The 56,689-nt window shown below is 65.6% G+C and carries 52 protein-coding genes (2 of these 52 only partly in view); 11 read left to right on the forward strand and 41 right to left on the reverse strand.

Annotated elements, in window-relative coordinates; translation table 11 throughout:
- Positions 1-677 carry the 3' portion of an AraC family transcriptional regulator gene (locus FHT32_RS19135; protein ID WP_176666544.1) on the forward strand. It extends 244 nt beyond the left edge of the window, so the window shows 677 of its 921 coding nt (coding positions 245-921); the start codon falls outside the window, past its left edge; its stop codon occupies positions 675-677.
- A 51-nt stretch (positions 678-728) separates the two neighbouring features.
- On the opposite strand, the gene FHT32_RS19140 is transcribed toward FHT32_RS19135, so the two are convergent.
- The 18 genes from FHT32_RS19140 to FHT32_RS19225 form a co-directional block, all read right to left on the reverse strand.
- The gene (locus FHT32_RS19140; protein ID WP_176666191.1) at positions 729-1,544 is read right to left on the reverse strand and encodes a GntR family transcriptional regulator; all 816 of its coding nucleotides are present in this window, start codon (positions 1,542-1,544) and stop codon (positions 729-731) included.
- 227 nt (positions 1,545-1,771) lie between these two features.
- Positions 1,772-2,764, reverse strand: coding sequence for a Bug family tripartite tricarboxylate transporter substrate binding protein (locus tag FHT32_RS19145; RefSeq protein WP_371132204.1), 993 nt, complete (start codon positions 2,762-2,764; stop codon positions 1,772-1,774).
- Positions 2,765-2,861: 97 nt separating this feature from the next.
- Positions 2,862-3,860 carry a tripartite tricarboxylate transporter substrate binding protein gene (locus FHT32_RS19150; RefSeq protein WP_176666192.1) on the reverse strand — a complete coding sequence of 333 codons (999 nt, stop codon included), beginning with the start codon at positions 3,858-3,860 and terminating at the stop codon, positions 2,862-2,864.
- A gap of 189 nt (positions 3,861-4,049) precedes the next feature.
- Positions 4,050-4,784: a Sua5/YciO/YrdC/YwlC family protein gene (locus FHT32_RS19155; protein WP_176666193.1), complete on the reverse strand. Its 735-nt coding sequence runs from the start codon at positions 4,782-4,784 to the stop codon at positions 4,050-4,052.
- 44 nt (positions 4,785-4,828) lie between these two features.
- A complete protein-coding gene (gene leuD, locus FHT32_RS19160) occupies positions 4,829-5,446 on the reverse strand; it encodes a 3-isopropylmalate dehydratase small subunit (RefSeq protein ID WP_176666194.1) in 618 nt (205 codons plus the stop codon).
- A gap of 15 nt (positions 5,447-5,461) precedes the next feature.
- Positions 5,462-6,862 (reverse strand): 3-isopropylmalate dehydratase large subunit, encoded by a 1,401-nt coding sequence (gene leuC, locus FHT32_RS19165; RefSeq protein WP_176666195.1) that lies wholly within the window; start codon positions 6,860-6,862, stop codon positions 5,462-5,464.
- Positions 6,862-7,794, reverse strand: coding sequence for an oxaloacetate decarboxylase (locus FHT32_RS19170; protein WP_176666196.1), 933 nt, complete (start codon positions 7,792-7,794; stop codon positions 6,862-6,864). The genes leuC and FHT32_RS19170 overlap by 1 nt, the downstream gene beginning before the upstream one ends.
- 590 nt (positions 7,795-8,384) lie before the next feature.
- The gene (locus FHT32_RS19175; protein ID WP_256099061.1) at positions 8,385-8,777 is read right to left on the reverse strand and encodes a thioesterase family protein; all 393 of its coding nucleotides are present in this window, start codon (positions 8,775-8,777) and stop codon (positions 8,385-8,387) included.
- Positions 8,778-8,805: 28 nt separating this feature from the next.
- Positions 8,806-10,356 (reverse strand): indolepyruvate oxidoreductase subunit beta family protein, encoded by a 1,551-nt coding sequence (locus FHT32_RS19180; RefSeq protein ID WP_176666197.1) that lies wholly within the window; start codon positions 10,354-10,356, stop codon positions 8,806-8,808.
- A complete protein-coding gene (locus FHT32_RS19185; protein ID WP_176666198.1) occupies positions 10,346-12,532 on the reverse strand; it encodes an indolepyruvate ferredoxin oxidoreductase subunit alpha in 2,187 nt (728 codons plus the stop codon). The genes FHT32_RS19180 and FHT32_RS19185 overlap by 11 nt, the downstream gene beginning before the upstream one ends.
- 80 nt (positions 12,533-12,612) lie before the next feature.
- A complete protein-coding gene (locus FHT32_RS19190) occupies positions 12,613-13,428 on the reverse strand; it encodes a cyclase family protein (protein WP_176666199.1) in 816 nt (271 codons plus the stop codon).
- 37 nt (positions 13,429-13,465) lie between these two features.
- Positions 13,466-14,257, reverse strand: coding sequence for a cyclase family protein (locus tag FHT32_RS19195; RefSeq protein WP_176666200.1), 792 nt, complete (start codon positions 14,255-14,257; stop codon positions 13,466-13,468).
- Complete coding sequence (locus FHT32_RS19200) at positions 14,257-15,528, reverse strand: SDR family NAD(P)-dependent oxidoreductase (protein ID WP_176666201.1); 1,272 nt, start codon at positions 15,526-15,528, stop codon at positions 14,257-14,259. Before FHT32_RS19200 ends, FHT32_RS19195 begins: the two co-directional genes overlap by 1 nt.
- Positions 15,525-16,697 carry a thiolase family protein gene (locus FHT32_RS19205; protein WP_176666202.1) on the reverse strand — a complete coding sequence of 391 codons (1,173 nt, stop codon included), beginning with the start codon at positions 16,695-16,697 and terminating at the stop codon, positions 15,525-15,527. Before FHT32_RS19205 ends, FHT32_RS19200 begins: the two co-directional genes overlap by 4 nt.
- Positions 16,694-18,313, reverse strand: a complete 1,620-nt coding sequence (locus FHT32_RS19210) for an AMP-binding protein (protein WP_176666203.1) — start codon at positions 18,311-18,313, stop codon at positions 16,694-16,696. The genes FHT32_RS19205 and FHT32_RS19210 overlap by 4 nt, the downstream gene beginning before the upstream one ends.
- 7 nt (positions 18,314-18,320) lie before the next feature.
- The gene (locus FHT32_RS19215; protein ID WP_176666204.1) at positions 18,321-18,848 is read right to left on the reverse strand and encodes a hypothetical protein; all 528 of its coding nucleotides are present in this window, start codon (positions 18,846-18,848) and stop codon (positions 18,321-18,323) included.
- Positions 18,849-18,856: 8 nt separating this feature from the next.
- Complete coding sequence (locus FHT32_RS19220; protein WP_176666205.1) at positions 18,857-19,330, reverse strand: aromatic-ring-hydroxylating dioxygenase subunit beta; 474 nt, start codon at positions 19,328-19,330, stop codon at positions 18,857-18,859.
- 1 nt (position 19,331) lies between these two features.
- Positions 19,332-20,654: a Rieske 2Fe-2S domain-containing protein gene (locus FHT32_RS19225; protein ID WP_176666206.1), complete on the reverse strand. Its 1,323-nt coding sequence runs from the start codon at positions 20,652-20,654 to the stop codon at positions 19,332-19,334.
- 221 nt (positions 20,655-20,875) lie between these two features.
- On the opposite strand from FHT32_RS19225, the gene FHT32_RS19230 reads away from it, so the two are divergent.
- The 3 genes from FHT32_RS19230 (at position 20,876) to FHT32_RS19240 (ending at position 23,752) form a co-directional block, all read left to right on the forward strand.
- Positions 20,876-21,559, forward strand: a complete 684-nt coding sequence (locus FHT32_RS19230) for a GntR family transcriptional regulator (protein ID WP_176666207.1) — start codon at positions 20,876-20,878, stop codon at positions 21,557-21,559.
- Entirely contained in the window at positions 21,513-22,877 is a 1,365-nt protein-coding gene (locus tag FHT32_RS19235) for a dihydrodipicolinate synthase family protein (protein ID WP_256099062.1), read from the forward strand. The genes FHT32_RS19230 and FHT32_RS19235 overlap by 47 nt, the downstream gene beginning before the upstream one ends.
- 62 nt (positions 22,878-22,939) lie before the next feature.
- Complete coding sequence (locus FHT32_RS19240; RefSeq protein WP_176666208.1) at positions 22,940-23,752, forward strand: aspartate dehydrogenase; 813 nt, start codon at positions 22,940-22,942, stop codon at positions 23,750-23,752.
- A gap of 14 nt (positions 23,753-23,766) precedes the next feature.
- Here the strand turns inward: FHT32_RS19240 and FHT32_RS19245 are convergent, their stop codons facing one another.
- Entirely contained in the window at positions 23,767-24,672 is a 906-nt protein-coding gene (locus tag FHT32_RS19245) for a LysR family transcriptional regulator (RefSeq protein WP_176666209.1), read from the reverse strand.
- Between the two features lie 6 nt (positions 24,673-24,678).
- On the opposite strand from FHT32_RS19245, the gene FHT32_RS19250 reads away from it, so the two are divergent.
- The 3 genes from FHT32_RS19250 to FHT32_RS19260 all read left to right on the forward strand — a co-directional run bounded on the left by FHT32_RS19250 (position 24,679) and on the right by FHT32_RS19260 (position 27,260).
- Entirely contained in the window at positions 24,679-25,281 is a 603-nt protein-coding gene (locus FHT32_RS19250) for a 3-hydroxyanthranilate 3,4-dioxygenase (protein WP_176666210.1), read from the forward strand.
- Positions 25,282-25,478: 197 nt separating this feature from the next.
- Entirely contained in the window at positions 25,479-26,483 is a 1,005-nt protein-coding gene (locus FHT32_RS19255) for a tripartite tricarboxylate transporter substrate binding protein (protein WP_176666211.1), read from the forward strand.
- Positions 26,484-26,648: 165 nt separating this feature from the next.
- On the forward strand, positions 26,649-27,260 hold the full coding sequence (locus FHT32_RS19260) for a flavin reductase family protein (protein WP_256099063.1): 612 nt from the start codon (positions 26,649-26,651) through the stop codon (positions 27,258-27,260).
- Between the two features lie 123 nt (positions 27,261-27,383).
- Here the strand turns inward: FHT32_RS19260 and FHT32_RS19265 are convergent, their stop codons facing one another.
- Positions 27,384-28,838 (reverse strand): NAD-dependent succinate-semialdehyde dehydrogenase, encoded by a 1,455-nt coding sequence (locus FHT32_RS19265; protein ID WP_176666212.1) that lies wholly within the window; start codon positions 28,836-28,838, stop codon positions 27,384-27,386.
- Positions 28,839-28,911: 73 nt separating this feature from the next.
- Between FHT32_RS19265 and FHT32_RS19270 the strand changes: the two genes are divergently transcribed.
- Complete coding sequence (locus FHT32_RS19270; protein WP_176666213.1) at positions 28,912-29,931, forward strand: LysR family transcriptional regulator; 1,020 nt, start codon at positions 28,912-28,914, stop codon at positions 29,929-29,931.
- A gap of 188 nt (positions 29,932-30,119) precedes the next feature.
- On the opposite strand, the gene FHT32_RS19275 is transcribed toward FHT32_RS19270, so the two are convergent.
- Genes FHT32_RS19275 through FHT32_RS19300 form a run of 6 tightly spaced genes read right to left on the reverse strand, consistent with a single transcriptional unit; the run spans position 30,120 to position 35,789 of the window.
- On the reverse strand, positions 30,120-31,133 hold the full coding sequence (locus tag FHT32_RS19275; RefSeq protein WP_176666214.1) for a nitrilase: 1,014 nt from the start codon (positions 31,131-31,133) through the stop codon (positions 30,120-30,122).
- Between the two features lie 44 nt (positions 31,134-31,177).
- Entirely contained in the window at positions 31,178-32,179 is a 1,002-nt protein-coding gene (locus FHT32_RS19280) for a branched-chain amino acid ABC transporter permease (protein WP_176666215.1), read from the reverse strand.
- On the reverse strand, positions 32,176-33,042 hold the full coding sequence (locus FHT32_RS19285) for a branched-chain amino acid ABC transporter permease (RefSeq protein WP_176666216.1): 867 nt from the start codon (positions 33,040-33,042) through the stop codon (positions 32,176-32,178). Before FHT32_RS19285 ends, FHT32_RS19280 begins: the two co-directional genes overlap by 4 nt.
- 1 nt (position 33,043) lies before the next feature.
- Positions 33,044-33,736, reverse strand: coding sequence for an ABC transporter ATP-binding protein (locus FHT32_RS19290; RefSeq protein ID WP_176666217.1), 693 nt, complete (start codon positions 33,734-33,736; stop codon positions 33,044-33,046).
- Positions 33,723-34,466, reverse strand: a complete 744-nt coding sequence (locus FHT32_RS19295; RefSeq protein WP_176666218.1) for an ABC transporter ATP-binding protein — start codon at positions 34,464-34,466, stop codon at positions 33,723-33,725. The genes FHT32_RS19290 and FHT32_RS19295 overlap by 14 nt, the downstream gene beginning before the upstream one ends.
- A 9-nt stretch (positions 34,467-34,475) precedes the next feature.
- Positions 34,476-35,789 (reverse strand): ABC transporter substrate-binding protein, encoded by a 1,314-nt coding sequence (locus tag FHT32_RS19300; RefSeq protein ID WP_256099064.1) that lies wholly within the window; start codon positions 35,787-35,789, stop codon positions 34,476-34,478.
- A 273-nt stretch (positions 35,790-36,062) separates the two neighbouring features.
- Between FHT32_RS19300 and FHT32_RS19305 the strand changes: the two genes are divergently transcribed.
- The gene (locus FHT32_RS19305) at positions 36,063-37,067 is read left to right on the forward strand and encodes a helix-turn-helix domain-containing protein (RefSeq protein ID WP_176666219.1); all 1,005 of its coding nucleotides are present in this window, start codon (positions 36,063-36,065) and stop codon (positions 37,065-37,067) included.
- On the opposite strand, the gene FHT32_RS19310 is transcribed toward FHT32_RS19305, so the two are convergent.
- The 7 genes from FHT32_RS19310 to mdlC form a co-directional block, all read right to left on the reverse strand.
- Positions 37,056-38,201: an alpha-hydroxy acid oxidase gene (locus FHT32_RS19310; protein WP_176666550.1), complete on the reverse strand. Its 1,146-nt coding sequence runs from the start codon at positions 38,199-38,201 to the stop codon at positions 37,056-37,058. The two genes, FHT32_RS19305 and FHT32_RS19310, sit on opposite strands and share 12 nt — an antisense overlap.
- A 20-nt stretch (positions 38,202-38,221) precedes the next feature.
- The gene (locus FHT32_RS19315) at positions 38,222-39,145 is read right to left on the reverse strand and encodes a ketopantoate reductase family protein (protein ID WP_176666220.1); all 924 of its coding nucleotides are present in this window, start codon (positions 39,143-39,145) and stop codon (positions 38,222-38,224) included.
- Entirely contained in the window at positions 39,142-40,563 is a 1,422-nt protein-coding gene (locus FHT32_RS19320; RefSeq protein ID WP_176666551.1) for an MFS transporter, read from the reverse strand. Before FHT32_RS19320 ends, FHT32_RS19315 begins: the two co-directional genes overlap by 4 nt.
- A gap of 145 nt (positions 40,564-40,708) precedes the next feature.
- A complete protein-coding gene (gene pobA, locus FHT32_RS19325; RefSeq protein WP_176666221.1) occupies positions 40,709-41,899 on the reverse strand; it encodes a 4-hydroxybenzoate 3-monooxygenase in 1,191 nt (396 codons plus the stop codon).
- A gap of 11 nt (positions 41,900-41,910) precedes the next feature.
- Positions 41,911-42,888 carry a tripartite tricarboxylate transporter substrate binding protein gene (locus tag FHT32_RS19330; protein ID WP_176666222.1) on the reverse strand — a complete coding sequence of 326 codons (978 nt, stop codon included), beginning with the start codon at positions 42,886-42,888 and terminating at the stop codon, positions 41,911-41,913.
- A gap of 130 nt (positions 42,889-43,018) precedes the next feature.
- Positions 43,019-44,467, reverse strand: a complete 1,449-nt coding sequence (locus FHT32_RS19335; RefSeq protein ID WP_176666223.1) for an aldehyde dehydrogenase — start codon at positions 44,465-44,467, stop codon at positions 43,019-43,021.
- 68 nt (positions 44,468-44,535) lie between these two features.
- Entirely contained in the window at positions 44,536-46,164 is a 1,629-nt protein-coding gene (gene mdlC, locus FHT32_RS19340) for a benzoylformate decarboxylase (RefSeq protein ID WP_176666224.1), read from the reverse strand.
- 118 nt (positions 46,165-46,282) lie between these two features.
- Between mdlC and FHT32_RS19345 the strand changes: the two genes are divergently transcribed.
- Complete coding sequence (locus FHT32_RS19345; RefSeq protein ID WP_176666225.1) at positions 46,283-47,185, forward strand: LysR family transcriptional regulator; 903 nt, start codon at positions 46,283-46,285, stop codon at positions 47,183-47,185.
- A 42-nt stretch (positions 47,186-47,227) separates the two neighbouring features.
- On the opposite strand, the gene FHT32_RS19350 is transcribed toward FHT32_RS19345, so the two are convergent.
- From FHT32_RS19350 to iaaH, 5 genes are read right to left on the reverse strand one after another with little or no spacing between them, the layout of a single operon-like run.
- Positions 47,228-47,914, reverse strand: coding sequence for an ABC transporter ATP-binding protein (locus tag FHT32_RS19350; RefSeq protein ID WP_256099065.1), 687 nt, complete (start codon positions 47,912-47,914; stop codon positions 47,228-47,230).
- On the reverse strand, positions 47,911-49,647 hold the full coding sequence (locus FHT32_RS19355) for an ATP-binding cassette domain-containing protein (protein WP_176666226.1): 1,737 nt from the start codon (positions 49,645-49,647) through the stop codon (positions 47,911-47,913). Before FHT32_RS19355 ends, FHT32_RS19350 begins: the two co-directional genes overlap by 4 nt.
- Complete coding sequence (locus FHT32_RS19360) at positions 49,625-50,482, reverse strand: branched-chain amino acid ABC transporter permease (RefSeq protein WP_176666227.1); 858 nt, start codon at positions 50,480-50,482, stop codon at positions 49,625-49,627. The genes FHT32_RS19355 and FHT32_RS19360 overlap by 23 nt, the downstream gene beginning before the upstream one ends.
- A gap of 2 nt (positions 50,483-50,484) precedes the next feature.
- Positions 50,485-51,636, reverse strand: a complete 1,152-nt coding sequence (locus FHT32_RS19365) for a substrate-binding domain-containing protein (RefSeq protein WP_176666228.1) — start codon at positions 51,634-51,636, stop codon at positions 50,485-50,487.
- A gap of 19 nt (positions 51,637-51,655) precedes the next feature.
- Positions 51,656-53,062 (reverse strand): indoleacetamide hydrolase, encoded by a 1,407-nt coding sequence (gene iaaH, locus FHT32_RS19370; RefSeq protein ID WP_176666229.1) that lies wholly within the window; start codon positions 53,060-53,062, stop codon positions 51,656-51,658.
- 175 nt (positions 53,063-53,237) lie between these two features.
- On the opposite strand from iaaH, the gene FHT32_RS19375 reads away from it, so the two are divergent.
- The gene (locus FHT32_RS19375) at positions 53,238-54,134 is read left to right on the forward strand and encodes a helix-turn-helix transcriptional regulator (protein ID WP_176666230.1); all 897 of its coding nucleotides are present in this window, start codon (positions 53,238-53,240) and stop codon (positions 54,132-54,134) included.
- Positions 54,135-54,247: 113 nt separating this feature from the next.
- On the opposite strand, the gene FHT32_RS19380 is transcribed toward FHT32_RS19375, so the two are convergent.
- The 3 genes in view from FHT32_RS19380 to FHT32_RS19390 are tightly spaced (at most 53 nt apart) and all read right to left on the reverse strand, a layout consistent with a single transcriptional unit that may run on beyond the window.
- Positions 54,248-55,063 (reverse strand): SDR family NAD(P)-dependent oxidoreductase, encoded by an 816-nt coding sequence (locus tag FHT32_RS19380; RefSeq protein WP_176666231.1) that lies wholly within the window; start codon positions 55,061-55,063, stop codon positions 54,248-54,250.
- A 53-nt stretch (positions 55,064-55,116) separates the two neighbouring features.
- Positions 55,117-55,938: an enoyl-CoA hydratase/isomerase family protein gene (locus FHT32_RS19385; protein WP_176666232.1), complete on the reverse strand. Its 822-nt coding sequence runs from the start codon at positions 55,936-55,938 to the stop codon at positions 55,117-55,119.
- A gap of 27 nt (positions 55,939-55,965) precedes the next feature.
- Positions 55,966-56,689 carry the 3' portion of a thiolase family protein gene (locus FHT32_RS19390; protein ID WP_176666233.1) on the reverse strand. It continues 431 nt past the right edge of the window, so only the last 724 of its 1,155 coding nucleotides appear in the window; the start codon falls outside the window, past its right edge; it ends in the stop codon at positions 55,966-55,968.

Raw genomic sequence — 56,689 nt, forward strand, 5'->3', positions numbered from 1 at the left:
ACACCGATGCGTCGGTGGAAGAGCCGCTGCTGGCGATCTACTTTCGCCTCGACTTCAAGGTCGCGGCGGAACTGATGATGCAGCTCGACGAGCACGGCTCCGCCAAGGAAGCGGCCCCCAGGAGCCTGACGTCGACGCCGATGGACGAACGCCTGGCTCGCTCCGTCCTCAGGTTCCTCGAGGTGATGAACTCGCCCCTCGAAGCCCCGATCCTGGGTCCGGGCCTGGTTCGCGAGATCTACTTCCGCGTTCTCACCGGCGAGCAGGGAAGCGTCATCCGGGCCTCGCTCACCCGCCAGGGGCATTTCGGCAAGATCGCCAAGGCGATCCGGACCATCCATGCGGACTTCGACAAGAAGCTCGACATCGACCAGCTCGCCGATGAGGCGGGCATGAGTCCCACCTCGTTCCACGCCCACTTCAAGGCGATCACCTCGACGTCGCCAATCCAGTACTTGAAGACGACCCGCCTGCATCAGGCCAGGCTGATCATGGCCAGGAACCAGGGCACCGCCGCGCAGGCGAGTGCCCAGGTGGGCTACGAAAGCCCTTCGCAATTCAGCCGGGAGTTCAAGCGCATGTTCGGCCGCGGCCCTGCCGAGGAGGCCTCCCGCATGCGCCAGGCCTTTGCGGCGCCCGATCCCTCGCCGCACGAGGTGTATGTTGCTGCGCACTGAGGGCCAGGATCACCTGCAGCGACTGCGAAGAAGCGCCGCTCGGCAGGCCGCCTATCCGGTGACTTCGTGGACGAACTGGCCCGCGCTCAGCGTGTTGACGGTCTCCCCCGGGATATCCATCAGGATGCGGCTGCGTTCGGGCGTCATGGTGACGGTGATGTACTGGACCGGCCTTGCGGCGGGATCGTGCAGCACGCGCACGATCTTCAGCAGGGGCGCTCCGACTTCCGTCTGCATGAGCTTCGCACGGACCGGATCGCTCAGCTCGGCCGTGATTTCCTGGATCACGCGGCCGAACTTCACGCCCTGGGCCATCAGGATCTCGTAGAGCGCCTGCTTGCGAAGCGTGGTGGCCGTGACCTGCTTGCCCAGGCGCTCGGGCACCCAGGCATCGGACAGCATGACCGGCGTGCCGTTCATGCTGCGCAGGCGCAGCGCATGCACGGCCTTTTCTCCTGGCGCGAGCTGCAGCAGTGCGGCCACGTCCGAAGGTGCCTCGACCCGCTCGACGCGCAGCACCTGCACCTGCGTCTCGCTCGCCGTCTGGCGCAGGCTGTCGATCAAGGAAAGGGTGGGTCGCGCCCGCACCAGCGGCAAGCGGTCCTGGAGCACGAAGGTGCCGCGCCCATGCCGCCGCTCCACCAAGCCCTGCGCGGCGAGGTCCGCCAGGGCTCGCCGCACCGTGATGCGCGAGACGCCGAAACGCTCGCACAGCGACTCCTCCTTCGGCAACAGCCCCGAAGCCGAATACACGCCGCGCACGATCTCGTCGCGAAGGACCACGAAGAGCTGGCGGTGCAGCGATGTGCCCGGCGTCCGGGGCAAGGGGGATTCGGCGAGTTCGACCTGGGCTTTCGCGGGTTTCATCAACGTCGGTGGCAGGGAGCTTGTGAAAGACGCGAGCATAGCCTGTTGATGGTCGGGTGTTGATAGCAACAGGACAGCCGGCGACCGCGCTCATGCACACGCTGGTGCCCGCGGCTTCGAGACTTCAGGCGCTGCGGCACCATTCCGACCAGATCGCTCAACCCACCCAGACAGGCCTGGATGACCTGGACCAGGCCCGCCACAGGCATGCCGACAGCTCGGCTTGCTCACTCCAGCGGATAACGCTTGACGAGCGAGCCGAGGCGCTCGCTCTCTTCGCGCACTTGCGCTGCGAACTCGGCCGGTGAGTTGACGACGGGCTCCGCCCCCGCGGCCGCGATCGTTCTTTGCACGTCGCCGTCCTTCACCGCATCGCGCAGCGCAGCCACGATGGCCTGCGTCACGGGAGCCGGCATGCCCACGGGGGCGAAGACGCCGAACCAATTGATCGAACGGTATTGCCCGAAGCCGGTCTCCTTGGCCGTCGGCACTTCGGGCAGAACTGCGGAGCGCCTGTCGCCGGTCGTTGCGAGGAACCGCAGCGTGCCCGCCTTGGCATGGGGCAGTGCCGCTGCGATGCCCGTGAAGGACAGGTTGACGTTGTTGGCGACAAGGTCCGACACGACGGCACTGGTGCCGCGGTAGTTGACGACGACCGCATCGGACAGCTTCGACTCCGCGACGAACTGGTGCGAAAGAAGGCGCGACTGGTTGTCGGTGGTGCCGAGCGAACACCGCTGCCCTGCGCGCTGGCAGTGGGCCACGAACTCGGCCAGGGTCTTCACCGGCATCTTGCCGCTCATCACGATCGCGTTGGAGGCCTGGGCCACCGCCGTGACGGGCTGCAGCCGCTGGAGCGGATCGATGCCCCTCAGCCCCGGGGTATAGCGCGTCAAGGCGATGGATGGCACCTGCAGCAGCAGTGTCGAGCCGTCGGGATGGGCATCCATGACGCGGCGCGTGCCGATGAGTCCATCGGCGCCCGGCACGTTCTCGACGATCACCGCCTGGTTCCAGAGGACACCGAGCTGACGGGCCACCACACGCGCCACCGTGTCCGTCCCGCCACCCGGGGCGTAGGGCACCACGATGGTCACGGGCTTGGCGGGGCGCCACGGCGCGTCTTGCGCGCAGGCGGCGGATGGTGCCACCCATGCCATCGCGGCGAAGGCCGCGATCAGCGCGGCGCGTCGTCCTGCATTCTGTCCTGTGTGTCGCACGGTCTTGTCTCTCGAAATGATGGGGATGATCTGCGGCTCGGCGAGCGGAGGCTGTTTGTGCCGCCCTGGTCCACCCGCGTCGACCACAGGTGGCGATTCAGTCCAGCTTGAGGTTCGCGGCCTTGATCAGGTTGCGCCATCTGTCCAGGTCCCTCTCGAACGCGTCCCGCGCGGGCGCCGGCGCTCGATGCGCCACCACGAGGCCGCTGGCCTCCAGGTTTCGCACGACCTCGGGGTCGGCCAGTACCGTGGAGAGCGCGGCAGCAAGGCGGTCGAACACCGCGGGCGGCAGGTTCCTGGGCGCGAGCACGCCGCTCATGTAGGTCGCCTGGAGCGACGGAAAGCCGAGTTCTGCCACCGTCGGCACGGACGGCAAAACCGGGATCCGCTCGCGCGTGGTGACGGCGAGTGCCTTGAGGCGGCCGGACTGCACGTGCTGCGCCACGCCGGTGGGAGCGAAGAACGCGAAGTCGACCACGCCGGAGATGAGGTCCGTGCTCGCCTGGCCCGAGCCCTTGTAGGCCACGTGCACGGTGTTCATGCGCGCTTCCAGCCGCATCATCTCCGCTTCCAGGTGCGGGATGCTTCCCACGCCGCCCGACGCGTACGACAGCCCCTTCGGCCGCTTGTGCGAAAGCGCCGCCAGTTCACGGATGTCCTCGGCCTGCACTTCGGGGTGCACGACCAGCACCATGGGTAGCTCCCCGATGCCGCCGATGTAGCTGAAGTCGCTCGGCCGGTAGCCCACGGCCCGGTAGGCCGGCGTCACGGAGATCGCGCCGTTGTCCGCCAGGTAGAGGGTGTAGCCGTCGGAGGGCGCGTTGGCGACCAGCTGGGCGGCGATGGCGCCTCCGGCGCCGGGGCGATAGTCGAGCACCACCGGCACGCCCAGGTGGCGTTCCAGGCCCAGGGCCAGCGGCCGCCCGACGCCATCGCCTCCGCCGCCCGGCGGGTAGCCGATGACGAACTTGATCGGCTGCTGCGGCCACGAGGACTTCTGCGCCCGCGTCCATGGCGCGGCCAGGAGGCCGCTGGCCAGTGCGAGCATGCCGCGGCGCGACACCCTGCAGGGCGGCTTCGGGGATTGGATAGCCATGCTTGTCTCCTTCGCTTGTTTTTTGGAATCGGATGGCCCGCCCGGGACGAGCTCCGGCGATGTCCGGTTCGGCGCAGCGGCCGGCCCGGTGAGCACGATGGGGACCTGGCCGCATTTGTGTGGGCACACTCCGGGCGAGGCGGTCGGCGGTGGAAGTCCGCGCGCCCGTCCTCGCCCACCCTCACCCGTTCAAGCGACGTTCTGCAAGGCGAACTCGTTGACGTGGCCCGAGGGGAGCGCGGCCATGCCGGGGTCCCGCGGCAGTTCGACCCGGAACCAGCGCTTGAGGACGTCCGCGATCAGGTCGTAGCACGCGCCGAAGCGGATCACCTGCATCGTCTGGAAATTGATCAGCGTGCCGGAGCGGCCGTACATGTGATAGCGGCAAAGGCCGTGATCGATCTTGATGTCGGCGATCTCGTGCAGCTCGGGCTGGACGTCCTCCAGCCTGAACCGCGATCCGGTCCCCGAGATGTTGGCCGACGAGCCGAACAGCGGCACCAGCTCATCGCGCGAGAGCCGCGTCAGCTCCCTGTGCAGCGGGCCTGCGTTGAGCAGGTTGCCGATCGTGCCTCCGGCCGAGGAGGCTTTCAAGGCATCGTCGCCCAGCTTCAAGAGCAACGGATGGCCTGCCCGGAATGGTCCGATCACGCCGAGCGGCAGGTCGTAGTCGAGGACGATCGCCTCGACCATCTCCTGCTCGCGCTTGCCGAGGGTCATCATGTCGCGCTGCGTCTCCAGGTCCGCGGCCATGGCGTTGCGCTTGTGGCCGCCGCGCTGCTTGGTGTCGAAGATCTTCCTGAGCGGCTCCATCGAGGCGCCGCACATGGCGTAGCCGGTGTGCTGCGGCACGAGCGCGATACCGCCGTTCTTGACGACGTCGATGATGCGGCGGGCGTCGCCCGCGATGTCGAGGGTGGGCATGCAAGTCTCCTGAGAGTTGGTGGAAGTTGTCGAAGGCATGAAACCTAGGCGCGCACCGAATTCCAGGCCCAGGCGCGCCGAACGCGATCCTTGTCCTGCCATGCGCGAATCAGCGCGTCGTCGCGCAGCGTGAGGCCGATGGCATCCAGGCCGCCGAGGAGCGCTTCGCGCCGGGTCGCGTCGATGGCGAACGGCTGAGGATCGCCGCCGCTGCACTGGATGGTCTGCGTGCGGAGATCGACCGTCAGCACGGAACCGTCCGCACACCGGCATGCGAGTGCTTCGATGCGGTCCAAGGGCAGCCGGATCGGCAGCATGCCGTTCTGGAAGCAGTTGGCATAGAAGATGTCGCCGTAGCTCGGTGCGATGACGGCGCGGATTCCCAGGCACATCAAGGCCCACACGGCGCCTTCGCGCGACGATCCGCAGCCGAAGTTGTCGCCTGCCAGCAGGAACGGCGCGTTGCGGAAGCGCTCGGCATTCAGGATGCACGCCGGATCGGCGCTGCCGTCGGGCAGATAGCGCAGCGATTCGAACGCGAACGGGCCGAGCTGGTCTTTCGGCAGGCTGGTGAGGCGCTCGATCCGCACGATGACGTCGGTGTCGACGTTCGCGCGCATGAAGGGAATGGCTGCGCCGCTGACGATCGTGAAGGGTTGCATGGCTGGGTGCTCCGGTCAGGCAAGGGCTCGCACGTCGCTCAGGCGGCCCGTCAGGGCCGCCGCCACCGCCATCGCGGGGCTGGCCAGGTGTGTGCGCGCCTGCGGGCCCTGGCGACCGACGAAGTTGCGGTTCGACGTCGAGACGCAACGCGCCATGGGCGGCACCTGCTCGCCGTTGGCAGCGACGCACATGCCGCAACCGGGTTCACGCCACTCGAAGCCGGCTGTGACAAAGACCTGGTGCAGCCCCTCGGCTTCCGCAGCGCGCTTGACGTCCTCCGAACCGGGAACCACCCACGCACGCACGTGAGGCGCAATGCGGCGGCCGCGGGCCACGTCGGCCGCCGCGCGCAGGTCGGAGAGGCGGGCGTTCGTGCACGAGCCGATGAACACCCAGTCGATCGGTGTGCCGGCGATGGGCGCGCCGGCCTCCAGGCCCATGTAGTCGAGCGCCTGCGACGTCGCATCAGCGCCGGCGCCAGCCGCAATGCGCGGCGCGGGAATCCGCGCGTCGATCGCGATCGCCTGCTCCGGGCTCGTTCCCCAGGTGACCGTGGGCACGACCTCGCGCGCATCGATGAACTCCTCGCGGTCGAAGACCGCGTCGGCATCGGTCTTCAGCTCCCGCCACGCAGCCACCGCTGCGTCGAAGTCGGCGCCCTTCGGGGCGAATCGGCGGCCCTTCACATAGTCGATCGTCCGATCGTCCGGGGCGATCACGCCGGAACGGGCGCCAAGCTCCACCGTGAGGTTGCACAAGGTCAGCCTCGCCTCGACATCGAGTGACTCGATCGTGGAGCCCGCGTACTCGACGGCATGGCCCACGCCCGCATTGGCGCCCAGCCTGGCGATCATGTGCAGCGCCAGGTCCTTGGCAGTAACGCCGAAGCCCAGGGCGCCTTCGCACCGGATGCGCATGTGCCTGGGCCGCTGCAGGCGCAAGGTCTGGGTCGCGAGCGCATGCGTGCTCTCGCTTGAGCCGACACCGAGTGCCAGCGCGCCGAGCGCTCCGTTCGTGCAGGTGTGGCTGTCGCCGCAGATCATGGTCAGGCCCGGCAGCACGATGCCCTGCTCCGGTCCCATCACGTGCACGATGCCCTGCCCCCGCTCGCCGAGGTCGAAGAGCCGGATGCCGAACCGCTGCGCGCCTTGCCTGAGCGCCGACCACAGCTTGCTGCCCGCGAGGTAAGTCGTGCCATCGCGGCCCGGCCGGGTGGAAACGGCATGGTCGGGCGTCGCGAACACGAGATCGCTGTCGTGCACGGCGAGTCCGCGTTCGGCCATGTCCGCGAGCGAGGCCGAGCCAGACAGGTCGTGCAGCAGGTGCCGATCGATGTGCAGCAGCGCCCACCCGTCCCCGAGATCGCGCACGACGTGCGCGTCCCAGATCTTGTCGAAAAGAGTCCGCCCGGCCATCACGCGGGGCCTCCGGCGCGGCCGAGCACGCCCACCGCGGGCGCGGCAGGATCGATCGCGCCCGCGCCGGCATTGAAGCGACGTCGCAAGGCATCCCAGTCGTCCGCGCCGAAGCGCCGGAACGTCTCTGCCACGACGGCAGCGACCGGCGGTACGACACGCGCAGACCTGAGTACAGCAAGTGCAGCGTCCCCGGCCTCGATGGCGGCGCTCAGCAGCAGGCCGGGCACGATCGCGAGCTTGTAGCCCATCGATTCGGCAACCGACACGTCGAGCACCGGCGTGCGCCCGCCGCCGACGATGTTGAGCAGGCAGGCACCGCGCACCCGTCGCGGCACCAGCTCGACCTCCTCCCTCGTCTGCGGGGCTTCGACGAATGCAATGTCGGCGCCGACGTCGATGGCTGCATTCGCGCGGTCGATGGCTTCGTCCAGGCCCAGCATGGCACGCGCATCGGTACGGGCAATGATCAGGAATTCGTTGGAACGCCGCGCCTCGACGGCGGCGCGGATCTTCGAGACGAACTCGTCGCGCGTGACCACCTCCTTGCCTTCGAGGTGGCCGCAGCGCTTGGGCGACACCTGGTCTTCAATGTGGATCGCCGCGACGCCCCGCGACTCGTACTCGCGCACGGTGCGCGTGATGTTCAGTTCATTGCCATAGCCCGTGTCGGCATCGGCGATCACCGGCACATCGACCGACCGCGCCATCACGCCGGCGTTGTCGGCCATCTCCGTTTGCGTCAACAGGCCGAAGTCGGGAAAGCCGCGGGCCATCGCCGTACCTGCCCCCGTCATGTAGACGGCAGGGAACCCGGCCTGGGCAACCAGCCTGGCTCCGATGCCGTCATAGGCGCCGGGCGCCACGACCATGCCCGGCAGAGAGATCAAGTCCCTCAGCGGCCGTCGACGCTTGGAAAGAAGATTTGTCATGATGTCATCATATTCTAATAACAACAGAACGTCGACAACAAGAACCTGACCCCAGGTGGTAACCCTCGGTAATTTTTTCTGACCTGCCGTGCTGCGGGGTCCTCACGCGAAGTGGAGGAGCGTTCATGCCGCCAAAGAGGGAGCTGCATGGCGCGCCCCGCCCTGGCATGTGGTTGATCGCCATGCTTGGCAAGCGCTTCGTCAGCGCTCATCTTCAAGACTCACAAGGTCTTCGGGCGCGGAGATTTGCCGTAGCGTCGACCGCGCAAGGGTTCACGACCACATTCCCGAAGCCGCCCTTGAGGCGGCTTTTTTATGAATGCCGGCCGAATTGGGTCATTGCAGGTCGACTGCAGATCCACGTGAAGGCGATTCACCGGATGCCCTCGTCCGATGTGTCGACTGGGCTCGACCCAGGCTGGGTGTTCGAGCCTTGAAGGTTCGCCGAAGTCCTATTGCTGATGCACCTCGGAGCCGGAGTGCTGCAGCCATGGTCCCGTCTTGCCCACTTCCCAAGGACTGCCGGCTCGGGCGGCCCTGCCCTGCCGAGGCCTGCCTTGCGAATTGACGTTTCGGGTAGATTGATCGGCTCAATAGGCCTGCATCGACTGTCTCAAGTCAGCCGGTATCTCCATGGGCCTCATCGTCTCCATCGCGACGAAGACAAGCTTGACCTCGACCTCCACCCTGGGCTGTTCGTCCTGCCCCTCGAAGTCCACCCGGAGGGCCAGAGAACTGCGGCCGGCAGCCACGACCTTCAACGAGGCGATCAGGATCTCGCTCAATCGGCTCGGTGCCCTGAACTCGCAGTTGAGCTTCACCGTGGGAATCGCGATCCGGCGCACACGATGCAGGCAATCGAAATCGACGCCGAGCCCGTGCTTGAACCAGTGCTCAACAACGTCGTTGACCATCTCGGCGTAACGCGGATAGAACACGATCCCCGCGGGATCGCAGTGCTTGAATCCGATCTCCACATTCATTTGATGCCGACCCATATCCATCCATTCGTCAAGCTTGCAGAGCACTTGGAGAACCGCTGCGCGCAGGGGGCGAAGTGCGCAACGAAATGCCTCGCATCAGTTCCCCCAGCGCGGCGCCGCTTTCATCGGAAAGCGCAGCTTCCCGTAGTTGCCTGACCTTCGCTGCCGCACCCGATGCAGGCAGCTGCGCAAGGACGGACATGATGGTCCTGAAGTTGCGCATGCCCCGAGCATGGGTGTCGCTATAGCCCTTGATCAGGCGCTGGCACTCGGCGATCTCGCAGGCCAGACCGTAGTCTTGATCGGACGCCTTTTGAACGTGACTCAGCCAGTCGGACATTTCGCTCATCTCGCGGCGATAGCGAAGAGAGTACTGTCGAATACTTCTGAATCGCGAGACCCCGTACAGAAGAAAGAACCCGAGGAAGGAGGAACTGCGCACCACTCGACCATTCCTGGTGAATGGCCCCAGCAACGATCTCGCGATTCTGGACTGCGAGACAACCCGTCCAAGGGCGGGAGGGAGCGTGTCCGCTATTTCATCGAGCCTTGGATGGAAATAGTCGTTGATGCGCACGACCTGGTCCGGCGCCGCACCGATCTCCTGGCGGACCCGGTCGAACCTCGACGCGCGGATCTTCAATTCGGCCACTCTAGGAAGATCCTCGAACGTCATCCAGAGCGCGAGGTGGCGCGCCACTTCGTTCGTCAGCCTGAAGGTCCCGTCGCCTCGATCCCTTTCGAGCCGACGAACCTCGTCCATCTTGCGAAGGTAGAGATCGGCGTAGTCTCTGGATTGGTAGTCGGAGGTCTTCGCAATCCCCGCGTTCAACATCGCGTGGGTCGCCGCAGGATAGTCCCGCACCACGCGCGCGGCGAGATCCGCAAGTCGTGGGTCCATCTGACCGTGTGCGTTCAACCTCGCTTCCGAGGCAGTGGAATGCCCTTGCGTTCCTGCATCGAAGCCAGCAGCAAACGCCTTCAGGCTTGCAGCGACGCCCACGCCTCCTTCCCGGATGGCTTCCTCGCACAGCTCGCGGGGCAAGCTTTGAAGACCGGCGGCCGCCAGCGCGCCGAACAGGCTTGCGCTGATGACGCTGCCCGCTTTCTCGGCAAGCTCGGAAAAATCGTGCAGCACGAGCTGGCGAGAAGCCCCCTCGCATCGGGTGCGGAAGGCGGCCGAGTCCATGCGGCCGTCGCCCATCGCCATCTTCTCCTGCAGGGCGTAGACACGGTGGGACGATGCGATCAGGAGCGTCCGGTCGGGTGTCACCAGGCCGCGCTGTACCGCACGTGCCGCCTCCATGAGCTCGGAGGCAATCACCACGTCGACGTCCCCCGGAGTGGGCATCAGCGCAAGGATCGGCGCCTCCACGGTGCCGCGGACGACGGGAAAGATTTCCACGTAGTAGATCGTCGCACCGGTGCGTTGCGCGACACCGGGCACCGACGTCGATTGCGCATGGAAGCCCTGGCGTTCCGCCGCCTGGACGATCCAGTCGGCAAGAACGCCACCGCCTTCGCCGCCCATCGCCAGGATGGCAATCTTCAGAGGCCGCATGCGTGCTTCAGGCTGCATATCGAATCTCACGAGCGGCGAGGCGGCGCTGGACGGAGCCGATGATGGCATTCGCCATTCGGTTGCTCAGTCTCTCGAACCAGCCCGCATTGCGCACCCACTGGATGCGGTAGAAGGATGGGCACAGCACCGCTGCATGGGAAACCTCCCCGCAATGCCCGCATGCGACGCAGCTGGACTCGACCGTGGCGACGGGATCGCGCCGCAGCGGATCCGGGTTGTCCTTGATGGTCAGCGAGGGGCACCCCGACAACCTGATGCACGAATGGTCCCCGGTGCACGTCTGCGCATCGACGCCGAACTTCTCCACCACCACGCGTTCGCCGGCCTTCAGGCGCTGTCGAACCTGGGGTTTGGTGCGGCGCTGCTTGTTGAGCATGCACTCCGATTGCGCCACCACGACCTTCGGACCCGACTCCTTCGAAGTCAGCGCTTCGAGCAACGCCTGCTTCATTGCCTTCAGGTCGTAGGTGCGAGAGACGGAACGAATCCATTTGACTCCGATGCCGCGGACTGCCTGTGCAATCGGCAGTGAGGCCGTCCTGGTCGGCCCGGCGCCTCGGGAAGACAAGATGTCCTGCCCTCCGGTGGCCGCCGAATAGCCGTTGTCGACGAGCACGATGACGTTGTCGCTCTGGTTGAAGACCGCATTTCCAATGCCGGAAGTCAGGCCGTTGTGCCAGAAGCCGCCGTCGCCCATGATGCTCACGCTGCGCCTGTCCGCATCAGCGACATTCAAAGCTGCGGCACCCGCAGCGCCGAGACCGTAGCCCATGGAAGTGGCACCGATATCGAAAGGGGCGAGCGCGGCGAACTGGTGGCAACCGATGTCGGCGCTGATGTGGTGCTTGCCCGTCTCCTTCTCCACCATCTTCAGCGCGGTGAAGACGGGCCTCTCCGGACATCCCGTGCAGAACGAAGGCGGCCTGGGAAGGACGGGACCGCCATCGTCGAGCGCGACGCCGGGCATGGAAGGAACAATCGGAGTGACCTTTGGCGCGAGCATCTTCCTGACGCCCTCAGGAATTCTTTCTTGCTCGAGCATCGACGGCGCGTACTTCTGAAGGAACCGTCGCAGGCCCTTGAGCAATACCAGCGTCGTGTACTCGCCAGCCCTTGGCAGCATGTCCTTTCCGTGAACCCGCGTGGTCAACGCCATCCGGTTCACCGTGGTGTGCAGGATCTGCTCGATGAACTCCGGCTGGCCTTCCTCGAGCATCAGGACTGCGTCCTTGCCTGCAAAGAATTCCTCGACTTCAGAATCCACGACCGGATAGACCACATTCATCACATAGACGGGGAGCGCCGTAGCGCCATAAGTGTCTGCCAGCCCCAGCAGTTCCAGGGCACGCATCAGCGAGTTGTACAGCCCCCCTTGAACCACCAGCCCGATGTGGAGGTTCTCGCCCCGGAAGACTTCATTGAGCCCGTGCTCCTTGATGAAGGCCTGCGCGGCGGGCCAGCGATCGGCGATCTTCTCGTGTTCGTGCACGAACGTCGCCGGGGCGAGCGCCATGCGATCGATGTCACGACGCGGCTCGTCGAGAGCGTCCCTTACGGTGAAGGACGGTCTGCGGTTCTCCGAAGCGACGAAGCGTCCATGGGAGTGGCACGCACGCACACGCATCGTCAGCATGGCCGGCGTTCTGCTGGCTTCCGAGAGCTCGAAAGCCTTCTCGACCGAGCGAACCAGCGACGCATGGTCGGGGCGTGGGTCGAGCAGCCACATCTGCGACTTCATCGCGAACGCGTAGGAGCGTTCCTGAATGATGCTCGAACCCTCTCCGTAGTCCTCGCCGAGAATGACCAGGACGCCTCCCGTCACACCGCCGGAAGCGAGATTGGAAAGCGCATCCGATGCGACGTTGGTTCCAACGGTCGATTTGAACGTGATGGCGCCGCGCAGCGGATAGTGGACGGAAGCCCCCAGCATCGCCGCAGCGGTGGCCTCGCTCGCACTGCTGTCGAAGTGGACGCCGAGTTCCTCCAGGGTCTCGCTCGCGTCCGCGAGGACGTCCATGAGATGGGACACCGGAGAACCCTGATAGCCCCCGACATACGCCACACCGGACTGCAACAGCGCCTTGGTGACCGCGAGGATGCCTTCGCCCTCGAATTCCTCACCGGGTGCGATTTTCAGTTTCTGGACTTCGTGTTTGAAAGAACGTTCTGCCATGGAGATTCTCGGATGTCAGGATGGAATGGGTAGAACAAGAGTGCAGGTTCAGTTGCCCGGCCCTTCAGTCCGGGCGACTCTCAGAGCGTCGGGGACTCCGAAGGCTTGATCGCTTCGACACCTTCGACAAGCGCCAGAACTCGCAACGGGCTGCCGGAGCCTTCGAGAATCTTCAGCGGCGCCGAAAAGATCAAGGCCCCGGTGACCGGGAGAAGATCAAGGTTGGTCAGGCATTGGAGGCCATATTTACCGGCACCGTGCATGAGTGAATGGCATGGATAGGCCAGAGGCCACTTGAAGGATTGGCCCGCATCCGTGTTGAGCGTTTCGACGCCGAATCCATGCACGTCGCGCTCACCGATGAGCCATTCGATCGCTTCCTGCGTGGGGCCGGGCGTGTGCGCGCCGTCTTCGCGGACGTTCAGGAACGCGGCCGCGTCATCGACACGTTTGGACCAGTCCGTCCTGAACAGCACCCAGCTCTTCGCGGGGATCCGGCCATGCCGGCTCTCCCACTGCTCGAGGAATTCCCGGGTGAGCAACCAGTCGCTGTCCTGGGCAACCTCCGCACTGGCATCGACGACGATCGCGGGCGCGAGGAAGTCTTCGACGGCGATGGCATCCACCGTATTGGCGTCATGCCCACGTCCCGTGATCCAGTGCGCCGGGGCGTCGAAATGGGTCCCCGTGTGCTCGCCGCAGCTGAAGTTGTTCCAGTACCAATCCGGGCCCGCCTCGTCGTATCTGGAGATGCGGTCTCGCCTGAAGCCCTGCACCTGCCCGAACTCGGGAGGCAGTCGCAGGGACGGAAAGCTCTCGCTCAAGGTCTGGGTCAGGTCGATCACGCGGATCTTGCGAGAGCCCAGGGACTCGGTAAGCAGCTGCAGTGTGTTCATGTTGAATGCGCTTCGGAAAGTGGGGACGGGCGGGTCCTTACAGTTGGCCTTCCACGAGCGCGAGCACCCGCAGGGGACTTCCCGAGCCGTTCAGGATCTTCAGTGGAGGGGTCAGAAGAAGCGCTCCGGTCGGCGGCAAAAGGTCCAGGTTGGTCAGGCACTGGAGACCGAGCTTTCCGGCGCCGTGCATCAAGGAATGGCACGGATACGGCGGCTTCAGGTGGTAGCCCTGGCCTGCGTCGGTTCCGATCGCTTCCGAACCGAAGCCCAGAACGTCTCTTTCCTCCACCAGGAATCTGACCGCGTCCGTGCCCGGACCCGGCGTGTGCTGGCCCGTCTCGTCGAAGTTCTGATAGGCGACCGCGTCGCCGCGCTTGCTCCAGTCCGTGCGCATCAGTACCCAGGCACCTGCCGGTATGCGGCCGTGCCGGGATTCGAACGTGAGGATGTCCTCGACGCTGAGGAGATAGTCGGCGTCTTTCGCTGCCGCGGCCGAACAATCGATGACGCATGCCGGCGCAACCAGGTGTTGCAGCTGTAGCGTATCCACCGTGTTGTTCGGAAGATGCCGACCCGAGATCCAGTGCGCCGGCGCGTCCAGATGGGTGCCGGTGTGCTCGCTGCACGAGAAGTTGTTCCAGTACTGGCCTGGACCGCGCTCGTCGTAGCGAGAGATCTCTTCGATGCGGAAGGGCCATGCCTGGCCAAACTCGGGCGGCAGAGAGATCGTCGGGAAATCGGGAGACAAGGTCTGCGTGAGGTCGACGACGTGGATCGCTCGGGTTTTCAGCGCCTGTGCGAGCGTTTGGAGGATGCCGGTGGTAGTCATCACAGTCCTCCCAGCACGAGCTCTCGCTCGAGCGCCTTGGGGTTGTCTCGCCAGCGGGCGAGCCACTCCCGGGCAACGTCCCCCGGATACAGGTCCTCCAGCCCGTCGGTCAGCGCCCTGACCATCGCCCCTGCCAGCGCGCCGGGAGACAGCTTGGGTGGCGGCACGTTCTGATTCCACTCATCGTCGATGGGTCCTGGGAAGACGTTCAGCACACGAATCCCGTGGGGCAGCATTTCGGCACGCAGGCACTGCGCAAGCGACAACGCGGCTGCCTTCGACGCCGAATAGGTGGCCTGCGAGGGGAAGTTGGACAGCGCGAAGACCGACAGCAGGTTCACCCACGCGACAGCGTGACCGGGACCATCGGCCGCACGGCCCTTCAGCGCGGGCGCAAATGCTTGCGCCAGACGAAGCAGCCCGAAGTAGTTCACTTCCATCTCGGCGCGCGCCACATCGGTACCGGGCCGAGACGAGATCCCTTCGGTCCGGTGCACTTCGGCATTGCTGACGATGATGTCGACCTTTCCTCCGAGCTCCGCGCCCAGCGCACTCACCGAGCGCGCATCGGTGAGGTCGAGCGGCACCGGTACGACGCCCGGGATGTCCTTCAGCCTTGCCAGTTCCGACGAGCGCTTCCACGGCTCCGAATAGCCTGCCCAGACGGTCTCCGCACCTGCTTCGAGCAGCGCGAGCACGATGGCCTGGCCTACGGCGGTCTTGCCGTCCGTCACGAGTATCTTCCGCCCACGGGGGCTGCATCCGGTTTCCATCTGGAGCTTGTCCTTTGCGTCGATGTTCAGTTCTTCGATCGGCTGTGCCACGAGCACAGCCTGTCCGGCCCGGTCGAGCCGCAGCAGGACCTGGACTCTCGTGCGTTCCGATCCCGCAGGGCTGGTGGGCGGGGCCACGCTGTCGGTCAGAAAGGCGATCACGTTGGCGCCCGAGTCGAGACGCACCACCCCGATGCGCCATGGCAGGCGCTCGCGGAAGTAGAGGTGGTTGCTGTGATGCAGCGTGGCGACGCTGAGCAGTTCCCCGCACGGGCTCTGCTTGCGCCAGTCGAGTTCAGGGGACAGGCAGTTCCCGCAAGCATCCCGCGGTGGGTACTGGACGGTCCCGCATTCCTCGCACACCTGGAGCTCGAGATGGTCGCTGAGCGCCGCGGCTCTGGTGAGTCCATGGGCCACGCGCCCGCGCCCCATCGGGGGAAGATTCATGCGCTGCGTCCGCAGCACGGGGTTCTTCAGGGGAAAGACGGAGGATGTCATTGCGCGCTCTCCAGGACGACGGCGCCGGTGCAGACGCAGCGATCGAAATTCACGATGCCGAAGCCGCTCACGAGACCCCACCGGGCATCCTTCACCTGCCTCGCGCCCGTGGTTCCAAGCAGCTGCCGCATCGTTTCGTTGAGTCCCAGAAACCCTGCCGCGGCGCCGGCCTGCCCTGCAGAGAGCTGGCCACCGCTGGTGTTGTGCGGGACCGTGCCGTCGTAGGTGAAGGTGTTCTGCCTCACGAACTCCGGTCCGCCGCCCAGCTCGCAGAACCCAAGGCCCTCGAACTGCATGACCACGATGACCGGATAGTCGTCGTACGTGTGGATCACGTTGATCTGGCTGGGCGAAATGCCCGCTTGTGCGTATAGCTCGTCGCGGTCGCGAAGCCAGCCGCCGCGCACCATGACCGGATCTTCCGCATAGGCGTTGTGGCGCTCGATGGCCGCGCGAAGCTTCACGTGCGGCAGCGACAGCGCCTCCGCGCGCTCTTCACGCATGACGAGGAATCCCTCGGCGCCTGCACACGGCATGACGCAGTCGAGAAGATGGATCGGCGCTGCAATGGGGCGTGCCCGCATGTAGTCGTCCAGGCTCATCGGCTTTCGCAGCATCGCGTTCGGGTTGAGCGCTGCATTTGCTCGCTGGCTGACGGCGATCCGGCCGAAGTCAGCCCGGGTCGCTCCGAACTGACGCATGTAGTTGTCGGTGATGAGTGCGAACATCGAGTTCGGTCCGCCCGCACCGTAGGGATAGGTGGCATCGCGCGCGAACGAGCTGAAATTCGCAAGTCCCTGGCGGAAGGATTCGACGTGGTTGGTGTCCGCACCGATGCACGCGATGACGTCGGCATCGCCGCACTGCACGGCCCTCGCTGCCCGGCGAAGGGCCATGACCCCCGAGGCTCCTCCCGTCGGCACGTGGTCCATCCAGCGCGGGGAAATGCCCAGCTGCTGCGTGAGACCGACCACGGTGTCAGGACCGAGCAGGAAGCTGCTGAGGCTGATGCCGTCGATCTGGTCCTTGTCCAGCCTGGCTTCCTTGAGGAGGCCACGCAAGGCCTGTGCGGCGAACCACTGCGCATTGCGGATGCTGTAGCGCTCGTAGGGCACTGTGAACGGCGCGACGAGGGCCACGCCCTCGTAGCCGGTGCGATTCGTCCTCATGACTGGCGGGTCTTCATGGCCCGCGTGTCCACGCAGTTCGCGGTGCCAGGCAAGGTCGCAGCGAGTTGGCGAAGTTCGCCACGCTGGATCTTCTGGGAACCGGTCACAGGCAGCGCGTCCACGAACGCGACGTAGCCGGGTGCCTTGTAGTAAGCCAGTTCCCGCAGCGCAAGCTCGACGATGCTGCGCGCGACCTGCTCCTGCATCTCGTGCGCAATCGGCTCGGCGGGGACGATGCATGCAAGAACCTCGTCTCCCCGGACTGCGTCGGGCGTGGCCGCGACCGCAACCGTCTTGATGGCGGGGTGGTGGGCCAGGACGCCTTCGACTTCGACTGCGGAGATGTTCTCTCCACTGCGCCGGATCACGTTCTTCTTCCGGTCGACGTAGTACATGCTTCCTGTGGCCGCGCGGCGCACGATGTCGCCCGTATGGAACCATCCGCCCGCCCAGGCCTCCTCCGTGGCGGCTTCGTCCTTCAGGTAGCCGGAGAAGAAGTGGCGACGTGGATCCGCTCCCTTGGCGCGGACCAGCAGTTCACCCGGCGTATCGTGATCGACGTCTTTGCCTTCGTCGTTCACCAACCGCACTTCGATGTCTGCGCTCGCGGCTCCGAAGCAATTGACGCCGATTTCTCGCGGCCCCTGATTGGCATGAATGGCACCGCCGGCGCCGGTTTCCGTCATGGCCCATCCTTCAACCAGCGGGAAGCCGAAACGTTCCTCGAAACGGGCATGGTCCTGCCGGGCCACACCTGCGCCGAAGGCCCAGCGCAAGGAGTGGGCCCTATCCAGCTCGGAGGATTCAGCTCCGAGCAGCATTGCCGGCATCACACCCAGGTAGTGGCAGATCGTGGCGCGCGTTGCGCGCACGGTTTTCCACCAGGTCTTGGGATGGAAGCGGTCCAGCTGGATGAGGCAGCCGCCGGAGGTCATCACGGCCATGGCGGTGAAGGCCATGGCATTGACGTGATTCATTGGCAGCGGCGTGACGATCCGCTCTTCATGCGGACGCACGGGACACCATCCGCCCAGCGTCGTGTACCAGTCGCCGATATGCAGGAAATAGTCGTTCGAGAGACGGCAGCCCTTGGGCCGGCCTGTCGTGCCCGACGTGTAGAGCAGCGCGCACTCGCTGTCCGCACCAGGATGCTCCTCTGACGGCGCCTTCGATGCAGGGCGCGGAAAATCCCTGACGTCTGCCGTGGTGACCTTCGTCTGGATGCCGACCGCCGCTGCAGCACTTTGCACCGCATCGAGCCTGCTCGGCAGCGCGACGACGAGCGCCAGTTCCGCGTGTCCGATCAGATACTGCAGTTCGGCGGAGCGCATCTCGGCGCTGATGGGAACGACCGAGGCGCCCAGCGCATTGAGCGCGAGCCAATGGAACAGGTGGTCGGGCCGGTTCTCGAGCAGGAGGCCCACGCGATGCCCGTGCCCGTACCCTGCCGATGCGTATGCCGCTCTCAGGGTCTCGATCCGCTGCGAGGCATCGCGCCAGGAGAATGTTTCCGGCTCGATGCCGTAGTTGGCCGCAGTGACTTCTTCGACACAGAGGAAATCGGAATCTCCTCTTTGCAGGGCGGTTGCGCGGAATCGGTTGTAGACGGTGCTCATCGAGTACTCAGGTTGATCGTTGACGGATGGCTTCGAACGTGCAGACTCCCGTCGCTGCGCGCGCAGAGGGGGATTCGCACGCAAAACAGTGCAGCTCTCGCGCGAGGACGCGCTCTTGCCAGACGTGACTGCAGACAGCGGAGAACATGCCGACGATTGGCGCGCATGCCTTCTCCTGGGCCCGGTGCGCCTGGGCAAAGGGGCTGTTGTGGACGCGCAGCCGGCAGGTGGTGCCATCGGACTCGATCTCCCATCGGCCCCAGCCGAGCGATGCGGCACCTGCCGCAACGGTGGAGAGCAGCTGAGAGCCGTCGGCATCCGCGGGATTCTTGTATGCGCGGACACTGGCGCTTCCATAGCGGTCCACGGAATCCCGGAACGCATTCATCGCATCCTCAGAGGCGCCCGGGGACAGGCCTTCGAAGATGCCCATGAGCACGTCTGCCCGCAGCAGAACGTATCGCCTGTCTTCATCGAGGACCTGCCCGCTGTCGACGTCGTATCGCAGCCGTTCGTGAAGCGCCAACACAGTCATCTTTGATCTCAGGGGAAGAGTTGAATCATCGGCAAGCGGCTCGCGGCATTGACCAGGTTGACCCGCTTGAGCCGGATGTGGAATTGCTCCCCGTCTCGAACGAGCCGGTGAACGTAGTGGCCGTGGAGCGCGAGGACGTCATCGCCCCTGCATTCCGCATAAGTGAACGCGGTTCGGAAGGTGTACTCGCTGGCATCAGCGTCCTGCTCGATGAGCATCGGCTGTTGAAGCACGTGCTGCATGGAGCTCGGGGGTTGCTGCGAATGGGCTCGACCGGAGGCAAGCCGCTCGATGCGCAACCGTAGGAGATTCATGTCCTCATCAGCGATCGAAAGCTGCGAATCGCCTTCGTCCTGGGACTTGCTGAGCGGAACCCAATAGCGCCCGGTCGCGGCGAAGAGCTTCAGCCACTCTTCGTACCGGCCTTCGTCGAGCAAAAAGGCTTCCCGGTAGATCAGATCGACACACGCTGCCACCGACATCTCATTCGTCCTTCATGTTCATGGTCATGAACTTGGCCCAGGCGCGATACTGGTTCCGCATCAGCAATTCGCTCGTGCCGCTCGTCTCGCGCGTCGGATGGTCGACTTCCCGGGGATCGTGTTCTCGATGCAGACTCACCCATTCGTTGGGACCCGACCGCAAGCCCTTCTGCTGGGACTCGAAGAGATGCAGGTCGTCATGGGCGACCACCGACATGGGCGAGAAGATCAGCCGGCTGTAGGAGAGCGCGCGATCCAGCAGCATCTCGGGCCCGCCGACCGTACGGAAGTTCCAGGCCTCGATGACGGTCCTGTCCACGGCGATGGGTCGGATCACCCGGATGGTCTGGGGCGAGCCCTTGAGCGCAAGGCTCGGATAGAGCACCGTGTTCTGGGGCGCCTGCTCGAGCACCTGCCTTGCGCGCTCCTCGCCGTGCGCGGCCTGCAGGTCCTTCACATACTCGCCAAGGTTTCCATAACCGGAGTGCACGCTGAAGCGCGTTCCAGAGATGCTGTGGCCATTCGGAAAGACCTTGCCGCCCATGCCTTCGAAGAACTCGTACTTCTCGCCGAACGGGAGGATCTGCTCCAGAGCCAGCGGCATGGGATCCGGCTGATGGTCGCGCGCGACCGCCTGCGCCGCGCGCACCGCCGACTCGTGTGTGGAGACCGGATGCACGGAGTCGTTGACGTTCTCCAGGTACAGCTTCCAGTTGCAGTGAACCACGTTGCGCAGCACCCCACCGGCAACCTGCAGGCGCCCGACGGGTGAGCGGTCGACCATGAGGTCGATCATCGGCAGGACGTCGCCGAAGTACTCGTGAAAAGCGGGCCCGCCAGGATTGAGCCGCGCGAAGATGAAGTCGCGGTACACATGCAAGCCTGCAACCGGCGCTAGGCCGCGCCCCGATTCGCAAGCCTTGAGTCCGGTGTTTTCATAGCCGGAGCGAAGCGGATATGACAAAAGGGCACCGTCCAGCCTGTATGACCAGGCGTGGTACGGACAACGCACGAAGCGGCCCTTCAATCGCCCGGACTCCGTGGTGAGCAGCTGTGCTCCCTTGTGCGCACAGCGGTTGTGCAGCACCCGGATCTCGCCCGCCTCGTCCCGCAGGACGATCAGCGACTGGCCCGCGATCTCGACGGTGAAGAAGTCGCCCGACTCGGCGATCTGGCTCGCGTGCCCGAGGAACGACCAGGTGTTGCTGAACAGCTCTCGCTGCTCGATCGCAAACAGCTCTTCGCTGAGATAGAGGTCTTTGTGCACCCTGTCGTCCTGCACGAGCGCGGCAATCCGCGCGGGACCAAGTTCTTCCAAGATCATCGTGATATCAAGAAGTGGAATGTTCAGTATACCTTTATGTCAATCGGCAACAAGGAAAATTTGATCATTTCCAGACGCTTCCCCCTCAGCCGACCACTCTACCTGGGTAATCTGCGCTATTTTCAGTATACTGATATGCCATCAGCGCTTGCTGTTGTCGGTACCGCAGCCCCAGGATCGAGCGCCCTGGGAAGCGCGCTTTAAGCTCACGCCTTCGCCCCTTGATCGCCCACATGCAAGTCAGTGAAGAAAACTCCGCAGCCAACCAGCCGAGCTTGAGCGCCTCGGCATACGACTACCTGCTGGCGCGCTTGCGCAGCGGCCTCCTGGGCGCAAGCGACAAGCTGGTCGAGGCCGACATCGCAAATCAGCTGGGGGTTTCGCGCGTGCCCGTGCGCCAGGCGCTTCTTCAACTCGTTGCCGAGGGCTACCTGGTCAGCACGCCACGCGGCTACAAAGTCCCCACGCTCACGCCGCAAGACGTCGAGGATGTGTTCGAGCTGAGGCTCCTTCTCGAGCCTCGAGCCGCCGCCCTCGCCGCCCGCGACATCACCGCCGAGCAGCTGCAGCGCGTGGACCTCGCAGTGTCCGAAGCCCAACGGGCGCACGACATGAATGACGCGTCGGGCGCCTTCAGCGCCGGACGCCACTTCCGGGATGCCTGGCTCGCCGCAGTGCGAAACAAGAGGCTTGCATCGGGCATCGCCCGGTATGCGGATCAGGTGGCGCTCGTAAGGCGAATGACGCTGGGCAATTTCGAGCGTCGCCTCGCAGTCATCGCCGGCTACCGGGATCTGCGAAGTGCCTTTGCACGACACGACAGCATCACGGCTCACGATGCCATGCTTCGACTCGTGCTTGGAGCGCAACGCGACTTCGCAGAGCTGGTACAGAACTCTTCCTGAGCCTCGCAAGGAGAGCGACGCCATCGAAAGCACTCCGGCATCGCGCTCCTTGCGAATTCTTTCCACCCCCGACCGGCGCCTCTCAAGGGTGCCGGGGATCGCTCACGCCCACACGCCGCTCGTTCCGCATCCGGATCACGACTCATCGGAAATCGCCGGCCATCACCGGACCTCGGCAAATGCGACGCTCCTCCTTCCTCAGGCCAACAGCAAACCGCATGACGATTCGTGCGCTGCCGTGCGCCTCTTCAATGGATTCAGAAACTTGCTTGCTGGGTCGTTCGAAATTTCGCGTTTGCTCCCGATCGCCGTGCGCCCTGTAATCAACGACATGGTCGAACCGCTGCAACAAAAGGAGCACATGAAGTACACGAAGGACAACGCCCAGCATTACGCGAAAGAGCACTTCACCGGCGTCTGGGCCGCAAGCACCACCCCCTACCGTCCGGATCTCTCGTTCGACGAGGAGGCGTTCGCGCGGAACATCGATCACTGGATCGGAGCGCTCAAGGTGGCCGGACTCTTCATCACCGGCAAACAGGGAGAGTTCTTTTCCATGTCCGTGCCGGAGAGAAAGCGCAGCTTCGAAATCGCTGCGCAGGTCTGCGAGGGGCGCGCTCGCACCGTGATGTCCTGCTCCGACACCAATCTCGATGTCGTCATCGATCTCGCGCGCCATGCCGAGAAGCACGGCGCGGACTGGATCATCGTGCACAGCCCCGTGCTCCATTTCGCCAATGACGTCGAAGAGACCGTCTACGAGTACTACCGGCACCTGAGCGAAACGCTGGACATCGGCATAGCCATGTGGAACCACCCTGATTGTGGATACATCATGTCGCCCAAGCTCTGCGCCAGGATCGCCGAGCTGCCGAACATCGTCGCGATCAAGTACAGCGTCCCGCGGGAGCAATATGCGGAACTCACGCGCCTCGTTGGCGACCGGATTCAGGTGAGCACGGCCTCCGAAGAGGAGTGGCTCGACAACATCATCGATCTCGGCTGGCGCTTGTACTTGTGTTCCACGCCACCGCTTCTTCTGCAGACGGCCAAGGAACAACGCATTCACGAGTACACGAAGCTCGCGTTCGAAGGTCGCCACGCCGAAGCCCGTGCTGTCCGCGACAGCCTGGAGCCCGCACGACAGGCATTCCGCAAGAGCCGCCCCGCCGGCACGCCGCAAGCGCACACGAAGTACTGGCAGGAACTGCTGGGACAGGCGGGTGGACCGGTGCGCCGGCCGCTGCTCGGGCTGACCGAAGAACAGAAGGCACTGACGCGCCGGATGTTTCTCGAAAGCGGTCTCTCGGGTGGCTGAAGCAAGTCGCTTCCGCTCGTGCTCACATTCAACACGCCACGCGGCAGTTCGCCTCAAGAAAAATGATGATGCAGGTATCCCGAAATTGCCGGAGCATTGCGCTCATCGGCTTTGGCGCGTTGGGCCAGGCCGTCGCCCGTGAGTTGAAGGCCGGGCACTTGCCCGGCGTGGAATTCCTGGGTGCCCTGGTGACCGGTGTCTCGCCGCATGCCGAGCTCGATCGAGCTTGGCATTCCGTAGACGACTTGCTCGCCGCCGGTCCCGACCTGGTCGTGGAAGTGGCTGGCCATGCCGCCCTCGAAAGCCATGCACCACGCTGTCTGGAGGCAGGGTGCGATCTCGTCGCGGCGTCGGTGGGCGCGCTGATGGATCCTTTGCTGCGCGCCCGGCTGTGGGACTCTGCTCGCCTGGGCAAGAGTCGGCTTCTCGTCCCGTCGGGTGCACTCGGAGGGCTGGACTACCTGCGGGCGGCACGGCGCGTCGGTGCTGTCCACGTGGAGTATCGAGGAAGCAAACCGGTGGCCGCATGGCATGGCACCGCTGCAGAAAAACTGACAGACCTCCGAGCCATGGAAAAACGCACCGTCTTCTTTCGCGGAAATGCCGAAGAAGCGGCAACTCGATTCCCTCAGAATGCCAATGTCGTCGCGGCCCTTGCTCTCGCCGTGGGAGATCCTCAGGCCGTGAGCGTCGAGCTCGTCGCGGACCCGGAGTCCCATTCGAACAGCCATGAGGTGACCGCCTGCGGCGAGGCGGGAACGATGCGGATCGTTGTCGAGAACCTGCCTACGGCAGGCAATCCGAAATCATCTCGAATCACCGCCTACAGCGTGCTGGACGCGGTGGCCTCGCACTGGGGCGACGTGTGCCAGTGAGTCCAGCCATGCCGCTATCCGCGCGCAAACTCCAGGAGGTGGTCGCTCATCGCCTGAGTCGCCGCGGAGGTGGTCCTGCGCTTGAGTGTCGCCAGGCTCACGTACCTCTCGACGGTAGGAGAGACAAGTGGAACCGCCAGCACTGCGCCCGTCTCGCTGAAGCGAACCGAATAGGCCGGCAGCACAGCCACTCCCATGCCGGCGGCAACCATGGCCACTGCGGTCGCCACATGGTTGACTTCCTGGGAAGGAGTGATGCTTTCCCCGATCGATTCCATGGCCGAGTCCATGATCGCGCGCAGCCCGCTGCCCTTAGACATTGCGACGACGGGTTCGGACAGCAGGTCATTCCACGTCGCCTGCTGTACGTTCCCCAACCGATGTTCACGACGGCACACGAGGACCATGACATCCGTCAACAGCACCGTCGAGACGAGTTCCGGATGCTCTCCATCCAGAGTGGCAACGAGCAGATCGATGTCTCCGTCTTCCAGAGCCCGCAGAAGGCTGGCGGAGGAGTCGTCGCAGACGCGGACGGTGACTTCCGGATACCTCTCGCGGAAGGCCTGGATCGCCACTGGCAGGAAGGTCGAGGCCAGCAGCGGCGTGGCACCGACGCGCACGCGGCCACGCCGGACGGCACCCACGTCTCGCAGATTGGATGTCATTCGGTCGATGTCGCCGAGCAGGTGTTCCAGCGATTGCAGCAGCTCCTGTCCCGCGTCGGTGAGTTCCAGGCGCCGCGTGGTCCGGTCCAGCAGACGGAGTTCGAGCTCCGCCTCGAGGTTGCGAATCAACGAAGAAAGCGCTGATTGCGTGATGAACAGTTGCTCTGCAGCCCGCGTGAAGCTACCTGCGTGTGCCACTGCAACGAAGGCACGCATCTGCTTCAACGAGATATTTCTGTTCTCTTTTTTCATGGCGAGATGAATATGAATCTTAAGTATGGTGAGCCCATCAATTTTGGCAACTGGCTGGCCGAGAACGCAGCGAGCCTTGTGCCTCCCGTTGGGAACAAGCAGATATGGGCCGACTCGGACCTGATCTGCACGGTCGTCGGCGGACCCAATCAGCGTTCGGATTTCCACGACGACCCCTTCGAGGAGTACTTCCATCAGTTCAGAGGGACGGCACATCTTCTTCTGTGGGACCGTGGGCAGTTCGAGCGCGTGAACCTCAAGGAGGGCGACACCTTCTTGTTGCCCGCCCACGTGCGCCACTCGCCGCAGCGGCCCGAGCCCGGCAGCCTCTGCACCGTCATCGAGCGATCTCGTCCGATAGGAGAGAAGGACGCGTTCGAGTGGGTCTGCGCGAAATGCGGCTCGCTCATCGTGCGCAAGGAACTGCAACTGCAGAGCATCGTGAGCGACCTGCCCAAGGTCTTCGCGCAGTTCTATGAGACAAGCGAAGCGGACCGCACATGCAAGGCGTGCGGCACCGTCCATCCTGCCGGGGATTGGGGCAAGTGGCACGCGGACCTGGCCCTCCATCATCCCGATGCGGCCGTGCCCGCTGCGAAGGGATCCTGAGCACTCAGCGCAGTACATCGAACCCTCCGAGCGTCGCAGCCAAGGGTCTCGCCAGGCAACCACAAGGTCTCTTGGAGTTGCCCTCGCAGTGACCTTCTCGCGCTCCCGACCGATCAACGCAGACCTCCACCAAGCCGAACAGAGCGACTTCACCTCGAAGACGTCGCCGCCAACTCACTCAACCCTCGGAGAACCTCATGACTGGTCACGACTCCAAGCGCCTGATCCTCAAGACTGTCCTTCTCGCCACCGCAACCTGTCTTTTTGGAGGAGCAGCTCCGGCCTTGCACGCCGAAGCTGCGTATCCGAACAAGCCCATCCGCGTCGTGGTTCCCTTTCCCGCCGGAGGCGCCGTGGACACGTTCGTGCGCATCATCGGCCCGGAACTGACGACGCAGATGGGGCAGCCGATCGTCATCCTGAACAAACCAGGTGGCGGCTCGCAGATCGCCGCGGCGGATGTGCTGTCGTCGCCAGCCGACGGATACACCGTGTTCGTCGGGCAGACCGGGGACTTCAGCGTCAACCCGATCCTGTACAAGAACATCACCTACATCCCCGCTCGGGACTTCGATGGCGTTTCCATGCTCGTGCGTGCGCCGCAGGTGATGCTGGCCAACGTCTCCGGCAAGATCAACAGCCTCCAGTCGTTGAAGCAGACGATGTCCTCGCCGGAAGGGATCGTCCTCTACGGCTCCTTCGGACCCGGCACGGCGCCGCATCTTCTGGGACACATCCTGTCGAGAAGCGCATCGGGGGCCAAGTTCACACATATCCCGTACAAGGGATTTCCCCCGGCGATGCAGGCGATCATGACGAAAGAGATCGACCTGCTGTTCGATGCGGTCCCCGGCACGCTCAACATGATGCGAACCGGCAAGGTCGTTCCACTGGCCGTCGCGGACTCCAGCCGCAACAGCCACCTGCCGAACGTTCCGACAACGGCAGAGATCGGACTGCCATCTCTCGTCATGGACTTCTGGATCGGGGTCGCGGTGAAGAAGGGCACCCCGCGGGAACTCATCAACCGAATTCACGACGCCTTCGAGAAAGCCGTGTCCAACCCCGAGAACTGGAAGAAGTTCTCCGACCTGGGCTACAGCCGCGTTTCGATGACGCCCGAGCAGTTCGACAACGCGGTTCGCGCCGAAACCAGCAAGATCAAGCCGGTGATCGTCGAGGCCGGCGTATCCATTGAATGATCGAGCAGGCCGGGCTCCGGCCGATTGCTCGCACGGCTCACACCCGTGCTTCACGGCGGGCCGATCCCATCGTTCCGAGAACACCTCGCCTGGCTTGAGAAGCACCAGGCGAGTCAAGCTGCTCCTCGCAGCAAATTCCCCCTCCCCACCATCGGTGGCATCGACATGGCACCAGCTCAGATGACGTACCTTGATCCCCGGGAGATGCTCGCCGCCGACATCTACAAAATCATGACTGGCATCGTGGTCCCCAGGCCCATCGCATGGGTCACCACGAAATCGCGCCAAGGCGTCGTGAATCTCGCACCGTTCTCCTCCTTCACCTTCGTCAGCCACTCACCGCCCATGCTTGCCATCGGCGTCGACACTAAACCCCATGGCTCCGGTCTGAAAGACACGGCGCGGAACATCCTCGAGACGCAGGAGTTCGTCGTTCACATCGCCGATCGATCTCTGCTGCCGCCGCTTCATGCGAGCGCCGAGGAGTATCCGACCGAGATCAGCGAGATCGAGGTGCTCGGCCTGCGCACCTTGCCGGCGTCACGAATCGGCACGCCTCGACTCGCGGATGCACCCGTCGCCGTCGAATGCCGGCTTCATCGCTGCATCGAGTTGGGGACGGGGCCCACGAGACTGTTCATCGGAGAAGTGCAGTGTTTTCACGTCCGTGACTCGCTGCTTGCGGCGGGCAAGATCGACACGGCCCTGCTCGACCCGATCTCCCGGCTCGCCGGCCCTCACTACGCGACGATCGACCAGATTCTTCCGGGGTCATGATGCGCATCCGAGTTGCATCGCAAGATGCAACCATCGATCGGCGCCCGGCTGACCGGTCACCCCGCCGCGAAGCACTCCGGGACCGCAGCAGTCGCCTGCCGCCCCGGACCCGACACGGCCCTTTCAGGCCTTGGACGACGCGGCCTCGATCTGCATGAAGTGCGAGACGTTCTTGACGGTCATGTAGTGATGGAGCCCTTCCGAGCCGCCTTCTCGCCCATAGCCGCTCGATTTGACGCCCCCGAACGGCGTCTCCGGCAGCGACGCTTCCAGGGTGTTGATCGAGAAGTTGCCGCACTCGACCTCCTCCACCATCCGATCGGCCTTGGCCGCGTCGTGCGTGAAGCCGTAGGCCGCCAGGCCGAAGGGCACCGCGTTGGCCTGCGCGATCGCTTCGTCCAGCGAGCTCACCGGGTTGATGATGGCCAGGGGGCCGAAGGGCTCCTCCCCCATGACACGGGCACGAAGCGGGACATTCGCCAACACGGTGGGCTCGAAGAAATAGCCGGCACGATCCATGCGCTTGCCACCCGCGAGCAGACGAGCGCCGCAATCCGTGGCGTCATCCACGAGTTCGGTCAGCGCCTGGACCCGGCGGCCGTTGGTCAACGGACCCATCTCCACGCCGGCGACCATGCCGTCGCCCACACGCAGGGCGCGGGCGCGCTCGGCGAAGATTTCCACGAATTCGTCAAAGACCTTCTCGTCGACGAAGAAACGGGTTGGCGAGGTACATACCTGGCCCGCGTTTCGCATCTTGCGGTTCGCAGACATCACTGCCGCGTCTCGCACATCCACGTCGTCGCAGACGATCACCGGCGCATGGCCGCCGAGTTCCATGAGCACCGGCGTCATGTGCTGGGACGCAAGCGTCGTGAGATGACGGCCCACGCTGGTCGAACCCGTGAACGCGACCAGACGCACTTGATCCTTGGGGATCAGGTAGCCGGAGATCTCGGCCGGATCGCCGAAGACAAGATTGAGCACACCACGCGGCAGACCCGCATCGTGGAACGCGCGGGCGATGTGCAGGGCGCCGGCCGGGGTCTCTTCTGCGGCCTTGAGAATGATCGAGCAGCCCGACGCAATGGCGCCACCGATCTTGCGAGCGGGCTGGCTCATCGGAAAGTTCCACGGCGAGAAGGCGGCCACGGTGCCGATGGGCTGGTGGTGCACGATGTAGCGCGTGCCTTGGGCACTCGGTATCACGCGGCCATAGGTGCGCACCGCCTCGCCAGCGTCCCACTCGAAGAACTCGCAGCCCCGGATCACTTCCAGGCGCGCCTGCGGCAGCGGCTTGCCATGCTCGAGCGTGATCGAGTGCGCAATCTCCTCGATACGCTCGCGCATCAGCCGCGCGGCGCGCCGCAGAACCTCCGCGCGTTCGCTGGGTGCGGTGCGACGCCATGCGCGGAAGCCCTCATCGGCGGCGCCGAGCGCGTCGTCCAGATCCGAGCTCTCGGCGCGCGGCAGCCGCCCGATCTCGCGTTCGGTCGCCGGGTTGACCACGGCCATGTCGCTGCGCGTCTTGCGCCAGGCGCCACCGATATAGAGCTGGAGGTCGGGGTATTCGATCATTGAAGGCGTCCTTGAGAAGTGGGGGGTTCATTCATCCGAGAGGCACTATGGCAGTCCGGCAAATTTCCAAAAAGTGAATTCATTTACCATCGACTTGAAAATAAGTGATGGCCAGGACACAGGTGGTGCCCTGCTTTTTTCTCTCTCGAAGGGGTTGCTCATGCCGAACTGGGAACAGCGCATTTCCCTGCGCCATTTGCGCCTCGCTGACGCGATCGAGCGCGAGGGGAGCCTCGTGCGCGCAGCCGAGCGTCTGAACATGACCCAATCGGCCGTGACCAAGGGGCTTCAAGAAGTGGAGGCGCTGACCGGAGCCGCGCTTTTCACACGCACCAGCCGTGGCTCGGTGCCGACGCCCTTCGGTGAAGTACTGGTGCGCCATGCACGCGCCATCATCGCCCAGCTCCGCAACGCAGATCGCGAGGTAATGGAATTGCGCGACGGCCATGGCAGCGTCAAGGTCGGTACCCTCCCATCCACGGCTGGCGGCGTTCTACCGTCGGCGTTGAGCATCGTGTTGAAGCGCCAGCCTCATTTGCACGTGACGGTCGTCGAGGGCCAGCACGACTGGTTGACGACACTGCTGCGCCGTGGCGATCTCGACCTGATGACGAGCCGGCTGCCGCGGCGGCGCCTGCCGGCAGACATCACGCAGGAAGTGCTTGGAATCGATCGTGCGCAGTTGATCGTGCGCGCCCGTCATCCTCTGAGCAGAAGGCAACGTGTCGAATTGGAGGCACTCGGCGGCTTCGGATGGGTTCTGCCTCCACACGAAACGTCCATGCGGCGGCAGCTCGAAGCCACCTTCAGGGAGGCCGGTCTGGATGCGCCGGTAGCTACCGTGGAATCCATGTCCTTCCTGACCAACCGGGCACTGGTACTTGCGTCAGACCTGATCACCGTGTGGCCACAGCACCTGGCCGAAGTGGAGGCGCGCACGGGACTAGTCAGGATCCTGCCGCTCGAACTGGCCCAGACAGAGCGCCCGCTGGGCGTCTGGTGGCGCACCGAGCCCGGTTTGTCACCGCCCGCGCAATTGGTCGTCGGCGCCTTGAGAACGGTGACCGCGAACGCTGCCAACGATCGTCACTGAGAGCGGGTGAAAGTTGCTGCAGCTGGTCAGCTCGGAAGACCGACAACGGTGAACTCCTCTGCACGGCACCGAAGGCACCGCCGATGCTCGCTTGGCACGTCGTATCGGACTGATGCGAATCGACCTGGCGGGCGTCATCTGCGTTTGGGCCAACAGATCTGGCCAATTGACGGCGGGGCGATCCTTTTTCAATCGGCCTTCGCTTCGGTCCATTGCGCCCCGTCGGTCACGCCTTCGCCGAAATTGATGCAGGTCCGGCGCGGACTCTTGTTGACCATAAGGCGTACGACATCGCCGCGGGCATAGTGGCCCGAGGGGTCGTAGGCCGCCTTGGCAACGGCGATGTTGGCGAGATCGATGTCGGCGTAGAGCAGGCCTTCCTGGTCCTGGGGCATGTGCGGCACCAAGGGCTGGCCGTCGGGACCGAAGATCATCGAGTAGCCGCCGCCGGGCTTGCAGCCTTCTGCGTTGAGCAGCGCCACGCGCTCGGGCGTGTCGCACAGTTCGTCGAACATGTCCTGTCCAGTGACCGCGCTCGAGTGAAGCACGTAGCAGCCCCCTTCCAGCGCATAGATCTGGCTGGCGGCCAGGTTGACTTCGTGTCCGAGCGCATAGGCCTTGCCGCGGTACAGCGTGAACGAAGGCCACGAGGCCACATGCACCTGCTCGTGCATCGAGTACATCGCGTACTTCGACAGCGGCTGGATGTGCTCCGCGCAGCACAGCGCGCCAATACGGCCGACACTGCTGTCGACGACCTGGAAGTCGGATCCGTCGCCTTCGCCGAACAGGGTGCGCTCGACGTGCGTGGGCTTCAGCTTGCGGCGCTTGAACACCATCTCGCCCTTGTCGCTGATGAGCGCCTGGCTGAGGTACAGCGAGCCGCCGTCGATTTCCGAAAAGCCGATCACGACGTTGATGTCCGACTTCTTGGCGGCGGCGGCGATCGCCGCAAGCTCCGGCCCATCGGCCCGCAGAGAGTTGGCGTGGTATCTGGATACGAACTGCATTCCCCACGCCGGTGCGCCGAGCCACAGCCACCAGGGGTAGCCCGGAATGAACACCTCCGGAAACGCCACGAGCTTCGCGCCGTTGGCCCCCGCCTCGGCGATCAGGCCGATGGCTTTTTCCGTGGTTGCCTTCGCATCGAGAAAAACCGGGGCAGCCTGGACGACGGCGACTTTGAAAGCTGTTTCGGACATTTGGATTTCCTTGACTGTGAGTGAATGGGTGAAGAGGACGGAGCTCAGCGGCGCGGCATGTCGCGCCGCACGCCGAATGGATCGATGGCCCATCGCCGCGCGACGAGGCTCCAGGCGCCGCCCGGTGCGAACACCATGGTGGCAATGGCAAGCGAACCCAGGCCGATGAAATACCAGGAGCCGTAGCCGGCGAAGGACTCGCGCAGGAGGAAGTAGAGGATCGTTCCCAGAATGGGCCCCTCGAGTGTTCCGATGCCGCCGAGCACCGCGATGAAAATGGCCGCGGCGGACCAGTTCAGCGAGAAGGTCGCGTCCGGCGTCACCTGCAGCGTGTTCATGTAGGCCACGGCTCCCGCAAGCCCGGTGATGGAGCCCGCGATGACCCACAGCGCGAGCTTGGCCCGCTGGATCGAAACGCCGGATGCGGCCGCCGCGGCCTCCGAGTCCCTCACGCTCATCAGCGCCAGGCCCAGCTTGCCCCTGAGCATCAGGCGCGCGATGACGAGTGCGCCAACGCCGGTGATCAGCGCGGACCAGTAGACACCCGCGTTGCGCGTCCAGCGATCGAAGCTCGCGAGCGCCTCCAGCGGCATGCCACCGCCTGCGCCCAGCCATTCGTTGTTGAGCGTCAGGATTCGCAGCATCTCCGCGAGAACCCACGTCCCTACCGCGAAATGCGCACCGCTGAGCCGGAACATCGGCAGCGCGCTCAGCAATGCGAAGAGCGCGGTCGCCGCCGTTGCCAGCGGCAGCATGATCCAGGGGTTGATTCCCAGCCTGTTGGACAACGCGAAGAGGGCATAGGCCCCCACGCCGACGAACATCTGGTGTCCCACCACCACCAGCCCGCCATAGCCTGCCAACAGGTTCCAGGCCAGCGCCATCGCGAAGACGGTGAAGATCTCCACGAGGAGCCGCTGGGTTGCAAAGCTCGTGAACCACGGCGCCAGGGCCAGGGCGCCCAGCACGGCGAACAGGACGACGCCGACTACCGCCCTGCCCGTCTTGCGCGGCCGGGCTTGATGAGTGAATGCGAGCGAGTTCATCGCGAACCCTTTCCAAAGAGCCCTTGCGGACGCGCCAGCAGCGCGACGAGGAACACCAGGTGTCCGAAGAACGGGCCGAGGCCCGACGACACCTTGGCACCGAGGAGCTGCGCCACGCCGATGATCAAGCCACCGACGAACGTGCCCCAGACATTGCCGAGGCCGCCGAGCACGACGGCCTCGAACGAGTACAGCAGGCGCTCGGGCCCCGCCGTGGGGGAGAACGGCGTCCTGATGCCGTACATCACCGACGCCAGCGCGATCACGGCGAGCACGAAGCCGGTGACCAGCGCGAAGAAGTTGCGGTCGTTGACGCCGACCAGCCGCGCGGTGCCGGGGTCGTCCGCCACGGCGCGCGCCTGCCGGCCCAGGTGCGAGTGGCCGATCAGCCAGCTGGTGCCCGCGAAAATTGCCACGCTGATCACCGTGGAGACGAGCGGCAGCAGCCCTATCGATACCCCGCCCAGGTCGAAGCCCTGCAGTGCGAACTCGCCGGCCTGAAGGCTGCGCGTATCGGCCGTGTAGACCTCCTGCAGGATGTTCTGCAGGACGATCGAGAGTCCGAACGTGAGCAGCAGCGGCGAAAGCGCTCCCCTGCCTACCACGCGATTGAGCAGGACCCTTTGCAGCCCATAGCCGATGACGAACATCATGGGAACCACGGCGAGCAACGAGACGAACGGCCCGATGCCCAGGAGCTGCATCACCGTGCTGCACAGGTAGGCGCCCAGCACGATCAGGTCGCCATGCGCGATGTTGATCATCTTCATCACGCCAAGACTCAGGCTGAGGCCGAGCCCGAAAAGGGCATAGAGAGCGCCGAGCATCAGCCCGCCCGCGATGGTTTCGAGTAGTGCTTGCATGTCAGATTCCAAAGTAGGCCTGGGCAACTTGCGCGTGGTCCGCATGCTCGGAGCTGCCCTGCAGCACCACGCGCCCCTTCTGGATGCAATAGAAGCGGTCGGACTCTGAAAGCGCGCGCTTCACGTTCTGCTCCACCAGCACCACGGCCAGGCCATCCCTGCGTGCGCGGCCCAGGAGTTCATAGACTTCGTTGACGGCGACCGGAGACAGGCCCAGCGAGATCTCGTCGCACAGCAGGTAATCGGGATTGCAGACCAGCGCACGCGAAAGAGCCACGAGCTGCTGCTGGCCGCCCGACAAGGCCGTTGCCGGACGGTGCTGGAATGCCTCCATCACCGGAAATTCCTTCATCAGGCGCTCGACGGTCCACGGCCCCTTGCGGCCGTTGCGCATCGCCAGCTGAAGGTTCTCGCGGACCGTCAGGCTGGGGAACAGCCGCCGGCCTTCGGGCACCAGTGCAATGCCGCGATCGAGCTGCTTGCGCTCCGGCTCTCCGCCCACGGGCCGGCCATCGAGCAGGACCCCGTCCGGGCGAGTGCGCACCGAGCCGACGATCGAACGAAGCAGCGTCGACTTGCCTGCTCCGTTCGATCCGATCAGCGCGACGGTCTCGCCGGGCCTGACCTCGAACGTGAAGCCGAACAGCGCCTGGAACAGGCCGTAGTACGCATCGAGACGGTCAGTGCGCAGCATGGCCGACCTCCTCGCCGATGTCGGAGCCGAGGTAGGTGTCCCGCACGGTCTGGTCGCCCATGACCGATCCGGGGTCGCCGTCGCAGATGACCGCGCCGCTGGCGAGCACCACGAGACGGTCCGCCGCCGAGACTAGGGCGTGCACCAGGTGCTCGATCCAGAGGATGGTGACGCCGCTCTGATGGATCGTGACGATCAGCTGCAGCAGTTGCTGCATCTCGCCGTCGGTCAGCCCGCCGGCCACCTCGTCGAGCAGCAGCAGGCGCGGCTGCGTGGCGATCGCACGCGCGAGCTCGAGGCGCTTTCGCTGAAGCAGCGTGAGCGTGCCCGCGAGCTTGTCCGCGACCGGCGCGAGGCCGCAGCGTTCGATCGCGTCCACCGCCAGGGCCTGTGCGGGGCTCCCGTTGCCGCTGGAGCCGAAGGTCGCGGCGACCAGGGCGTTCTCGTAGGCGGTCATGCCCTCGAACGGTTGCGGAATCTGGAAGGTGCGCCCGATGCCGGCGCGGCAACGCTGCGCCGCGTCCAGCGTGGTGACGTCCATGCCGTCGAGGAAGACGCTGCCGCTGTCACAGCGCGTGCTGCCGGAGATGAGCCCGAACATGGTGCTCTTGCCGGCACCGTTGGGACCGATCACGCCGATGAAGTCACCCTCCTCCACGCAAAGCGAGAGCTTCGGGATGACGACCATGTCGCCGTAGCGCTTGGTTGCGTCGCGCAGTTCGAGCAGCATGGCAGTTCCTCAGCCCAGCTTCAGGAGTTCGAACTTGCGCTGCACGGGAATCTCCGGCGCCGTCTTGTTGTTCGTGATGAAGAGCTCGGGCTTGCCGGCCGCGTTCACTCGCCACTGGCCGCCGACGACACGCATCTTGGAGACGTTCTTGATGCCGCTCGACGTGAAGTCGAGCCTGCCGATGATGGTGTCGTGTTTCATCACGCGCACGGCGTCGGCCACCTTGACCGGGTCCTTGGGGTTGCCGCTGGCCTTGAGCGCCTGGATGCCCGCTTCGAACAGCGCGTGGACGACCCCCAGGGGCTGGGTCCACTCGCGCTTGGTGGCGGCGGTGTAGGCATCGGCGAACTGCCTGGCCGTCTGGCCGGTGAGGCTCGACTTGAACGGATAGGCAGGGGTCCACCAGATCTCCGTGGACATGCCATCGGCACGCGGGCCGAGCGCTGCGACCCCGCCCGGGAAAAGCAGGGCCTTGGCGACCGTCGCGACCTTCGGCTTGAAGTTCATCTGCGCGGACTGCTTGACGAACGAAGCCCACTCCGGCGGATTGAACAGGCCGGTGACGATCTCGACGTTGTCCTTCTTGAACGCCTGGATGTAGGAGGAAAAGTCGTCAGCGCCCACCGGGAACCGGCCGATGTCCACGACCTTGTAGCCTGCCTTGGCGAAGGCGCCGGGCATGCCGAGCTTCAGGTCGCCCATGGCGTTGCCCGGCACGTCGTTGCTGAAGACCGATCCGACCGCCTTGTTCGACGGCACGTTCGACCAGATGTCGAGGTACACGTCGGAGATGTCTTCGAGGCCCCAGAAGAAGTGGAAGACGCTCTTGAAGCCCTTGGCCGGATCGCCCTTGAGCGGGAACATCCATGCCTGCCACGGGCCGACCGTCGAGATGCAGGGCACGCCGTTCAGCTCGCATTGCTGCGATGCGTTGGGGCCGATGGCCACCTGCGCCAGCATCAGGTCGATGTTCTCCTTGTTGATGAGCTCGGCCGCCAGGTTGGACTGCCGGTCGGGGCTGCTCTGGTCGTCGCGCGCCAGGATCTCGACCTTGTATTTCTTCCCCCCGACGGTGAGGCCGTCCGCGAGCGACTTGCGCACCTGCTCGAGGATGAAGTCGTCGGCCTCGGCGAAGGGAGAGAAAGGCCCCGTCTTCGGGCTGATGTAGCCGATCCTGATGGTGTCCTTGTCGGCTGCCCAGACCTTGCCGGCCTGGCCAAGCGCTGCCACCGCGCCGAGCGCTGCCGCGCCGCGAAGCAGCTGGCGACGGTTGCCGAGGAGGCCGGTGTAGCTGGCGTTCTGCATGTAAGTGAATGTCTTCAAGGTGCGCTCCGTTGCGGTTACAGCCCTCCGCGAAGGCCTGTCCGAACTTTGCTTTTTTCCGGCATTCGCGACTTTGCTGGCACGGCCGGAAAAGTTGACTGGAACGGCCCTGCCCAGGGACCGAAACACGCGCGTCACAGTGGCGCGACCTAGGGTTTCCTTGGCATCAACCTTGCGTGATTTCCCTCAAACTCCGGACATCCGGACTCATGCACCGGGCCTGCGCTACCCGGGCACCGAGCAAGTGCAACGTCAGCCCCAAGGCGGGCCGCCATGTCGACCTCCACCGTCACCTCGACCTCGATCCTCGCTTCCACTGCCGGCCTCGATCAGCACGACAAATTCGGCTATTGGCAGGACGTCGTGTGCCGTGCGCTGGTCGATCTCGAGTGCAGGCCGGCGAGCGGAATGGCCTTCGAGGCGTCCGTCGAGGCATCGCGCCTTGAGGGGTTGAGCATTGCCCGCATCGAGGCTTCGGCGCACCGCGTCGAGCGTCAGGCTTCAGCCATATCGCGTGCCAGCGAAGAGTCGCTGATCTTCAATTTCGTGCTCTCGGGCGTGGCGATGGCGCAGCAGGACGGAAGAAGCGTGGTGCTGAGGGCGGGCGACGGCACCGTCTGCGACGCACAGCGGCCCTACTCGCTCAGGTTCGACGACACGTTCAAGATCATCACGATCAAGCTGGCGCGCTCGGCCATCGCGCACCGCGCCGGCAGCATCCATCGCATCACGGCCACCAGCTTTGGCGAATCGAGCCAGATGTGCCCGATCCTTTTCGGGTACCTGGTGAGCTTCAGCAAGCAGGCCTCGCTCCTGCCGCCCGCTGCCTCGGAGAAGGTGGTCAGGAACTTCACCGAACTGCTGGCCGCCGCCCTGGACGAGGTCATCCTGGCCTCACCGCTGCCGCTCTCCGAATACCGGGCGACCGCATTGATGCGCGTGCGGGACTTCGTGGAGCGCCATCTCGACGTGTGCGAGCTCGACACGGCCATGGTGAGCACCGCCTTGAACCTCTCGCCGCGCTACATCAACAAGCTGTTCGAAGCCGAGAACACATCCCTGACCCGGTACATCTGGCGCCGGCGCCTGGAACGTGCCGCGGCCGACCTGCAGGATCCGGCGCGCGCCGGCCTTGGCATCTCGGCGATCGCGATGGCGCACGGCTTCAACGACCTGAGCCACTTCAGCCGGTCGTTCCGGCAACGCTTCGACCTCTCGCCCCGTGCCTACCGCGCAGGCGGCATCGCCCCGGGGGCTTCGACGGCTTCAGCCGCCTGAAGCGTTGACCGCCAACCGGCGCGCGGGCAGATCGCGCACCGTGGTGGCGCCGAGCAGGGTCATGTTGCGCACCAGCTCGTCGGCCAGGATCTTCAGCACGGCTGAAGCGCCCTGCTGCCCGCCCACCGCCAGGCCGTAGAGCGTGGGCCGGCCCACGAACACCGCCGTAGCGCCCAGGGCCAGGGCCTTCGCAACGTCGCCACCACGGCGGATTCCGCCGTCCATGAACACGGGGATGCGCCCGGCGACCGCATTCACGACACGCGGCAGCGCGGAGATCGCCGAGGGCGACGCATCGTTCTGGCGGCCGCCATGGTTCGACACGATCAGGCCGTCGATGCCGTGGTCGAGCGCCATGCGTGCATCGTCCGGATGGAGCACACCCTTGAGAAGCAGCGGCCCCTTCCACATTCCACGAAGCCATGCCAGCGATTCCCAGACGAGCGACCGGTCCATGGCGCGCGCCAGCAGCGCCGCCTGCATGCTGGTCGAGCCTGCGCCGCTGCGGGAGGGTGTCAGGTTGGCAAAGTCGGGCGCGCCGCGAGGGGCCATCCGAAGCGACCACCGAGGGTGACTCACCAGGTCCCAGGCCAGGCGGGGCGTCGGCCGGAACGGCATGCGAAACCCGTTGCGCAGGTCGAGTTCGCGGTTGCCGCTGACGGGAACGTCCACCGTCAGCACCAGCGCCTGGTAGCCGCCCTTCTGGGCACGCTCGACGATCTGGCTCGCCATCTCGCGGTGCATGACGTACAGCTGCATCCACTGCACACCGCCTGGCGCGGCCGCGCGCACATCCTCCAGCCGCATGTTGGAAGCGGTGGACAGTGAAAAAGGAATGCCCGCTTCAGCGGCAGCAACCGCCAGCAGGCGGTCGCCATCCGGGCGAACCAGACCGTTGAGCCCGGTCGGCGCAATGCCGATGGGCAGCGCCCATTTCCGGCCGAAGACCTCGATGGAGGTGTCGACCTGCGTGGTGTCGCGAAGCACGCGCGGCGTGAGCTCGATGGCCGACAGGTCGCCGGCATTTCGACGCATGCAATGGCCATCGTCGGCAGAGCCTTCGATGTAGTCGTGGACGAACCGCGGCAGCACCGCGCGGGCTTTGCGCCGATAGTCTTCGATGTTCAACAGCAGCATGAGCGTCGATTGCGGCGTCAGGCGATGGCGCGCGCTTCCACAAGGCGCACGAGAGACAGCAAGGTCTCCGTGACAGGCAGCTTGATGTTCAAGGGCCCGGCCAGCGCCACGACAGCACCGTTGATGCTCTCCACCTCGGTACGGCGACCTGCCAGCACATCCTGCAGCATGGAGGGCTTGTGCCCCTTGTGCTGGGCGATTGCGTTCGCCACATTGCCCTGGCATTTGGCGGGATCGACGTCGATGCCCATGCGCAACGCGACGGACAGCACCTCCGTGACGACGTCGTTCGCGAGGCGGCTGCCGTCTGGCACCTTGCCGAGTTCGTCGACCGTGCAGCCGGATACGGCACAGATGCTGTTCAGTGCGGCATTGAAGGCGACCTTCTCCCAGATCGCCGCCCACACGGTACCGTCCGAGCTGCAATCGAGCCCGGCCGTCGTGAGCACTTCGGCCACCTGGGAAACGAAGGGGCGCTCGATGCCGTCGGCCGCCATGAGCCGCACGACGCCCTTGCCGTGCGAATGCACCTGGCCAGGACCGACCATGTCCGCGGGCCATGTGGTGACGCCGATCAGCACGCGCTCCGGCGGCACGAAACCGGCGATCTTCTCGACGTTGCCCAAGCCGTTTTGCAGCGAGAGCACATGCACGTCCGGTCCGATCAGATGCCGTACCCCCGACAGGGCCGCACTGGTGTGCAGCGTCTTGGTGAACACCATCAGCAGATCGGGGATGTCGACAGCCTCTTCCGGCCGCAGGGCCTTGAGCGCCGCGACCTGCCGATCACCGCCGTCGGTCTCCAGCCGAAGCCCATGAGCGCGGATGGCGCCGATGTGCGCGTCGTTCAAATCGATCAGCGTGACTTCGTTGCCCGACTCGGCAAGCAAGCCACCGAACAGGGACCCCATCGCCCCTGCGCCGACGATCGAGATTTTCATGATGACCTCTCCTGTGAAATGTTTTGCGGCGGCAAGACGCCTGGCAAGCTCTGGCCTCGACCGCGTTGCAGCAGCGCGTCGCGCCCGGGAATGTGCCGACGCACGATGAGCAGTGCGACCATGGCAAGGAACATCGCCGTGCCCAGCAACGCCAGATAAGCCATGGCCCCACCTGCGGTGATCACGGCGGCCCCTGCGAAGGCGCTCAGGATGGCACCGAGGCGGCCGAATGCCAGTGCGGAAGCAGTGCCCGTCGCCCTGACACTGGTCGGGTACATGAATGCGCACAGCGCGTACATGGTCGACTGCACCGCATTCACGAACATGCCGTGCACGCCGAATCCGAAGATGAGCAGGCTGGTGTCCTTTCCGACGTTCAGGGTCTGCAGGGCGAACGCGCTCGCGGCGGCGCCTGCGCAGCACAGGACCAGCGGCCAGCGCGATCCGAACCGGGAGATCGCCACTGCGCAGGCCAGCGCGCCGATCACGCCGCCGAGGTTGTAGGCCGTCAGTCCCGATCCGGCGACGCTCATCGAAAGCCCCTCCGAGGCGAGCATCGTCGGCAGCCAGCTGAAGGCGGTGTACACGGCCGTCAGGCACATGAAGAAGGCAGCCCAGGTCGCGAGCGTGTCGCGCGCCAGGCCGTTCGAGAAGAGCGCACCGAAGCCTGCTCGCTTCTCGGTGGCCTGCTCGGCCGCGTCGGTATAGCTGGCGTCCCGGGCCATGGGGCGACCCATGCGCGCGAGCAGCCTGCCCAGTTCGCCCCAGCGCGCCGGATGCCGGGCCAGGAAGCGCGGCGACTCCGGCAGCGTGAAGAACAGGAGCACCGCCAGGGCCATCGGGAAGGTACCGCCGATGAAGAACAGCGCGCGCCATCCGAAGGCCGGCAGCACCTGCGCGGCGAAGAGGCCCGCCAGCATGCCGCCCAGGGGCACGCACACGATCGTGGCCGTGACGGCAAGCGTCCTTCGGCGGGCCGGCGTGAACTCGGCCGTGACGGTGGTCGAGCTCGGCAGCGCACCGCCGATGCCCAGGCCGGCAATGAATCGAAGCACCGCCACGGTCAGCACGTCGGGCGCAAATCCGATTGCGCAGGTGGCCGCGCCGAACAGGAAGACGCTCGCGATGACGGCCATCCGGCGGCCGAAGCGATCGGCGAACAGCCCCGCACAGGCGCTTCCGATGCCCATGCCGATCAGGCCCGCCGCCACCGCCGGAACGAAGGCTTCGCGCGTGATGCCCCACTCCTTGATCATCGAAGGAATCGCGAACCCGATGAGCTGGCCGTCGAATCCGTCCATCACGATCGACAGGGCGGCCAGGAAGACCACGAGCTTCTGCATGGTCGTGTAGGGGCCGTCGTCCAGCAGCCGGCCGATGTCGGCATTGCCTTTGAAGGCTGCAGCGGCGGCGTTCATTAGAGCCCCCGCGAGCCGGCGGCGGTCGCCGAAGGGAAGTGATGGTTCATGTCTTGTCTCCAGGTCGGGCGTTCGGCATTGCCTGGCGCCAAGGGGTGGGTCGACTCTTTCTGCTTCCGCTTCTTGGCGAGCGGTCGTGCACGGGTCAATGGGCAAATTCGTCGAACGGCAGGCCGACGTAGTTCTCCGCCAATGCGGTCGACGCGGCGCGCGAGCCGGTGACGTAGTCGAGTTCCGCGATCTGCACCTTGTGCTGGAATTCGTCGGCACCCGGGAAGCGATGCAGCATCGAGGTCATCCACCAGGAAAAGCGCTGCGCTTTCCAGATGCGCCGCAGCGCGCTGTCGCTGTAGCGTTCGAGCAGCTCTTCCCGGCCCGACTTGTAGAACTCCCCGAACCCACGAGCGAGAACCCGTACGTCGGAGACCGCGAGGTTCAGACCTTTTGCGCCGGTCGGGGGCACCACGTGCGCCGCGTCCCCTGCCAGGAACAGGCGGCCATACTGCATCGGCTCGGTCACGAAGCTGCGCATGCCGACGACGGTCTTGCTGAAGATCTCGCCTTCGATGGGCGCCCAGCCCTCGCGGGTGGCCAGGCGGGCGCGGAGCTCGCTCCAGATGCGGTCGTCCGACCAGTTCTCGATCTTGTCCGTGGGCTCGCACTGAAGGTACATGCGCTGCACTTCGGGCGAACGGGTGCTGACGAGCGCGAAGCCGCGCACGCTCAGCGCGTAGATCAGCTCGTCGGAAGAAGGTGGTGCCTTGCAGAGGATGCCAAGCCAGCCGAACGGATAGAGCCGCTCGAAGCCCTTCAACACGCCCTTGGGAATCGAGGGCCGGCTGACGCCCTGCGTGCCGTCGCAGCCGGCGATGAAATCGGCCTCGATGGTTTGCAGCTCGCCGCCGGGCTGCCGAAAGCGAACGCTCGGCGAGGTGGTGTCCAGGCCGTGCAGGCTCACGTCCGACACCTCGAACCGGATGTCGCCGCCCGATGCCAGGCGAACCTCCACCAGATCCTTGATGACCTCGTGCTGCGCATAGACCATCACGGCCTTGCCGCCCGTCAGCTCCGGAAAATCGATGCGGCGGTCGATGCCGTCGAAACGCAGGATCGTTCCTTCATGCCGGAAGCCCTCGCGTTCCATGCGGGCGCCCGCACCGATCTCCTTCATGAGATCGACGGTCCCCTGTTCCAGCACGCCGGCGCGGATCGTGGCTTCGATCGCTTCGCGGCTGCGCGTTTCCAGGACGATCGACTCGATGCCCTGGAGGTGGAGGATCTGCGAGAGCATCAGCCCCGCGGGGCCTGCGCCGATGATGGCGACTTGCGTTTTCATGACGTGGACCTTCAGTCGAGACGGATCTGGTTCTTGCGGATCAGCGCGCCCCATCGCTCGCGTTCCGCTTGCACATAGGAAGTCATCTGCTGCGGCGTGCCCGGCAGTGCTTCGAGCGACAGGGTTTCCAGCCGCGCCTTCACCGGCGTGGAGGCGAGCGCGGCTTGCAGCGTCTTGTTCAGTGCGGCGACGGTCTCGGGCGGGGTTCCCTTGGGAACGACCAGCCCCTGCCAGGCGGATGCATCGAAGCCGGTCAGGCCCTGCTCCGAGAGCATGGGAACGTCGGGGAAGTTCTTCAGGCGTTCCTTGCTGGCGACGCCGAGCGCCTTGAGCTTGCCCGACACCACGTACTGCTGGACCGTGGCGCTGTCCATGAGCGCGAACGGAATCTGGCCTCCCACGAGATCGATGACCGCCGGTGCGCCGCCGCGATAGGCCACGTGCTGCAACGCGAGACCGGTGCGTTCCTTGAACAGTTCCGCGGCCAGGTGCTGGGGACTGCCGGCTCCCGCCGATGCGAAGTTCGCACCGTTGGGGTTGGCCTTGACCCACGCGATGAACTCCTTCAGGTTGTTCGCGGGGTTGCTCGGATGAACGACCAGCAGGAGCGGGAATCTTGCGAGCATGCCCACCGGCACGAAGTCCTTCTCCGCGTCGTACGGCAGCTTGGCGAACAGTGCCGGGTTGGCCGCCAGCGTCGCGAAGTCGGCGGTGAACATGATGTTCCCGTAGTCCTTCGATTTCGCCACGTAGTCGGCGGCGATGTTCGTTGCCGCACCGGGCTTGTTGTTCACGATGATCGTGCGCTTCAACGACTTGCCCATCTCATCGGCGATCGTTCTTGCCACGGTGTCGGAGCCGCCGCCGGCGGCATAGCCGACGACCCATTCGATCGGCTTTTGATCCTGTGCGAGCGCCACGACAGGCGCGGCGGCCAGGGTGATCAGGGTGCAGGCGAGAAGCCGGCGGCCCATCGAGCAAAACTTCATTTCTTGTCTCCAGTTTTTTAAGAATCAGATGCAGCAGCTTTGCCGCCGCATGCCTCGGCTCGTCCATCTCGGCGCCTCGCCGAAAGTGACAGAGCGCCCGACAAGGAAGCCGGTGCGCTCGTGCGTTCCCTTAGAAGGGGTATTGGCGCGGCGTGGTCTGCACCGTCAGCCAGCGCAGCTCGGTGAAGGCTTCCACGCCGGCCTTGCCGCCGAAGCGGCCGATGCCGCTGCCCTTCACGCCGCCGAACGGCATCTGTGCTTCGTCGTGGACGGTGGGACCGTTCACATGGCAGATGCCCGACTCGATGCGCCCCGCCACCTGGATGGCGCGCGCCACGTCGCGGCCGAACACCGCGGCTGCGAGGCCGTACTCGTTGTCGTTGGCGCAGGCAACCGCCGCTTCCACCCCGCGGACCCGAACGATGCCCTTCACGGGTCCGAAAGCCTCTTCCCGGAAGATGCGCATTTCCGGGGTGACGTGATCGAGCAGCGTCGCGGGCATCAGCGTGTCCTTCGCCTTGCCGCCGATGACGAGCTTGGCGCCCTTGGCAATCGCGTCGTCGATCAGTTCGTTGCAGCGGTTGACCGTGCTCATGTCCACCACCGAACCGAGCACCACGGGCCCCTGCCGCGGATCGCCGAGCGGCAGGCTCGCAGCCCGCGCGCCGAGCTTGGAGACGAACTCGTCGGCGATGCTCTCGTCGACGACGATGCGTTCGGTCGACATGCAGATCTGCCCGGAGTTGGCGAATGCACCGAACACCGCCGCGTTGACGGCTGCATCGACGTCGGCGTCGTCCAGGATGACCAGCGGGGCCTTGCCGCCGAGTTCGAGCACGACGGGCTTGAGGTACTTGGCGCAGGTGGCTGCGATGAGCTTGCCGACGTGGGTCGAGCCCGTGAAGTTGACGCGTCGGACCGCCGGGTGCGCCACCATCGCTTCGACGACGGCGGCGGCGTCCGCAGGCGCGTTCGTCACGAAGTTCACCACGCCCTTGGGAAGCCCGGCCTCCTGCAGCGCCTCGATGATCAGGCCATGCGTGGCGGGACAGATCTCGCTGCCCTTGAGTACGACCGTGTTGCCGCAGGCCAGAGGCGTCGCGATGGCACGCACGGCCAGGATCACCGGCGCGTTCCAGGGAGCGATGCCGAGAACGACGCCCGCGGGCTGCCGTACGGCCATGGCCAGGTTGCCCGGCACATCCGAGGGGATGACCTCGCCGCTGATCTGGGTGGTGAGCGATGCGGCCTCCAGCAGCATGCCTGCCGCGAGGTGGACATTGAATCCCGCCCAGATGACCGATGCGCCGGTTTCGGCGGCGACGGCCGCGGCGAAGGCCTCCGCCTTGGCTTCCAGCGCATGCGAAGCCTTCATGAGCAGCGCCCGGCGTTCGCTGGGGCCGGTGGTCGACCAGGTCTTGAAGGCCTCGGCCGCGGCATCCACCGCAGCAATGGCGTCCTGCGTCGTCGCGGCGGGTGCGGTCGTCGCCACGCTGCCGTCCAGTGGGTTGCGCCGCTCAAAGGTTGCGCCGTCGCGGGCGTCCGTGCGCTCGCCATTGATCAACATCGAAATCTTCATCGGCTTGTCTCCGTAGGATGGTTTGAAAGAATTCCTCCCGCCCTTGGACGCGGGAACGGTCGGCAGGGTCAGGCGACCCGCACCTCCACGACGGCCGGCGCGTCGCTGGCCAGGGCCTCGTCCAGTGCCTTGCGCAGATCGGCCGGGTCGGTCACGCGCACTGCGGCGCATCCCATTCCCTTGGCCAGCGACTGGAAGTCGAGGTCGGGCAGCTCGGTGCCCTGCACGACGTCGGTGGGCGAGAAGCCGAATACCGGTGCGAAATCCTGCAGGGCGGCGTATCGCCGGTTGTTCAGGATCACGAAGGTGATCGGCAGCCTGTTCTGCGCCGCGCTCCAGAGCGCCTGGATGGAGTACATGCTCGATCCGTCGCCGATCAGGCAGATGATCCGGCTGCCGGGCTTGCCCAAGGCAACGCCCACGGACGCGGGCATGCCGTAGCCGAGGCCGCCGCTGTCCATCGTGTAGAAGGTCTCGCTGCGAGTGAAGGGCAGGTGGGCCTGCATCACGGGCCGTGCGCTCGGCGCCTCTTCGACCACGATGTGTTCCGGCTTCTTTGCCTCCGCGAGCGTCTGCAGCGCGTAGGCGACCGACATCAGCGGCGTCGGCTCCGCACGCGGTGCGGCCTTTCTCGCGGGGGGAAGTGGACGGGTCTTCTTCGGCGGCACGGCGAGCAGGTCCAGCAATCCCAGCCGGATGCTTCCGACGGCCGAGATGCCGACGGGCGCCCAGGCCGCAGTATCGGGATCCTCGGTCAGCTGGCACAGCGCTGCGCCGGCAGGCACATGAGGGCCCGCGCCTTCAACGTGATAGGCGAAGGCCGGCGCGCCGATGGCAAGGATGAGATCGTGCCCCTCGAGCAGTTCGACGATGCGCTCGCGCATGGCCGGAAGGAAGCCGGCGAACAGGCGATGGTCTTCCGGAAAGCTGCAGCGTCCGGACATCGGCGCGACCCACACGCGGGCGTTGTGGGCCTCCGCCAGCGCGACGACTTCGTTCCACGCGCCGTCCCGGTCAGCGGCGGCGCCCACCACGAATGCCGGGCGCTCGCTTGCCTCCATTGCGGCCGAGATCCGGCCAATGAGCTCGGGCTCCGGACGGGTCCGAGTGCTCACGGCCCGGGTCGGGACCAGCTCGGTGTATTGGTCCCAGTCGTCCACGGGCACCGACACCAGCACCGGACCGCAAGGCGGCATCATGGCCAGGTAGTAGGCCCGGGCAATCGCGAGCGGCACGTCCTGGGCGCGGGCCGGCTCGATGCTCCATTTGACGTAGGGCTTCGGCAGCTCGGTGGCCTGGGCCGAAGACAGGAACGGGTCGAACGGAAGAATCGAACGCGCCTGCTGCCCGGCGGTGATCACCATCGGCGTGCGGTTCTTGAAGGCGGTGAAGATGTTGCCCATGGCGTTGCCCACGCCTGCAGCCGAATGGAGATTCACGAACGAAGCGTTCCGGGTCGCCTGCGCGTAGCCGTCCGCCATGCCGACCACGCAGGCCTCCTGCAGGCCAAGGACGTAGCGGAAATCGCTCGGGAAGTCGCGGAACATCGGGAGCTCGGTCGATCCCGGATTCGCGAACACGGAGGTCATTCCGAAGCGGCGCATCAGGTCGAACACGGCCTCGCGAACGGTGATGCTGCCGGCGGCGGCGGGGTTTGCGGGCGTCGCGGCAGCGGCGTGCGGTGCGGATCCGGTCATTGCGTGTTTCTTCCTGCTGTGCACCGCGAACTCGCAATGCTGTCTCGATGGCGGGAGTGTGGAATCACGCCCTCATCTTGAAAATTGCCTTTTCGAGAAAAAGTCATTACCGTTTGGCATGACTTTCGATCTGCAGCAACTCGTCGCCTTCAACGCCATCGTTTCGTCGGGAAGCCTCGGGCGAGCGGCCGACGCGCTCAACATCACCCAGCCCGCGCTGAGCCGCACGATCCGCAGGCTGGAAGAACAGGCCGGGGCGCCGCTGTTCGAGCGCCATTCGAAGGGAATGCAGCTCACCGACGTGGGCCGCGCGCTGCAGCCGCATGCGCTGCTGCTGCAGCGCGAATCGGAGCACGCGAGCGAGAACATCAAGGCCATGCTCGGGCTGGCGAAGGGCACGATCCGCGTCGGCGCGGTCGGCAGCATCGCCTGCCTCGTGCTTCCTTCGGCCATCGGGCAGACCTGCAGCAAGTGGCCCAACCTCCAGGTCCAGATCATCGAAGGCGTCTGGGACCGGCTGGCGGATGCGCTCGTCTCGCACGAGATCGACCTGGCACTAGGGGTCGAGACCGATGACACGGCCGAGATCGTCGCCGTGAAGGACTGCAGATGGGAAGACACCAGCTACGTCGTCGCTGGCCGCCACCACCCGCTGCGCAGGAAGCGCAAGCTGAAGCTGTCGGACACCCTGGGCGAGCGCTGGGCGATCCTGCCGAAGGGAACGGGCCCGTTCGAGCACATGAAGAGCGTGTTTGCGCGGCAGAACCTGGCGCTGCCCAACGTGGTCGTCGAGACGCGCTCGGTCATGGCGCTCAAGAGCCTGATCGGCCACTCGGGCTTTCTTGGGTGGATGCCGGCGCCGATGTACGACGCCGAGCGAAAGGCCGGGCTGATCGATGCCCTCGACATTCCGGGCGCGAGCGACAGGAGAATCCTGACCGCCTTTCGCAGGCGCGCCGGCATGCTGCCGGGCCCTTCAGTCAAGCTGCTCGAGGAGCTTCGCGCGCTGACGGCAGCGTGAAGCAACGTGAGGCAACATGAGGCACGCCTCGAGCAATGACGCTCACACGACCATGTGCTGCTCGATTCGCTCGCGGCCCAGGGCGGCGAAGCTGCCCTGCAAGACGACCTCTCCGTGATCCAGCACCAGGACCGAGTCGGCAAAGGCCGCCACGAACTCCAGGTTCTGCTCGACGATGATGAATGAATCGCCGGCGGCCTTCCTGCGATTGATCATCGAGGCCATCCGGTCGATGTTTTCCGGCTGAACGCCCTCGGTAGGCTCGTCGAGCATGGCGAGCCTGGCCTTCAGCCCCATGGTCCGCGCGAAGGACAACAGCTTGCGCTCGCCGCCGCTGAGCGACCCCGCCCGCTGGGTAAGCCGGCGCTGGAGCAGCGGAAAGTGCTGGAAGACCTCCTCGTACCGTTCGGCCTTGCGGTCGTCGAGGTGCAGCCACAGGTTGTCCGCCACCGTCAGCTCGCCGAACACGACGTTCTCCTGCGGCGCGAATGCGATTCCCAGGCCGAGCCGGGCGTGCAGCGGCCGGTCGCTGAGCGCCTGGCCGTTCCAGTCGATGTCGCCGCTCGTGAGCGGCAACTGGCCAGCCAGGGCCTTCATCAGCGTGCTCTTGCCGACACCGTTTCGCCCCACGATGGCGAGCGCATGACCGGGCTGGACTTCTCCAGACACTCCACGGACCACGACGGTGTCGCCATAGCCGCATACCAATTCATTGAAGACCAGAGTCATTTGCGACCTCCCGCATACACCGCCCGCACCGCCGCGCTGGCCTGGATGTCCGCGAGCGAGCCCTTGTCGAGAAGACGCCCCTGGTGCAGCACATACACGTCGCCACCCATGGCATCCACCGCCGTGATGTCGTGCTCGATCAGCAGCGCAGCCGCACCGATCTGGCTCACCAGGGTCTTGATGGCATCGATCATCTGATGGGTCTCGCCGGGCGACAGGCCCGCGCAGGGCTCGTCCAGCAACACCAGCTTCGGCTCGGGTAGAAGCGTCATCGCTAGTTCCAGCGCTTGCCGATGTCCTTGCGCCAGCGTGCCGGCCGGAGCATCGAGTTGCGACGCGAGGGCGGGAAACTCTTGCAGGATGTCGGCGAGGAGCCTGGTGTGCCATCCCAGGGGTGCCTGCTTCAGCGTGTCGACGGCAGATGCACGTCCAGCCCAGACGGCCAGCCCCAGGTTCTCGCGCACCGTGAGGTCGGGAAAGACTGATGGCACCTGCATCTTGCGTCCGATGCCCTTGCGCGCCACGCGCCATGCGGACAACCCGCCGATATCGTGGCCATTGAGCGTGACGCCACCGCCGAGCAGCGGGAGCCGACCCGTGATGACGTTGAACGAAGAGGTCTTGCCCGCGCCGTTGGGACCGATGACGCATCGGATACCGGGCCCGCTGAGGGCCAGGGAAAGCCCGTCGAGGATCGTCACGCCCGACTGGGCCGTCTTCACCCCGTCGAGGGTCAAGGAGACGGGCGCCGTGGACGTGGCCGCCTCCTGCCCGGCGGGGGCGGGCGAGTCCGCGCTGCGGCGCGGGTCGGCCCGGCGCTTCAGCAGACCGGCGACCCCGTTCGGCAGGAACAGCACCACGACGATGAAGAGCGCCGCCACGGCGACTTCCCAGTAGAGGAACTGCTCCCGAAGCTCGGCAGACGCGTAGCCGACCACGGTGGCACCGAGCAACGGTCCCAGCGAGCTCCCCTTGCCTCCGACGGCGGCCCAGATCACGAACTCGGTCGAGAGGATGAAGCTCATCACCTGCGGAGTCACGATGCCCTGGTGCGCGGAGAACAAGGCACCTGCCGCCGCGGCGAGCAAGGCGGAGAACGCATAGGCGTTCGCCTTGACGCGGTCTGTTGCATACCCGAGCAGCTGAAGCCGCTCCTCGTTCTGCGCCACCGCTTCCCAGATCACTCCGATGGGGCGGGCCGCCAGCATCGCGAGAACGAGCGTCGTGATGACCGCGACTGCCGCCACGAGCCAGTACAAGGTCTCGTAGCGGGAGGTGCCGGGAATGTCGGGAATGTTCGACATGCCGTTGAAGCCGCCGGTGAGCCCGCTCCATTGCTGTGCCGCCAGGAAGCCCAGCATCGTCAGCGCAAGGGTGATGAGCGAGAAGTAAGGCCCGCTGCGCGAGCTTCTGGCGAAGACCAGGCGCGCGATGACATAGGCGAGCAAGGCCGGCGCCACCACCGCGAGCGGCAGCGCCAGATACAGGGCGGGGATCGACTCCGCGCCCTTGAGCATCCCGCCGAAGAGGTAGGCACCCAGCCCGAAGAAGAGCGCGTGCCCCAGGGGCAGGAACCCGAGGCGCCCCCAGCAGAGGGCCACGCCCTGCGCAGCGATCCCGTAGATCAGGAACAGGGCGATCTGGTACGCCACGAACTCGCTGGACGCGAACGGCAGCACAACCAGAACCACGGCCAGGAAGGCCGCCGATTTAGCGTCGCGAAAAAAGGCCATTGGGCTTGAGCCACAAAAAGAGGATTGAGAGCATCAGCACGACCGCGTAGCCGCTGGTCTGGCCCGCCACGCTGCTGATGATTGCCTGCGAGCCGCCGATGATTCCGACGCCGCCGAACATGCCGCCCAAGGTTCCGAGGCCACCCACGACCAGCACGAAGAAGGCGTCCAGGAGGTAGTCGACACCGATGCCCGGTTCGATGCGGATCAGCGGCGCAAGGAGCACGCCGGACAGCCCGGCGAACACGACCCCGATGACGAACGCCTGCGAAGCGAGCCGCCGGGTATTGATACCCAGCGCTTGCGCAAGAACGGGATTCGCCGTCATGGCGCGCACTCGAAGCCCGGCCGCACTGCGCCGATACCAAAGGAAGAGCCCCGCCATCACGACGAGTGCCAGAACGATCAGCGCCAAGCGATAGGCCGGGTACTGCGAGCCGAAGACCATCATCGGCTCGGTCAGCGTCGATTCGACGTTCCGGTACTCCCTGCCGAAGACAGCTTCGACGAGCTTTCTTAGGAGCATGGCCAGCGCCCAGGTCGCGAGCAGCGTATCGAAAGGCCGTGAATAGAGCGGCCGGATGAGCCAGCGCTCCACCACGTACCCGAGCGCGCCACAGACCACCACCGCCAGGGGAACCGCGGCCACCGGCGGCAGCCCCAGCTTCTGCACCGTCACGACCGAATAGGTCCCGAGCATCACGAACTCCCCGTGCGCCATGTTCATGACGCCGAGCAGGCCGAAGACGATCGCCAGGCCCAAGGTGGTGAGCGCGAGCGTGGCCAGCTCGTAGGCCAGGTTCAGGCCGTGCAGCAGGATGTTGCCGTCGAGCATGGTCAGACCTTGCACGTCTGGCCCGCGCCGACCTTCGGGAAGGTCTTCACCACGCGGAAGCCCTTGTCCGTGACGTCGGCGACGTAGATGTCCTGCTCCACGTGGCGCGCCTTGACGGTCACCGCGCCTCTCGGGCCGTCGTAGGTCGTTCCTTCGGAGGCGGCATCGAGCTTGGCCGGGTCCAGGCTGCCGGCCTTCTTAGCGAGCGCTTCGAGCATCAGGAAGCCTTCGTAGGTCGATTCGGCCAGGCCGTTCAATGCCGGGGCGTTAGCGCCGTTGGCCTTGGCATAGTCCGCAGCGAAGGCCTTCGCCGCGGGCGTGTCGATGTTCGCGAAGTAGCCGGAGCTCGAATAGAGGTTGCGCGCGTTGGCGAAGCCGATGCCCGCGAGGGTGTTCTCCTCGATCAGCGTTCCCAGGCGGATCGCCTTGTCCGAAAGACCGAAGCTCGCGAACGACTTGTTGAAGGTCACCGAAGCGCCGCCGACAAGCGACACGAGCACGGCGTCTGCGCCGCTGTCGCGGATGCGCGCGAGGCTCGCATCGAAGTTGTCGACGGTGAAGGGAAGGTACTCGTCCCCGACCACCTTGGCGCCGGTTTTCTCGATGTAGGCCCTGGCGGTGGCATTGGTGTTCCGACCCCAGATGTAGTCGTTGCCGATCATGTACCACTTGGTCGGCTTGCGTTCGGCCGCCAGCCATGGAATGACAGGCTCCAGCTGCTGCTGCGGCGTCTCGCCCTTGACGTAGGTACCCTTTGCACACTCCCCGCCTTCGTAGACGGGCGTGTACAGGTACGGCACCTGGCCCTTGAACAAACCCACGAGCGCACCGCGCACCGCGCTGTCGTGCATTCCGATGACGGCACCCGCCTTCTGGCCCTTCCAGAGCTTCAGCGCGGCCTGGCCTGCTTCCGCAGGCGCAAGACCCGCATCTCCGTACAGGAGTTCGACCTTGCGGCCCAGCACACCGCCTCGCGCGTTCAAGGCCGTGGCGGCCATCTCGGCGCACGCCTTGCACGACGGACCGAACAAGCCCCCGGGACCGCTCTGGGGAATCATCACGGCCACCTTGAGCGGGTCGGCCGCGAAGGCCGTGGGCAGTGCGGAAGCTGCCCCTGCGGCCAGCGTTGCTTGCAGGAAATGACGACGATCCATGGAATGCTCCTTCGGGATTTCAGTTGGGAGTTGTGAGTTGAGGGGCAGGCGGAAGCGCTGACTGGACGGCTTCGGCAATTGCCAGAAGCCGGCGGTCGGAATCGATGGGGCCGTCGAGCGCGAGGCCCACCGGCAGGTTGTTCGCGAGGCCCAGCGGGATGGTCGCGCCGGGCAACGATGCATTGCTGCCGGGGTCCGTGTTGCGAATGAATGTCCCGAAGGTGGGCTGCTGCGTGCCGTTCAGGTCGACCGTTTCGTCTTCACCGATGCGGGCAGCGACCCGCGGCGTGGTGGGGAAGACCAGCGCTTCGACGCGGTGCGATTCGAATGTCTGCGCGTAGAGCGCCTGCATCCGCGCCCTCGCCTGGAGAGCGCTCTCATAGACATCCTCGGGGATGCCTCCGCCGGTCAGGAGCGTGCCGACGGCACCGCGCACGTCCGGACTGCCCACGGCTGCGATCAGCTCCTCAAGCGTCACGCCGCGCCCGCGCTCCTCGAGATATCTCCGCATGTCGCGCAAGAACTCGAAGAGCGCCACCGGGAAGCCGACACCGGCATTGAGCTCGCTCAGGGCGGACATGTCGATATCCACGAGTTCGGCACCGGCCTGCCGCAGCGTCTGAAGCGCGGATTCAGCCACCTGTTCGAGTGCGGGCTCCAGGTCATTCCAGAACGGACGCCTCGGGACACCAAGGCGCAGCCCCTGGAGCGCCACCTTCATCTGGCCGTCCTTGGCGCCTGTCATCACCTCATCGAGAAGCGCGCAGTCCGCCATGGTGTAGGCCAGCGGCCCTGGGGTGTCGCGAGTGAGCGAAATTGGTGCGATGCCCTGTGCCGACACGCGCCCGACCGTCGGCCGAAAGCCGCTGACCCCGCAGAGAGCCGCAGGCACGCGGACCGAACCGCCGGTGTCCGTTCCGACGGAGGCGGGGACGATGCGCGCGCCGACCACGGCGCCCGAACCTCCGCTGCTGCCCCCGGGGATCCTGGTGCGGTCCCAGGGGTTTCTGACAGCACCGGTGACCGCGTTGTTGGTGGTGATACCGAACGCCAGCTCGTGCATGCCCACCTTGCCCGCGATCACGGCTCCTGCGGCCCGAAGGCGGGCAACCAACTCCGCATCCGCCTGGGGCAGCTTCCCGTTCAATGACGCCGTACCGGCCCCGCAGGCCATGCCGGCCGCCTCGATGTTGTCCTTCAAGGCGATGGGAATGCCGAGCAAGGGGAGGCGCTCGCCGGCGGCCAGACGGCTGTCCGCATCACGCGCTTCTTTCCGCAACGCCTCGGGATCGAAGCTGACCCAGACGTTGAGATCGCTATAGGCTTGCGACCGCGCGATGCAGGCCTCGGCCAGGTCCAGACTTGAAACGGATGCTCCATCGAGGAGCTTGCGAATGGCAGAGAGAGGAAGGTCGATCGCGTGCATGGCTCGTTCAGCGTTTGGTGACGATTCAATGTACGCAGCGGCGTTTTGCCGGGGACCTATAGAAATCGTTAGGGGCCGCTCACCGGGCGGCGGCCTAGGGTCAGACCCGACTGGCGCAAACCACAGCAGTGCCTAGCATTGGCGCCCCGCGCATGAAGCTTGCTTGGAATCGACCATGCACCTCTCCACCATTCAGACCAGGGCCCTTTCGGACCTCATGCGCCTGGTCGCGAACGCGACCGACGGCGACGAGCTGCGCGAGCGCATGGCGCTGCCCATGCTCGACCTCCTTCGTGCGGACACCTACGTGTCGATGGTGTGGGACGGCGAAAGGCAGCGCTTTGGCCGCACGACCGCGCTCAACATGTCCGAGGAGAACCTGCGTTCCTGGGACGATTACTTCCGCTTCGTGGACCCGCTGACCTACCCCATGATGCAGCGCCGCAAGCCCACCCTGGCAACGCAGGTGCTCTGCCAGACCGACCTGTCGCGCACGGAGTTCTTCAACGACTTCCTTCGTCGCGACCGCATGTACTGGGGAGTGAACGTGTATTTCTACGAGCGCGAGCGATGCGTAGGGGACGTTCGCATCTGGCGCAATCGGGAGCGGGGCAATTTCGATACGGGCGAGATCGAGATCCTGAATCTCGTCGAGCCGGCCATCACCGCCGCGCTTTCACGGCTGGGCTGGAAGGAATCCGCGCCCGCCATCGAGGAAGGTGAATCCGCCGAGGCAACGCTGCAGCGCGAAGGACGCCTGAGCAAGCGCGAGGCCGAAGTGGCGTGGCTGGTCAGTTGCGGCTGTCCCGACAAGGAGATCCAGAGCCGGCTCGGCCTGGAGTATCCGACGGTCCGCTTCCATCTGGGCAACGCCTTCAAGAAGCTGCGCGTCGCCAACCGATCCGCGCTTGTCGGCCGGGTTCGGGCCCTGCTGGCGCACCAGGAGCATGGAGGCACCGCAACGGCCATCGCGATGCCCGGCGCGTCGACAGAAGACGCCGCATCTCCTTCCGCATTTGCGACACGGGTGCTCAGGCAGCGCGGCGCGCCACAGCAGATTCGTCCCAACTGATTCCTACGCCACGAGTGTCGTCGGCAGCGTGCCGGCTCGCACGCACCGGCCTCAAAAGCGCTGCGGGACTGGTTGACGGCGCTGCCAGCCGGATGCCATGCAGCTCCGGCCCTTCAGATCATGGCGAAGCCACCCGATGCCCCGATCGTCTGGCCGGTGACGAACAACGCGCGGTCCGACGCGAGGAATGCCACCAGCCCTGAAACATCGTCCGGCCGCGACAGCCGCCCCGCCCCCTTCGAGATCGGATAGAGGTTCACCATCTTCGCGAGCAGTTCGTTGTTCTGAATGGTCGCGTCCGGATGCAGCGGTCCGTCCTTGATGCCTTCATGCGAAACCGCGCCGAGGGCAATCGAATTGACTGTGATCGCGTGCCGCCCGTGCTCGCGCGCCAGCGCCTTGGCAAAGCCTGCGATGGCGGCTTTCGCGCCTGAGTAGACGGCCATGTTGGCCTCGCCGATCCGGCCGGCTTCCGAGATGATGTTCACGATGCGCCCGCGCCTGGCGGCCACCATGCCGGGCAGCACGGCGTGACAGCAGTGGAAGGTGCCGTACACGTTGAGGTTGACGATCTTGGCCCAGTCGGCCACCGCCATGTCGACAAAGGCCGGCGTTCGCCCGCCCTTCTCGCGGCGCTCGGGAATGATGCCGGCGTTGTTCACGAGGATCTGCACCGGCGCGTCGAAGTGCTGCGCGGCCGCATCGACCATGGCCCGCACCTGGTCGGCCTGCGTGATGTCGGCGGGCGCGGCGAGCGCCTTGCCGCCCTGCGCCTCGATCTCGCGCGCCACGGCCTGCGCCCGCTCGGGGAACAGGTCGTTGACCACGACGCGCGCACCTTCGCGTGCGAGTTCGATGCAGATCTGCCGGCCCACGCCCTGGCCGCCGCCGGTCACCAGGGCCACCTGGGATTCCAAACCGAGTTTCATGTGTGTGCTTCCTTGCTTGCTTTTGAATGAGTGAATAAATTGGCGGGCGGGGTTCAGCGCCCCTGGAACACGGGCTTGCGCTTCTCGACGAAGGCGCGCATGCCTTCCTTGCGGTCCTCGCTGTCCACCAGCAGCGCAGCGGCATAACGCTCGTACTCAAGGCCGCTGTCGAGGTCGGTCTGCATGCCGCGGTTCACTGCGCGCTTGACGAAGCGCACGGCCAGCGGCGGCATCTCGCCGATCTGCTGTGCGAGCGCGATGGCTGCCGGGAGCAGTTCGGCGCCCGGCAGTACCTGCGTGACCAGGCCGTAGTCGAGCGCGCGTGCCGCATCGATCTGCGCGGCCGTCAGCATCAGCGCCTTGGCGCGTGCCTCGCCGATCAGGCGCGGCAGCCGCTGCGTGCCACCGGCTGCGGGGATCACGCCCAGGCGCACTTCAGGAAGGCCCAATCGTGCGTGATCGGCCGCCAGCCGCAGGTCGCAGCACAGGGCCAGTTCGAGGCCGCCGCCGAGCGCGACACCGTTGATCGCCGCGAGAATGGGCTTCTCGAATTCCTCGATGCCGCGAAACAGGTCGTGCGTCGCCTTCTGTGCGACGAAGAAGTCGGTGGCGCAGATCTGGTGGTCGGCGCGTTCCTTGATGTCGGCGCCGGCGCAGAAGGCGCGTTCGCCAGCGCCCGTGAGCACCACCGCGCGCACGCGCTGGTCGGCACGGGCCAGTTCGAAGAATGCGCGGGCGAGGTCGGGCTTCATCGTGCCGCCCAGCGTGTTCATGCGGTCGGGCCGGTTGAGCGTCACGACAGCCACGTGGCCTTCGACGCGGTAGGTAAGCGTCGAGAGTTCGACGTGGTCGGGGCGGTTGTTTTCTTCAGGCATGGTGGTTCCTTGCGAGTTCTTGCTCTGTCATGCCGTGGCGCGGGAAAGGACGTGCGCGACGGCCACCGACCCGAGCCCGATCATGTGGGCCATGCCCCAGCCGGCACCTGCGTGCTGCCGGTCGCCTGCCTCGCCGCGAAGCTGCCGCGTGATCTCCGCGATCTGGCCGATGCCGGTGGGACCCAGCGGATGCCCCATGCCGATGAGGCCGCCCGATGCGTTGATCGCGCAGCGCCCGCCGATCTGCGAGTCGCCGCGCAGCAGGTATGCGGCGCCCTCGCCCTGTTCGCACACGCCGATGGCTTCGCTGTAGAGCAACTCCTCCACCGAGAAGGCGTCGTGCAGCTCCAGCAGGTCGAGCCGGCTTGCGGGAATCGCCGCCTGCTCGAGCGCTGCGCGGGCACTGGCTCGCACGAGGTCGACCGCCGCTGCGCCGTAGGAGGTCTCCGGGGTTTCGCTGCACGCGGCCGACGCGCGCACGCGCACGCAGCGCGCCGCATCCAGGCCCAGCCGGCGCAGCGCGCGGCCCGACACCACGATGACGGCCGCGGCACCTTCGCCGCGCGGGCAGCATTGCTGCACAGTCAGGTCGCCCGCCACCAGCGGCGACGCGAGCACCTGTTCGAGCGTGCGCGGCTTGCGGAACTGTGCGAACGGGTTGCGCGATGCGTTGCCGTGGTTCTTCACCGCCACCTGCGCCATCGACGCCGGGTCCGCGTCGCGCTCGCGCAGGTAGGTGCGGGCCATCATC

It is taken from the genome of Variovorax sp. SG517, assembly GCF_013376045.1.
Taxonomy (GTDB): domain Bacteria; phylum Pseudomonadota; class Gammaproteobacteria; order Burkholderiales; family Burkholderiaceae_C; genus Variovorax.

Bases quoted from the DNA above. Each gene is read 5' to 3' on its own strand.
- FHT32_RS19140 (WP_176666191.1), bottom strand. From the start codon at position 1,544: ATGAAACCCGCGAAAGCCCAGGTCGAACTCGCCGAATCCCCCTTGCCC.
- FHT32_RS19150 (WP_176666192.1), bottom strand. From the start codon at position 3,860: ATGGCTATCCAATCCCCGAAGCCGCCCTGCAGGGTGTCGCGCCGCGGC.
- FHT32_RS19155 (WP_176666193.1), bottom strand. From the start codon at position 4,784: ATGCCCACCCTCGACATCGCGGGCGACGCCCGCCGCATCATCGACGTC.
- leuD (WP_176666194.1), bottom strand. From the start codon at position 5,446: ATGCAACCCTTCACGATCGTCAGCGGCGCAGCCATTCCCTTCATGCGC.
- leuC (WP_176666195.1), bottom strand. From the start codon at position 6,862: ATGGCCGGGCGGACTCTTTTCGACAAGATCTGGGACGCGCACGTCGTG.
- FHT32_RS19170 (WP_176666196.1), bottom strand. From the start codon at position 7,794: ATGACAAATCTTCTTTCCAAGCGTCGACGGCCGCTGAGGGACTTGATC.
- FHT32_RS19175 (WP_256099061.1), bottom strand. From the start codon at position 8,777: ATGAATGTGGAGATCGGATTCAAGCACTGCGATCCCGCGGGGATCGTG.
- FHT32_RS19180 (WP_176666197.1), bottom strand. From the start codon at position 10,356: ATGCAGCCTGAAGCACGCATGCGGCCTCTGAAGATTGCCATCCTGGCG.
- FHT32_RS19185 (WP_176666198.1), bottom strand. From the start codon at position 12,532: ATGGCAGAACGTTCTTTCAAACACGAAGTCCAGAAACTGAAAATCGCA.
- FHT32_RS19190 (WP_176666199.1), bottom strand. From the start codon at position 13,428: ATGAACACACTGCAGCTGCTTACCGAGTCCCTGGGCTCTCGCAAGATC.
- FHT32_RS19195 (WP_176666200.1), bottom strand. From the start codon at position 14,257: ATGACTACCACCGGCATCCTCCAAACGCTCGCACAGGCGCTGAAAACC.
- FHT32_RS19200 (WP_176666201.1), bottom strand. From the start codon at position 15,528: ATGACATCCTCCGTCTTTCCCCTGAAGAACCCCGTGCTGCGGACGCAG.
- FHT32_RS19205 (WP_176666202.1), bottom strand. From the start codon at position 16,697: ATGAGGACGAATCGCACCGGCTACGAGGGCGTGGCCCTCGTCGCGCCG.
- FHT32_RS19210 (WP_176666203.1), bottom strand. From the start codon at position 18,313: ATGAGCACCGTCTACAACCGATTCCGCGCAACCGCCCTGCAAAGAGGA.
- FHT32_RS19215 (WP_176666204.1), bottom strand. From the start codon at position 18,848: ATGACTGTGTTGGCGCTTCACGAACGGCTGCGATACGACGTCGACAGC.
- FHT32_RS19220 (WP_176666205.1), bottom strand. From the start codon at position 19,330: ATGTCGGTGGCAGCGTGTGTCGATCTGATCTACCGGGAAGCCTTTTTG.
- FHT32_RS19225 (WP_176666206.1), bottom strand. From the start codon at position 20,654: ATGATCTTGGAAGAACTTGGTCCCGCGCGGATTGCCGCGCTCGTGCAG.
- FHT32_RS19240 (WP_176666208.1), top strand. From the start codon at position 22,940: ATGATGATGCAGGTATCCCGAAATTGCCGGAGCATTGCGCTCATCGGC.
- FHT32_RS19245 (WP_176666209.1), bottom strand. From the start codon at position 24,672: ATGAAAAAAGAGAACAGAAATATCTCGTTGAAGCAGATGCGTGCCTTC.
- FHT32_RS19250 (WP_176666210.1), top strand. From the start codon at position 24,679: ATGAATATGAATCTTAAGTATGGTGAGCCCATCAATTTTGGCAACTGG.
- FHT32_RS19255 (WP_176666211.1), top strand. From the start codon at position 25,479: ATGACTGGTCACGACTCCAAGCGCCTGATCCTCAAGACTGTCCTTCTC.
- FHT32_RS19260 (WP_256099063.1), top strand. From the start codon at position 26,649: ATGGCACCAGCTCAGATGACGTACCTTGATCCCCGGGAGATGCTCGCC.
- FHT32_RS19265 (WP_176666212.1), bottom strand. From the start codon at position 28,838: ATGATCGAATACCCCGACCTCCAGCTCTATATCGGTGGCGCCTGGCGC.
- FHT32_RS19275 (WP_176666214.1), bottom strand. From the start codon at position 31,133: ATGTCCGAAACAGCTTTCAAAGTCGCCGTCGTCCAGGCTGCCCCGGTT.
- FHT32_RS19280 (WP_176666215.1), bottom strand. From the start codon at position 32,179: ATGAACTCGCTCGCATTCACTCATCAAGCCCGGCCGCGCAAGACGGGC.
- FHT32_RS19285 (WP_176666216.1), bottom strand. From the start codon at position 33,042: ATGCAAGCACTACTCGAAACCATCGCGGGCGGGCTGATGCTCGGCGCT.
- FHT32_RS19290 (WP_176666217.1), bottom strand. From the start codon at position 33,736: ATGCTGCGCACTGACCGTCTCGATGCGTACTACGGCCTGTTCCAGGCG.
- FHT32_RS19295 (WP_176666218.1), bottom strand. From the start codon at position 34,466: ATGCTGCTCGAACTGCGCGACGCAACCAAGCGCTACGGCGACATGGTC.
- FHT32_RS19305 (WP_176666219.1), top strand. From the start codon at position 36,063: ATGTCGACCTCCACCGTCACCTCGACCTCGATCCTCGCTTCCACTGCC.
- FHT32_RS19315 (WP_176666220.1), bottom strand. From the start codon at position 39,145: ATGAAAATCTCGATCGTCGGCGCAGGGGCGATGGGGTCCCTGTTCGGT.
- FHT32_RS19320 (WP_176666551.1), bottom strand. From the start codon at position 40,563: ATGAACGCCGCCGCTGCAGCCTTCAAAGGCAATGCCGACATCGGCCGG.
- pobA (WP_176666221.1), bottom strand. From the start codon at position 41,899: ATGAAAACGCAAGTCGCCATCATCGGCGCAGGCCCCGCGGGGCTGATG.
- FHT32_RS19330 (WP_176666222.1), bottom strand. From the start codon at position 42,888: ATGAAGTTTTGCTCGATGGGCCGCCGGCTTCTCGCCTGCACCCTGATC.
- FHT32_RS19335 (WP_176666223.1), bottom strand. From the start codon at position 44,467: ATGAAGATTTCGATGTTGATCAATGGCGAGCGCACGGACGCCCGCGAC.
- mdlC (WP_176666224.1), bottom strand. From the start codon at position 46,164: ATGACCGGATCCGCACCGCACGCCGCTGCCGCGACGCCCGCAAACCCC.
- FHT32_RS19345 (WP_176666225.1), top strand. From the start codon at position 46,283: ATGACTTTCGATCTGCAGCAACTCGTCGCCTTCAACGCCATCGTTTCG.
- FHT32_RS19350 (WP_256099065.1), bottom strand. From the start codon at position 47,914: ATGACTCTGGTCTTCAATGAATTGGTATGCGGCTATGGCGACACCGTC.
- FHT32_RS19355 (WP_176666226.1), bottom strand. From the start codon at position 49,647: ATGGCCTTTTTTCGCGACGCTAAATCGGCGGCCTTCCTGGCCGTGGTT.
- FHT32_RS19360 (WP_176666227.1), bottom strand. From the start codon at position 50,482: ATGCTCGACGGCAACATCCTGCTGCACGGCCTGAACCTGGCCTACGAG.
- FHT32_RS19365 (WP_176666228.1), bottom strand. From the start codon at position 51,636: ATGGATCGTCGTCATTTCCTGCAAGCAACGCTGGCCGCAGGGGCAGCT.
- iaaH (WP_176666229.1), bottom strand. From the start codon at position 53,062: ATGCACGCGATCGACCTTCCTCTCTCTGCCATTCGCAAGCTCCTCGAT.
- FHT32_RS19375 (WP_176666230.1), top strand. From the start codon at position 53,238: ATGCACCTCTCCACCATTCAGACCAGGGCCCTTTCGGACCTCATGCGC.
- FHT32_RS19380 (WP_176666231.1), bottom strand. From the start codon at position 55,063: ATGAAACTCGGTTTGGAATCCCAGGTGGCCCTGGTGACCGGCGGCGGC.
- FHT32_RS19385 (WP_176666232.1), bottom strand. From the start codon at position 55,938: ATGCCTGAAGAAAACAACCGCCCCGACCACGTCGAACTCTCGACGCTT.